We start from the raw sequence: 55,475 nt of genomic DNA, 5'->3' as shown, positions 1-55,475 counted from the left end.
CAGTTCGGACGCGCGCTTATAACCGCAGCGTCATAAAAGTGCAACGGGGCGGCAGATGAATCTTCTAGGCAATGGTGGAAGGCCGGCCGGCCATGGCCGGAAGCATCAATTTCACTTGAAGCCCGCCCCATCGAGAGGCGGAAAGATCGAGCCTGCCGCCGTAAGCCTCAAGGATATCGCCCGATATCGCGAGCCCGAGTCCAGTTCCTGCCGTACCATCGTCGATCCTCACCCCGCGCTTCAACATCAGATCGTAGCTGTCGGGATCCGCACCCGGGCCATCGTCGGAAACGCTGAGCACGACATCGTCCTGTGAGCGACCGGCAGAGAGCTCGATCCGAGTTCTGGCAAAGCGCACGGCATTGTCGAGCACATTGCCCAATGCCTCGGCGATGTCGGCGGGATCTGCCTGGACCGTCAGGGCCGGATCGATATCAAGATGCCAGTCGATCCCCTTCTCTTCGGTGAAAGGCGTCAAAACATTGACGAGCTTTCCCGAGATGCCGAGCAGCGATGTCGTGGCCATTTGCTCCACACCCATGCGGGCCGCCTGCAATTGACGGTCGGCGCGCTGCCGAACGAGTTCGATCTGCTGCAATGCCGTTTCGCGTTGGCCCTCGGGCAAGGCTTCAACCAGGTGCGACAACACCGTCAACGGCGTTTTCAAACCGTGGGCGAGGTCGCTCGCGCGAGCGCGCGCGCGCTCGATCGCCGTCTCCCGCTCGCTCAGCAGTAGGTTGATTTCGCGAACCAGCGGCTTGACTTCGCTGGGTCCCTCCGTGCCGATATGAGAGCTGCGCCCGGCCCTGATATCGGCGACGCGGTCGCGAAGCCGCACTAGCGGGCGCAAGCCGACCCACCCCTGCAGAAAAGCAGCCAGAAGCAGCATACCGCCGGTGGAAAGCAGCATCAGCCGCAACGGCCGATGATAGGTCTCAAGGGCTGCTTCCATCTCCGGCTTGGAGAAAGCGGCATAGACGGTAAAGTTCTTGCTTGCGGCGCCTTCGCCGAGCCTCATCGTCTTCATCGACACTAGCAGCGGCGAGCCATCGGGCCCGTCGGTTTCGCGGAACCCGCAGTACATGTCCTTGGATAGTGCATCCGCGGTGATCTCTTCGTCCCAGAGGGAGCGGGAGCGCAAAGGCTCCTCATTGCCATCAAGCGAGATTTGCCAGTAGCGGCCACCGGCCGGTATCTGGAATCGCGAGTCGGCAGGCTCGTTCTTCAATTCGAGAGCGCCATTCTCCACGGCGAGCTGCGCCGCCAGAGAGTCCATCACCGATGTCATTTCGTTGGAATACTGGTCGGCCAGATAGTCCGTGAACAGGTGGCTCAGCACCGCCCAGACGAGCGTCAACGCCAGTGCGATCGCGACGAGCGCTCCAGCAGCCAGGCGAAAATGCAGCGAGTGGATCACCGCGGCCGCTCCGGAAGCACATAGCCAAAGCCGCGCCGGGTCTCGATGGCGTCACTATCCGTCTTTTTTCGCAGCCGCGCCACCATGGCTTCCACGGCATTCTTGGCGGAATCGTCGTCGCGTCCCTGCACCTGGCTTGCCAGTTCGGTTGGGCTCAGCACTTCCCCGGGCTTGCCGATGAAAAGCGCGATCATGCGGTATTCCAGCGGGCTGAGGTCGAGTTCGCGTCCATCGAAGGTCACGCGTCTCGCGCTTTCATCCAACGTGAAGCGGTTGGCGGACTTCACGCGCGCGGCGACAGCGCCGGTGCGGCGCAGAAGCGCTCTCAGGCGAGCCAGCAGCTCCTCGGTGCGAAACGGCTTCGGCAGATAATCATCAGCTCCCGCGTCAAAACCGTCGACGCGCTCCATCCACGAGCCGCGGGCCGTGAGAACGAGAACCGGCGTGTTGATGCCTGCGCCGCGCCACCGCTTCAGGATGGAGAGACCGTCCATGCCGGGCAATCCAAGGTCGAGGATGATGGCGGAGTAATCGCCCGTTTCCCCTTCCTCCCATACATCGGGGCCGCTTGCAAACACCTCGACAAGGTAGCCTTCCCGCGCAAGCTTTTCGACCACGTGGCCGGAAATATTGGGATCGTCCTCCGCCAGCAATATTCGCATGCCCCTATCCCCCCAGCAGCACTCCGTTTCGAGCATTTACGCGCAACGTCCTGATCGCCCCTGCCCCGTCGCGCACTTTCACCTGATAGACGTCGCTGAACATGGATCGCCTGAGGTTGACGTCGATCACCCGCCCGTAGCGTTTTGCGTCAATGCGCTCCAGCACCGTCTTCAGTGGAAGAATCCGGCCTTCGCGGACGGCATCACGCGCCCGATCATAGTCCGAGGCGCGGCCACTTCGTCCGCTACCGCTGTCATCGCTGCCGCTGTGATCGTCACCATCATCATCGTTCCCGTGATCGTCGTGACCGTCGCCGCGACCGGAACCGGAACCGGAACCCGAGCCGGAACTGCCGCTGCCGGAGTTGGACCCGGAAGAACCAGAAGAGCCGGACGAGCCACTGCCACTTGAACCGCTCCCGCCGCCGCCATCATCGCTGCCGCCATCCTTGGCTTGCGCATGGGAAACGAGGATCGGACCGGCGGCGGCAAGCCCCACCGCCAGCATCAACATCGTCATCAAATCGCGACGGCTTGTGTTCATTGAACTTCTAAGTACCTCAATGCATCTGCAACCGCGGAGCCTACACTGAACGCATTGTCGCGACGAGACAAGGCTCCAAAAATCCAAGAACTCCGCCGGGGCGCGGCGGAGTTCTTTCTTCCGAAGGGGTGGCCGGAAGACCGCGCCGGGCAGATTATTGCGCCGAAGCGGGAACTATAGTGACGCTGGTGATTGCGCCAGGATTTCGGACAAAATCCCCTCTATGGGGATGCGCGACCACCACGCGCGTTCCATCTTCAAGCTCAATCTCGACCTCAAGCCGACGACCAAGCTGGTCCACGGCGGCAAGCGAGCCGTTCAACAGCCCCGCAAGGCTCGCCTCCGACACCGAGAGCGTTACTTCCGGGCGATTGTCGTTGCGGCCGCCATGGCGTTCACCGGGATTGTCGTCGTCGCGATCGTGCTCAGCGCCGTCATCACGGCCGCGGCCATGATGGTCATCCCCATCGTCATGACCGCCTCGACCGCTGTGATCGTCACCACCGCGTCCGCTACCGCTGTGGTCGTCGCTGCCGCCGCTGTGACCGGAACCACTGTTGCCGCCACCGCCGCTGCTGCCAGAACCGCTGCCGCCGCCGTCATCGCTGCCACCACGGGCAAACGCAGCCGACGAGAAATGGTCAGGGCCGAACGTCTGAATTGTTGGGAGAGATAGGGTCACTGCAAGTGCCGCGGCGGACGCCAGGAGCGTGCGTGAGATGTTCTTTTTCATGATCTTTGCTTTCTGCGCTCTTCTCTGTTGAGTGCAGAATGCCAAAGTCTCGCTGACAGACCGTTGAGCGCTTTTGTCAGCGTCCTGTCAGTTTGGGCAAACATCAGCCCAAAATACAAAAGCCGCCCTTACGGACGGCTTTGATACGAGAGTGGCGACGCGCCTCACTTCGGCGCGAGCACCATCATCATCTGGCGGCCTTCGAGCTTGGGCTCGGCTTCAACCTTGGCATATTCGGTCGTGTCGGCCTTCACCTGCTGCAGCAGCTTCATGCCAAGCTCCTGGTGCGCCATTTCGCGACCGCGGAACTTCAGCGTTACCTTCACCTTGTCGCCATCTTCAAAGAAACGGCCCATCGCCTTCATCTTCACCTCATAGTCATGGGTGTCGATGTTGGGGCGCATCTTGATTTCTTTGACTTCGACAATCTTCTGCTTCTTGCGCGCCTCGGCGGCCTTCTTCTGGTTGGCATATTTCAGCTTGCCCAGATCGAGGATCTTGCACACAGGCGGTTCGGCATTTGGGGAGATTTCCACCAGGTCGAGACCGGCTTCCTCAGCCATTTTCAAGGCCTGGTCGGTGGGCACGACGCCCAAGTTCTGTCCTTCAGCATCAATCAGCTGAACTCGGGGGATGCGAATTTCCCGGTTCGAGCGCGGCCCTTCCTTCACGGGCGCGTCGGCTTTAAAGGGTCTGCGAATGGTCGTATTCTCCTCGCGTTGTTTCGGATCGCTGCAGCCTCGGCACTCCCAATAACGGAAGCACAAACGTGGTTTCACCATTGCTGCAACGGAGTCGGTAACACTCTTTAGCGGAAAAAACACCTGCTGTCAGCCTGTCAAGAATCTGTTTTATAGGCCAAAACAACTGGAGTTCCGCGATGTTTGACGCAAATCTCATCCATGACCATCAATATCTGACCGTCGGAGAAGGCGAGGCCGCGCGCGAGATTGCCTACATCGCGCGAAGCCAATCCGGCCAGGCGGCCGGCCCAACCCTTGTCTGGTTATCCGGATACCGCTCCGACATGAGCGGCAGCAAGGCGATCGAACTGGACAGGTTTGCCACAGAAAACGGCCTTGCCTGCCTGCGCCTCGACTATTCCGGTCATGGCCTATCCGGCGGCAAGTTTACCGACGGGACGATCTCGCGCTGGCTGGAGGAAGCGCTTGCGGTTATCGTCCATACAGCACCCGAAAGCATCCTCGTCGTCGGCTCGTCGATGGGTGGATGGATAGCCTTGCGGCTCGCCCAGGAACTCGCCAAGCTGCAGGACGGGCCAAAGCTGGAGGGCATGGTTCTAATTGCGCCGGCTCCCGACTTCACCTCCGATCTCATCGAACCGAACCTCACGAAGAAAGAAAAAGCCTCCCTTGCCGAGCGCGGCTACTTCGAAGAGCGGTCGGCCTACAGCCCGGAGCCGAACATCTATACACGGGCGCTGATGGAGGATGGGCGCGACAACAGCGTGCTCAGGGGCATCATCGAGACCGGCTGCCCAGTGCATATCCTGCAAGGGATGAAGGATCCCGACGTTCCCTATCAACATGCTATGAAGCTCGTGGAACACCTCCCCGCCGACGACGTCGTTCTAACCTTCGTGCGTGACGGCGATCACCGGCTTTCGCGGCCCCAGGACATCGAGCGTATGCTTGCTGCAGTCAAAGGGCTGATCCGCTAAGCCAAACGATATCACCTGTGCCAAATCCTAACGAATTTTAACCATGTTGGTGGGTAGCAAGCCCCTCCCCAGAAGTAACGATTGACTCTTCGAGCCTCTGTCCGTTAACTTTTTGTTAACAATACATGGGCGATGCAAGGGAAAAGCGGGCGTGCGAATCAAGGGTTTCCTCGTGGCCATGATGGCCGTGTTTGCTATGTCTACAGCCGCGACGCCGGCTTCCACCAACAACCTCTCGATGGTCACCGGCGCGGCCACTTCCCAGCCGATCGGCCATTACGACTTCTGCCAGACGCATCGCAATGAGTGCGGCCCGAACCGCAATGTCTCGCCGGCTGAGATGTCGGATGCGAAATGGGGAATGGTGCGATCGGTCAACGCCACGGTCAACAACAGCATCACTCCGATGACCGACAAGGAAATCTACGGCAAGGATGAGGTCTGGGCCTATCCGACAACCGCCGGCGATTGCGAAGACTTCGCCTTGCTGAAGCGCCGTATCCTGATCCAGCGAGGCATTTCGCCGGCTAACCTTCTTCTCACCGTGGTTCGCAAGCCCGATGGCGAAGGCCACGCCGTGCTGACACTGCGCACCAGCCACGGGGACTTCGTGCTCGACAACCTGGCTTCCAACGTCAAGCCGTGGTTCGACACGCCCTATTCGTTCATCAAGCGACAGTCGAGCGCCAATGCCGGCCGCTGGGTCACCATCGAAAATGGCCGCGACGTTCTCGTCGGTGCTCTGAAGTAGACGATATCGGATGGAACAAAGAAGGCCGGCAAAAAAATGCCGGCCTTCTTTGTTGGGACTGAGTTGATTACTGCTCGGGAACTGCGGCTCAGCCGTTGCCGATCAGGATGCCGGCACCGAGGACAAGACCGCCGCCGACGACCACCTGTAAAGCAGCACGTAAGAACGGCGTTTCCATAAATCTGTTCTGGATGAACGCGATTGCCCAAAGCTCGAAGATCGCAATGATCACCGCCATCGTCGTTGCCGTCCAGAAGTTTGTGATCAGATAAGGCAAGGTGTGGCCAAGACCACCAAGTGCGGTCATGACGCCGCAGGCGAGACCGCGCTTGATCGGCGAACCACGGCCCGAAATCTTGCCGTCATCGTGGGCCGCTTCCGTGAAGCCCATCGAGATGCCGGCGCCGACGGAGGCGGACATGCCAACCAGAAACGTCTGCCAAGTGTCCTGGGTCGCAAAGGCAGCGGCGAAGATCGGCGCCAGCGTTGACACCGAGCCATCCATCAGACCGGCAAGACCAGGCTGTACATAGGTCAAGACCAGTTGCCGGCGCGCAGCAAGGTCTTCCTCCGCCTTCACCTTTTCAGGCGTGTGCTTGTCGCCCAACATATGGGTGATCTCTTCGTGGCCTTGCTCGGCCAGCGCCAAGTCCCCCAACAGTTGCCGGGTATTGGCATCGGTAACGCGGCCCGCCGCTTCGACATAGAAGCGATAGGCCTGCTGTTCCATGGCCACCGCTTCACCCCGGATTCTCTCCAATGAAAGGCTGCGCCGCAACCAATCGGGCTTCCGCTCATAAAACCCGCGAACATGTTCCCGACGAATGAGTGTAATGCGCTCGCCGAACCGCTGGCGATAGATTTCGATCAGGGACTTTCGATGCGTGTCCTCCACCTCAGCCATTTCCTCGAAGACCTTGGCGGATGCGGGGTACTCGCCCCGCAGCATGTCGGCGTAGGCGAGATAAATGCGCGCATCGTCCTCTTCGGAGCCGATAGCGAGCGCCAGTATTTCCTGCTCGGACAAAGAGTCAAAGGAACGCTTGGATGATCCAAAAAGCCTACGCAGCATAACAACCTCATTTTTAGAATTATTCTAAAATATGCGCTGCGCTGGCTCTGGTCAAGTTGCCCGCCACGGGCGACTGAGAATTCGGCGCGCGAGGACCACAAGTAAAATCAAGTGCCATCCAGGCTGATTTCCCGCCCTTAACTGGCATCCCAAATAATGTGCACGCCAGGGTCGGTACCTACGCCGAAAGTCTAGGCATACCACCGAAAAACCACAGAAAAAGCCGGTTGAATTTTCCAACTGAAGGGTTGAGATATTGCGAAACGCGGGCATAGTACTACGCAAATATAATTGCCTTATAAGGGAACAACACGGTGCCAGATCCGGTAGATATTATTGTCGGTAGAAATGTTCGGGCACTCAGGTCCAAAAGACGCATATCGCAGCTGGAACTGGGGGAGGCGCTCGGGCTGACTTTTCAGCAAATTCAGAAATATGAGAAGGGCACCAACCGCGTATCAGCAAGTAAACTGCACCAGATTGCGGTCTTTCTGGGTGTGGATATTTCCGAGTTGTTCGAAGGCGCCAATCCCAATGATGGCGCGGGAAAGCAGGGCCTCAGCCCCGAAGCCTATGAGTTGGCCATGCACTACGACAGGCTTCTCTCCACGGCTGGCAAGGAGGCCGTGAAGACGATTCTCTCGATTATGTCCGGTGAAACCTACGCCGAGGCCTTAGGCTAGAGCCTTCATTTCGCGTCAGTGCAACTCGCGTTCATGAAGCGCAACGAGCAGATCGTCCTGCGTATGATGACCTGCGTGATAGAGATCGATCGCGATGCTCGCTATTGAAAGTCCCTGTTGGCTGCGCATCTTGATATTGCGCTCGGCACACCACGCGTAGAGCGCACCGGCAAGCACGTCGACATCATCGGACTGCAAAGACAGAGTAGTGGCTGCTGCCGTCATGGAAGTTGCCCTTGTTCTTGGTTGATCCCCGGCAGAATACTGGCCGCTTTGCTTGTCTTTGCAAAGCGGCATTCACTGCCTGCGTTAACGCAAGACAGATGTGCATTTCCGCTTGTTTCAGAATGGAACAATTGGGCAGGCGCCGGCGCTATTCCGAAGCGACCCTAAAGTCGAGGGAGGCCGAACATGCCTCGATCGCATCCAGCATTTTCTCGAAGCGTGGATGATCGCGCACGGAATCGAGGTCCGAATCATGCTTGAACCATAGGATGTGATAACAGGATGACTGCGGCAACAGCTCCTCCAACAGGTCGAGCGCGGCGTCGCATTCGTTCAACAGCGCATAAACGCAAGCGATGTTGTATTGTGCAACGATGTCATCCGGATCGATCGTCTGCGCGCGCTTCACCCACTCTTTTGCTCGTTCCGCATCGCCCATGTGCGCCAATGCAAGCGCACCGCGATGGGCCGGCCCGGAGTTTTCCGGATGCCGCTCCAAGGCCTCTTCGGCACGCTCGATGCATACGCGCGCCCAATGTGCCCGTTCCTCCATCAGGCCGAGCGATCGACATGCACTCATCAGATGGATGGGCGAGAGATAGTCGTCGGGGCGTATCTCGGCCGCCCTTGTGAAGAAGGTGATCGCGCCCTCGAACTTGCCCTGCATGAAAAGGAAACGACCATAGTGGAAATTCGCCTCATAGAGATCGGGCTCCAGCGCAAGCGCCTTTTCGAATTCGACAAGCGCCTCCTCGTCTCGCCCGTCCTGGTGCAGCGCCAGCCCCCGCGAGGCATGCGCCTCCGCAAGATTTGGATCGAGCGCAAGCGCCTTGGCACTCAGACTGAGAATTCCCTGTAGCGTATACTCGCCCGCATGCCAGTCGCGAAGTGCCGACTCGCAATCGGCCATGCCGGCATAGGCACGCGCATATTCCGGATCCAGCGCGACAGCCGTTGCAAACATGCGCCGGGCCAAGACCAGATAAGGCCTCGTCCAGGTATGGGAAAGCTGCCGGCCGCGCAGATAGTAGGTGTAAGCCTCGACGTTGCTTGTCGGTTCCGCCTCGATTGCCCGCCGCTCCTCGGGCAGCAGCTTGATCTTGAGCTGATCAACGATCGCGTGGGTGATCTCGTCCTGGATCGCAAAAATATCGGTGAGGTCGCGGTCAAAGCGGTCCGCCCAAAGGTGCCCGCCATTCCTCGCATCAATCAGCTGCCCCGTAATGCGCACGCGCTGCGCCACCTTGCGGACGCTCCCCTCGAGAACGAAGTCGACACCGAGCTCGGCTGCGACCTGTTTCACCTGCACGGATTTGCCCTTGTAGGTGAAGGCGGTGTTGCGCGCGACAACGTAAAGGTTCGATATCTTCGAGAGATCGGTGATGATGTCTTCAGTGATACCGTCCGAAAAATACTCCTGCTCGGCGTCGCCGCTCATATTGGTGAACGGCAGCACGGCGACGAGCTGCTTGTGCTTTTCCCTGGCCGCGGTCAAAGCGGCCTTGTTGACCTTCAATGGCAGCGCCCGCCGTGGCGAGATCGCGTAGACCCTCACCGGCTCCTTGATGTTCTTGAGCCTGTGCTCGCCCCTGTCTTCAAAGGAAAGGTCGAGCCGGGTTCCGACATGGTCCCTGACGGAGGCGGAGACGGCAATGCCGCCAGGCTCGGCCAGTGTCTCAAGCCGCGCGGCAACATTCACACCATCTCCGAAGATGTCTCCATCCTCGACGATCACATCGCCCAGATGAATGCCAATCCGAAATTCAATTCGCTTGTCCTCCAGCACGGACAGATTTCGCTGAGCAGTCTCCCGCTGAATCTCATCAGCGCAGGCGACGGCGTTCACGATACTGGAGAATTCGACCAGCATGCCATCGCCGGTCAGCTTGACGATGCGGCCGCGATGCTGAGCAATCTTCGGATTGAGAAGCTCGGTGCGGCAATTTTTCACCGCACTCAGCGTCCCGGATTCGTCTGAGCCCATCAATCGGCTGTAGCCGACGATGTCTGCTGCAAGGATGGCTGCGAGACGGCGTTCCAAGTGTCCCCCGGCGCTGTAATGTTACTAGGCCTGCTAATTTAACCTTTTATTATCTTAATGTCCTGCCAATCATTTGGTTGATACAAGATTATAAAGCGATTTTTGAATATGAGAGTCGAGCCATTGCAGCAACCCTGCATAGGCAGAGTGGAACAACAAACAACAAAGGCCCGGTTGCAACAACAACCGGGCCTTTGTCGCATTTCATGCCTGATTGATCAGTTCTCGAAGAATTCCTTCATTCGCGCGAAGAACCCGGTCGATTCCGGATTGTTCTCCTTCGAGGAAAGCTGCTCGAACTCCTGAAGAAGTTCGCGCTGGCGCTTCGTCAGCTTCTGAGGAGTCTCGATCTGGATCTGAATGTAAAGATCGCCGGTCTGGGGCGAACGCAGCACTGGCATACCCTTGCCCTTCAGGCGGAATTGCTTGCCGGCCTGCGTGCCCTCCGGCACGGTCACGCGTGACTTCGTGCCGTCGAGCGTCGCAACGTCGAAGGTGCCGCCGAGAGCCGCCGTCGTCATCGAGATCGGGATGGTGCAGTAGAGGTCGGCGCCATCACGTTGATAGAATTCATGCGGCTTGACCGACAGGAAGATATAGAGATCGCCCGATGGACCGCCGCGCATACCGGCTTCGCCTTCGCCCTGCAGGCGAATGCGGGTGCCGTCTTCGATGCCGGCCGGAATGTTCACGGAGAGCGACCGCTCTTCGGTGACGCGACCCTGGCCATGGCACTTCGCGCAGGGATCGGGAATGATCGTGCCGCGACCATGACAGGTCGGGCAGGTACGCTCGATCGAGAAGAAGCCCTGGGCAGCGCGCACGCGGCCCGAACCCTGGCAGGTGCCGCAGGTCTTCGGCTGCGTACCGGGCTTGGCGCCCGAACCTGAGCAGACGTCGCAGGTAATCGAGGTCGGAACGCGAATTTGCGCCGTCTTGCCGGAGAAGGATTCCTCCAGCGAAATTTCCATGTTGTAACGAAGGTCGGCGCCACGCTCGCGGCCGCCGGACGAGCGCTGCCGCTGACGACCGCCGCCCATCATCTCGCCGAAGATATCCTCGAAAATGTCGGAGAATCCACCGCCGCCAAAACCGCCGCCGCCACCGCCCATGCCACCGTGTTCGAAGGCGGCGTGACCGTAACGGTCGTAAGCCGCGCGCTTCTGCGGATCCTTCAGCGTTTCGTAGGCTTCGTTGATTTCTTTGAATTTGCGCTCGGCGTCATGGTCGCCCGGATTCTTGTCCGGATGGAACTTCATGGCGAGTTTGCGGAAGGCGCTTTTCAGCTCTTTCTCGTCCGCCGTCTTGGCGACACCCAGCGTTTCGTAAAAATCGGCTTTTGCCATTAAGGATTAGACCCCGGAAATGGATTTCCGGCTGCCACGGAGGCAGCCGGAATGTCAGTTTCAAGCTTGACCGTTTCGTCCCGCTTAAGCGGACTTCTTGCGGTCGTCGTCCTTGACTTCTTCGTAGTCGGCATCGACGACATTGTCATCGCCGCCGGCTGCGGAGGCATCAGCCGTGCCGGCCTCTGCCTGCTGGGCTTCATAGATCGCCTGGCCCAGCTTCATGGAAACTTCCATGAGGGTTTGGGTCTTTGCCTTGATGTCTTCGGCATCCGGCTCACTTGCTTCGACCGCAGACTTCAGAGCAGCGATCGCATCGGAGATCGCGGTGCGGTCGGCCTCGGAGACCTTATCGCCGTAATCCTTCAGCGACTTTTCCGTGGAATGGATCAGGCTTTCGGCCTGGTTCTTGGCTTCCACGCCTTCGCGACGCTTCTTGTCGGCTTCGGCATTGGCTTCCGCGTCCTTGACCATCTTTTCGATGTCGGCGTCGGAGAGACCACCGGAGGCCTGGATGCGGATCTGCTGTTCCTTGCCGGTGCCCTTGTCCTTGGCCGAAACCTGAACGATGCCGTTGGCGTCGATATCGAAGGTGACTTCGATCTGCGGAACGCCACGCGGTGCCGGCGGCAGGCCAACGAGGTCGAACTGGCCGAGCAGCTTGTTGTCGGCAGCCATTTCGCGCTCACCCTGCGAAACGCGGATGGTGACCGCCTGCTGGTTGTCGTCAGCGGTCGAGAAGGTCTGCGACTTCTTCGTCGGGATCGTCGTGTTACGCTCGATCAGACGGGTAAAGACGCCGCCAAGGGTCTCGATGCCGAGGGACAGCGGGGTTACGTCAAGAAGCAGAACGTCCTTGACGTCGCCCTGCAGAACGCCGGCCTGGATAGCTGCGCCGAGTGCCACGACTTCATCAGGATTGACGCCCTTGTGCGGCTCCTTGCCGAACAACTGCTTGACGACTTCCTGGACCTTCGGCATGCGGCTCATGCCGCCGACGAGAACGACTTCGTCAATCTCGGCAGGCGTCACACCGGCGTCCTTAAGGGCTGCCTTGCACGGAGCGATCGTGCGCTGGACGAGATCGTCGACCAGGCTTTCGAGCTTGGCGCGCGTCAGCTTCAGCGTCAGGTGCTTCGGGCCGGTTGCATCGGCGGTGATGAACGGCAGGTTGATTTCCGTCTGCTGCGCGGACGAAAGTTCGATCTTCGCCTTTTCAGCAGCTTCCTTGAGGCGCTGCAGAGCAAGCTTGTCGCCCTTGAGGTCGATGCCGTTGTCTTTCTTGAACTCGGCAACGAGGTATTCGACGAGACGCATGTCGAAGTCTTCACCGCCGAGGAAGGTATCGCCGTTGGTGGACTTCACTTCGAAGACGCCGTCGCCGATTTCGAGGATCGAGATATCGAACGTACCGCCACCCAAGTCGTAAACGGCGATGGTCTTGCCGTCCTTCTTGTCAAGACCGTAGGCAAGTGCGGCTGCCGTCGGCTCGTTGATGATGCGGAGAACTTCGAGGCCAGCGATCTTGCCGGCATCCTTGGTTGCCTGGCGCTGTGCGTCGTTGAAGTATGCGGGAACGGTGATGACGGCCTTTTCGACCTTTTCGCCGAGATAGGACTCAGCGGTTTCCTTCATCTTCTGAAGGATCATCGCGGAGATCTGTGCCGGAGAATAGGACTTGCCCTGGGCTTCGACCCAGGCGTCGCCGTTGTCACCCTTGACGATGTGGAAGGGGACGAGGCTCTTGTCCTTCTCAACGGTCGGATCCTCGTAGCGGCGGCCAATCAGGCGCTTCACTGCGAAGAGGGTGTTCGTGGGGTTGGTGACTGCCTGGCGCTTGGCCGGCTGACCAACGAGGCGCTCGCCATCGTCAGAAAATGCCACCATGGAAGGGGTCGTACGCGCGCCTTCCGCATTCTCAATGACCTTTGCGTCTTTGCCGTCCATGACTGCGACGCAGGAATTTGTCGTTCCGAGGTCGATACCAATTACTTTTGCCATGTCATTCTCTCCTTGAAGCAAGCTGTCGGAACCCCGAGAAGGCATTTCCCTGACAGCCCCTTACGGGATGGGTCTTTAAGATTAACGCAATCGTGATTGCGGTGATGCGGCGTATATAAGGAGCGGTTTTCGGGACTGCAAGGCGAGAAATAGCCAGAAAACCAGCAAAACAGGCGCCTAGCAATTAATTTCGACAGGCGCAGGAAAATGGCATTTTTCCGGCCAAACGCTTTAGCTACTGCCCCATGATCAAGTCGAGCAAGGTCGTCCGTCTCGGCCTGCCCGTCGGCGACGGTTCAGGCTCGCCGATATCACCCGGCGGCAGCGCGTCGCCGTAGCCAACATCGCCGTCTTGAGCGATGTCGGCGGGAGGCACCGGACCGCCATTAACCGGAGCCATCGGCTGACGTCTTGGTCGCTCGGTCGCCTGTGGATAGCGCTCACGAACATCGGCCCCGCCCCCGAAGACACCGGAGAGGATGCTGCCGATTGTGGTCGGCTCCTCAAGCGGCGGCGCCATGCCAGGCTCGACAGAGGCCATCGGCTGATCGCCGAAACCGGGATTGACTGCGGGATCTGTCATAAACTGCCCATTGCCGAAGAGCGGTGCCGGCGACAGTCCCTTGTGTGCGGCGACCATGAACTCCTGCCATGCCCTGGCCGGCAGGCCGCCGCCCGTCACTTTCTTCATCGGCTTGCCGTCGTCGTTGCCGAACCAGACGCCGGTTGTAAGGTTACTGGTGAAGCCAACAAAGAGCGCGTCGCGCGAATTCTGGGTGGTGCCGGTTTTGCCAGCCGCCTGCCAACCGGAAAGCTTGGCGCTCTTGCCGGTGCCCTGGTTGATGACACCCATCATCATCGTGTTCATGTTGGCAGCAATCGCCTCCGACAGGACGCGGGGCGGATTGTCATAGGTGTTCTCGTAGAGCACCCTGCTGCCGTCGGCCGTCGTCACACGCCGAATCACGTGCGGCGTCGCCTTGTAGCCGCCATTCATGAAGGCGGCATAGGCGCCGGTGAGTTCTGTCAGCGACACTTCCGACGTGCCAAGAGCAATCGAGGCATTCGGCTGCAGTTCCGATTCGATGCCGAGGCGGTGCGCGAGCTTGATGACCTGGTCCGGTCCGTCATACATCACGAGCTGGGCGGCGACGGTGTTCAGCGACTTTGCAAGTGCCGTCGCGAGCGTCACTTCGCCATTGTACTTCTTCTCGTAGTTCTCCGGCGTCCAATCGCCGATCCGGATCGGTGCGTCATTGAATATCGAGAACGGCGTCAGACCCTTTTCCAGCGCCGCAGCGTAGACAAACGGCTTGAAGGAGGAGCCGGGCTGGCGCTTGGCGGTCACGGCGCGGTTGAACTGGCTGTCGGCATAGTCCCTGCCGCCAACGAGCGCACGGATTGCGCCCGTCCCGTCGAGCGAGACCAGTGCGGCCTGCGAGGCGTCGAGCTTGGCACCATCCTTGCTCAATACGTCGTTCAGCGACTGCTCGGCCCGCTTTTCCAGCGTCTTGTCGATCGTCGTGTCGACGACGATGTCTTCCTTGACGTCGCCGATCAGGCCGGGCAGCTGGTCCATCACCATATCCGCGACATAGTGCCCAGCGCCCGACCAGTAGCGCTTCGCCTTGGCCGGCGTCTGCGACATGGCGGTCTTTACTTCATCGTCTGTGATGTAGCCCTGATCGCGCATCGTCTGCAGAACCACCTGCGCGCGGGCATTGGCTGCCTCAGGATCGCGGGCCGGCGACAGACGCGACGGTGCCTTGACGAGACCGGCGAGAAGGGCTGCTTCACCAAGGTTCACGTCACGTGCGGACTTGTTGAAATAACGGCGCGAGGCAGCTTCGACGCCATAGGCGTTCGAGCCGAAAAACACGCGATTGAGATACATCGCAAGGATCTGGTCCTTGGTGTATTTTTGCTCCAGCCAAAGCGCAAGCAGGACTTCCTGCACCTTGCGCTCCAGCGTGCGGTCCGGCGACAGGAATAGGTTCTTTGCAAGCTGCTGCGTCAATGTCGAACCGCCCTGGACCATGTGTCCGGTCGTCAGGTTGGTGACGAAGGCACGTGTAAGGCCAAGGGGATCCACGCCGAAATGCGAGTAGAAGCGACGGTCTTCGATGGCGACGATCGCTTCCGGGATGTAGGGCGACATGTCTTCGAGCGCGAGCGCTTCGCCGCCCGTCGTGCCACGATTGGCGAGGACGCTGCCGTCAACAGCTGTGATCTTGACGTTCGGGGGGCGCTCGGGAATGGCCCAGGTGCTGGCGCTCGGCATGCGCGACCCGTAGTAGACGACGAGGCCGGCGACGCCGATGCCGGCCCAAATACCAAAAACAATGCACCAGTAGACGATACGGCGGATGAAGCCGAAGAAACTTCCGCCTTCACGCTCCCGGCGGTCGCGTTTGCGTCGCTCGGGCTGCCGTGCCCGAGACGATTTTGGAGCCACGCGCTTGCTTGAGCGTCCACGGACCACACGGTCGTCGGCATCGAGCGCGAAATCGTCATCATCGTCACGGTCATCGCGGCCGCTGAAAGTGGGTTCGATCCTGTCGCGTGATTTGCCTCTGCCCGCCATCTAGTACCCGGTACACCCCATCTTCGCTCTGAGCAACGACGCCGCAGAAGCCGTGCCTTGCCAAACGGTTCTCCGCCCGGTTGAACTTTAAATGCGGCGATTTAAGGGGTGGTTAAGAAGTGGTTAGAAGGGCCACCGCTGCCCCAATAATGTCAAATTTGGTTCAGCCCCTGTTCACCCAACCGGCTCTCTAATCCACGTGCAAGGGACTTGCATAACAGAGGTGCAGAGATGCGTATGAGAATGATTGCAGCCGCGATCGCCATTTGTGGGTTTGGCGTTTCCGCGGCTGAAGCGATGCCGATTGTGCCGGTGAACGGCGCTGCGGGCAAGAATACGGTACTTGTCGATTACGCTTGCGGCCGCGGCTATCATCTCACTCGGTGGGGAAATTGCCGACCGAATTGGAACCGCCCGCCACCGCCGCGCTACGGATGGCGCTCTGATCGTCGCTATGGATGGGGCGGCCCGCCGCCACGCTATGGCTGGCGTTATGAGCGGTCCTACGGATGGGATCGTCCGCCGCCATGGGCTCGCGATCGCTACGGCTGGCGCTGATCACGCAGTTCAAACCAGAGCCCGGCGCGCCAATCGGCCGGGCTTTGTTTCATTTACGAAGCCACGCTTTTTTGGCATGGCTGCCATTCGTTGCTACCGTCACAAATCTGACATATAGCATGCCGAATTGCGCCTAGGATTAGTGCAGCACGCGCAATATGTAGGCATTTCATGAGCATCGACATTAGCAACATCGAAGAATTCAAGCTGCGCGAAGTCTGGAGCGTGCATGAGTTTGCGCGCCGCTACCGGCTGACAAAGATGGAAGAAAGCCGCCTGAAGATGCTGCACGGCCCGTTCGCAGAGATGCGCGAGCTGCTCGTCTGTCGGCAGAACTCCGTTTCCCTCTGGTAGCAGGGAACCATCAGCGGCCTAATGAATTAAGTCCGTAGCGAAACACGCCCTATACGTTTCGCTGAAGGTCGGCCGTCTCCCCTCAAACGTGCCGATCGCGATCAGGCCCGGTGTCTCTCCCAGAGCGCCGGGCCTTCCCATGTCGCCGGTGGAAGCCTCCCCCCTCGGCAAGCGAGCAAAAGGGCGGCCGCTGCAGCGGCCTCGTCGAACTCCTGAAAGCCTCGAAACGCAGAAATGCGTTAGCCCTACTTGAAACGCGAGGCCGGCATTCCGACATACGACCAACATATTGCAGCCGGTGGAAAGCTGTGCGCGCAAGCAAGGTTGCCGCTTCCATCGTTTTGATCGCGGCTCTCAAATTAACCATTGGTTGACCTTTCGCGATCACTCTGGCTGCAACATTCGCTTCCTCCTTGACCACGGATGTACTGGCATCGAAATGAAGCGGATGACGAAAGGCCGGCTTGTTCCGGCCTTTTTGTTTTTCAGGCTCTCAAGAGAGCAGGCTTTCCTTACTTGGCCAGCGCTTCCAGGATGCGAATCCAGGAGCGGATGCCCTTGTGATAGGAAGCAAGCTCGTACTTCTCGTTGGGCGAGTGAATGCGGTCGTCGCTGAGGCCGAAGCCGACCAGCAACGATTCCATGCCGAGCATCTTCTGGAAGTCGCCGACGATCGGGATCGATCCGCCCATGCCAATGACGACGGCAGGTTTCGGCCACTCGTCGGAAAGCGCATTCTTGGCCTTCGTCAGCACCGGCGAATCGTAAGAGAGATGGATGGCCGGCGAGCCGCCATGCGGGTGGAATTCGACAGAGCAATCCGCCGGGATTTTCGAACGGACATAACTGCGGAAGCTTTCCCGGACGGCATCGGGGTCCTGCGTCCCGACGAGGCGGAAGGAAACCTTGGCGGAGGCCTTGGCCGCGATCACTGTCTTGAAGCCTTCGCCGGTATAGCCACCCCAGATACCATTGATCTCAGCGGTCGGACGTGCCCACGTCAGTTCGAGGACCGAGCGGCCCTTTTCACCAGAGGGGATCGACAGACCAACCTCGCCCAGGAAGGTCTCCGCGGTCTTGCCGAGAGTTTCCCAGGACGCTTTGACATCGGCCGGGGTTTCCTCGACGCCATCATAGAAGCCTTCAAGGGTGATGCGGCCGGTTTCATCATGCAGGCCGGCAAGCGCAGCCGTCAGGATGTGGATCGGATTTGCGGCTGCACCGCCGAACAAGCCGGAGTGCAGATCGCGGTCGGCGGCCGTTATGACGACCTCCTCCCCGACAAGCCCCCGAAGTGCTGCGGCAATCGCCGGCGTATCGCGATCCCACATGCCGGTGTCACAGACGAGCGCGTAGTCGGCCTTCAATTCCGCGGCGTTAGCCTCAAGGAAAGGCTTCAGCGACGGTGAACCGGATTCTTCCTCGCCTTCGAAAAGAATGGTGATGCGGCAGGGCAAAGCGCCGTTCACTTCCTTGTAGGCACGGCAGGCTTCGACGAAGGTCATCAACTGGCCCTTGTCGTCGGCCGTGCCGCGACCCGTCAGGATCTTCCGACCATTGCCAACATCCTTGATCGACGGCTCGAACGGATCGTTTTCCCAAAGCTCGATGGGATCGACCGGCTGCACGTCGTAGTGGCCGTAGAAAAGGACATGCGGCGCATCGGCGCTCGCAGCGGCATGATGGGCGACAACCATGGGATGGCCGGGTGTGGAACGCACGGAAGCATCGAAACCCAGTGTCTTGAGATAGGAAACCAGCCAGTCGGCTGCCTTGCGGCACTCGGCCTTGAAGGCCGGGTCGGTAGAAATGGATTTGATCCTCAAGAGCTCAAACAGCTTGTCGAGGCTTGACGGCAAATTCTGGTCCGCGCGCGAAAGCACTGGCGTTACGTAGGTCATTTTCGACTCCTTTCGAAATTCGGCGGGACGATAGACCAAAGGTAAATCGCTTTCGAGTTGAAAAAAGATCGGAGGGGAAACGGATCGCCGGGAGACTCACCTGAAGACGAGGGCATGAAATCGCGGATACAATTTACAGTTATTTAGGGAAGGCTAAATAGCATGCCGACAATGTATTCGAGGTGAGATATGTTCTCTGTAGTCACCTGCATTCGCGACAACCATGACTGGCGCCTAATTGTTGCTGCCGTCATCGTTTGCCTGATCGGCAACCTTGCCTCGATGCTGCTCTTGTTCCGCGCCCAGGAATGCGATCCCGGACAGCAACGAAACTGGATCATGGCATCGGCATTTGCCTGTGGCGTCGGCATCTGGGCGACGCACTTCATCTCAATGCTCGCCTATGATGGCGGCTTCACGATCACTTATGGTCTCGGCTTGACAACACTCTCCGTTGTGTTGGCGATATGCGTCTCCTGGCTGGCCATCCTGGTGTCCGCGGAAGGCACGAGCGCGTATTCCTTCGTGCCCGGTGGCATCTTGATGGCGCTCGGGATCGGTTCGATGCACCTGACGGGCATGCGGGCGATCGAAGCCCAGGTTGATATCGTCTACGATCTCTCAGCAACGCTGATCGCGCTGCTGATTGGCGCGACACTCGCGAGCATGGCCTTTCTCTCCTTCAAGAGGCTCAAGGGGGCAAAACGGCTGCTGGTGCCGGCGATCGCCATGGTGCTCGCCATCGCAGCGATGCATTTCATTTCGATGAGCAGCATAACGCTCATTCCCGAACCCGGACGAAGCGCAACCGCAACCGTTCTGGAGCCGAAAGCCCTGGCTGCGATCATCATGGCGGTGTCGACGGCCCTGATCCTCGTCGCTCTCGGCGCCGTATTTCTCGAAAGCCATCTGACCGATCTACGCGGCCTCGCAAACGCCTCGATGGAGGGGCTGCTCGTTCTGCGCGAAGGAAAGATCATCGACGCCAACGAACGCTTCCAGCAAATGTCGGGCTGGCACTTGGCCGAGCTGCTCGGGGCTGATCCGACCTCCGTTCTGATGAGCATGGATGGCAGCACGCCCGCCTCCCGCGAGGAGACGCTGTTGACCAGCAAAGACGACAACGAGATCCCGGTTGAGATCCTGTCCCGTCGCATGGTCTATCGCGGGCGCTACTGCGACGTCTTGGTGATTCGCGATCTCACCGAACGTAAGCGCGCCGAGAAAATGATCGAGCATCTGGCGCAGCACGACGTTTTGACCGGCTTGCCGAACCGCTCGCTGTTCGAGACGCGCATTCGCCACGCTCTTCAATTGGCCCAGCGCAAAGGCACGCAGATTGCCGTCTTCTGTCTGGACCTCGATCGTTTCAAGGCCGTCAACGACATTTTCGGACATGCGGAGGGCGACCGCATCCTCTGCAAGGTTTCGACAATCCTGCAGCGCGTGGCCGATGAGGGCGACACGGTCGCTCGACTTGGGGGCGATGAGTTCGCGATCATCCAGACGGGCAAGCAGCAGCCGGACGCAGCGCGCAAGCTTGCGGGGCTTATTCTTGACGGGCTCGCCGCTGAAATGGATATCGCCCGCGATCCGACCGCCGTCGGCATCAGCGTCGGCATCGCCGTCTATCCTACGGACGGACGCACGGCGGAAGAGCTGAGCGACAACGCCGACACGGCGCTTTACCGTGCCAAGCATGCCGGGCGCGGCAAGGCCTGCTTCTTCGACGCGGAAATGGACGAAACCGTGCGCGCCCGTCGCCAGATCGAGGCGGAGCTGCGCCATGCGATCACGCGCAGCCAGCTCTCCGTTAGCTACCAGCCGATCCTCGACAGCAGGACGGATACCGTCACCGGCTATGAAGCCCTGATGCGGTGGAATCGGCCCGGGCACGGCATGAGTGAACCGGAGGTCTTCATGGGCATCGCCGAGGAAAGCGGTGTGATCGTGCAGCTTGGAGAGTGGGTGATGCGCCAGGCCTGCACCGAAGCGGTGCGGTGGCCGCAGCCGCTGTCCATCGCCGTCAACGTCTCGCCGGTGCAGTTCATGCTCCCGAACCTTTGCGAGCGGGTTGCGGCGATCCTCGAAGAGACCGAGCTGGCCCCGGAGAGGCTGGAACTGGAGATTACCGAAGCTGCCTTCGTGCGCGACCGAAGCAATGTCATCGCAACGTTGATGCGTCTGCATGGACTTGGCGTGCGCATCGTCATGGACGACTTCGGAACGGGCTTCTCGTCGCTTTCGAACCTGCGCGCCTTGCCCTTCGACAAGATCAAGGTGGACCGCAGCTTCACCGGCATTCTCGAGCATGACGCAGCCGCCCGTTCCATCGTGCGCGCCATCATCGGCCTTGGCCACAGCCTGGGAATTCAGGTCGTGACCGAAGGCGTCGAAACGGAACTCCAGCGCCAGATCGTCATCGAAGAAGGCTGTGAGCAGATGCAGGGCCTGCTTCTCGGCAAGCCTGATATCGAACCGAGCGTCAAGCTGGCAGCACGTGAGAGCCTCCTTGCAACCCACGCCGACGAGTTGGATCGGCCGTATGCTCCCGCCACCATAACGGCGGCGGAATAGGCTTAAAGCTTTTTGGCGTTGTCGAGAAGACGACGGATATATTCGAGGGTCAGTTCGCGTTCGAAGCTCTTGAAGCCCCGAAAGAGCGCGAGATCCGCTTCGCGCGCCGCCTCGATCGCGTCGTCTTCCATGCCTTTGGCCTTGTCGGTCAGGAAGATCAGCTGGGCGCGCTTGTCGGACGGATGCGGACGACGATCGATCAGCCCGTCGCGCGCCATGCGTGCAAGCGTGTTTGCCATGGTCGCCTGTTCGATGTCGACGCGAGCCAGCAACTGCTTCTGGGTCAACCCGTCCTCGGCCCAGAGTTCGAGAAGAACCGGGAACTGCCCTGGCGAAAAGCCGAGCCTCGCCGCGCGCTGCTGCAGCGAACGAGCGAAGCCCTTGGCCAGCTGGCTGGCAAGATAGGCTCCCGAGTCCATACGATTAATTCCCATCTTCTCAGTTAGTCGCAAAATACTCGACAAAACGATTCAACAAAACGCCTGCGATGCACGACAAATACTTTCATCGCAGGCTGTCCTTTGAAAGATAGAGCAGAAAAACAAAGCCGCCATAGCCTGGAGGTGTGGCTATGGCGGCTCTAAAATGGGGACAAAGGCCCGGAGAGGGGATAAGGCCTTTGTCCAAGTCCGATGCGGCGGGGGACAAGCCAGCTATCAGACCCTCGACGCGATCAACACGATCAAACGTCGGTAGTAATCATTTGTGATCGGGAATGTGGCTTTTCAAGGGAAAGCCGAGGATTGACTATTACAAATTAGTAACAGTTTGGTGAGGCAGAATCTTTTCTCACTCCTAACTTTATATGGACCTTCCAAGGTGGCCGCGCTATCCATGACGCCATGAAAAAAGGCGATCATCTTTTCCTAGTCGACGGCTCCGGTTTCATCTTTCGAGCCTTTCACGCACTCCCTCCGCTAACGCGCAAATCCGATGGCCTGCCGGTGGGCGCGGTGTCCGGATTCTGCAACATGCTGTGGAAGCTCCTGACCGATGCACGCGACACGTCGGTCGGGGTGACCCCGACGCATCTTGCCGTCGTCTTCGACTATTCGGCAAAGACGTTCCGCAAGGATCTCTACGACGCCTACAAGGCGAACCGCTCGGCGCCGCCCGAGGAACTGATCCCGCAATTCGGGCTCATCCGCCATGCAACGCGGGCTTTCAATCTGCCGTGCATTGAGACGGAGGGTTTCGAGGCCGACGACATCATCGCAACTTATGCGCGTCAGGCCGAGGCGCTCGGCGCCGATGTTACGATCGTGTCCTCGGACAAGGATCTGATGCAGCTGGTGACGCCTGCTGTCCACATGTACGACAGCATGAAGGACAAGCAGATCGGCATTCCCGATGTCATCGAGAAATGGGGCGTGCCGCCCGAGAAGATGATCGATCTTCAGGCGATGACCGGCGACTCGGTCGACAACGTGCCTGGCATCCCCGGAATCGGCCCGAAGACAGCGGCGCAGCTGCTTGCCGAATACGGCGATCTCGACGCGCTCCTGGAACGCGCGACCGAGATCAAGCAGGAGAAGCGCCGGCAGACAATCATCGAGAATGCCGACAAGGCGCGCCTGTCGCGCGAACTGGTGCGGCTGCGCACCGACGTTCCGCTGGAACTCAGCGTCGAAGACCTGACCCTCGAGCCGCAGAATGGACCGAAGCTGATCGGCTTCCTGAAGGCAATGCAGTTCACGTCGCTGACGCGGCGCGTGGCCGATGCTTGCGATTGCGATGCCAGCGCGATCGATGCCGTCGATGTTCCGGTCGAGTGGGGCGCGGCGGCACGCGGCCCCGATCTCGACGTCGCCCAGCACGAGCCAGTTGCCGGTGGCATTCCCGATGTCGCCGGCGAGTCGGTGCCCGTTCCGGCGAAGGCGAACGGCGGGAATGGTCGTGAAGGCACGTTCCTGCCTGGCGATCTTGCCAAGGCGCGCGCCGAGGCGTTTGCCTCCCTGCCCTTCGACCACTCGCGCTATGTCACGATCCGCGATGTCGCGACGCTCGACAAATGGATTGCCGATGCGCGCGAGACGGGACTGATTGGCTTCGACACCGAGACGACGTCGCTCGATGCGATGCAGGCGGAGCTTGTTGGATTCTCTATGGCGATCGCCGACAACGACAAGAACGCCACCGGCACCAGCATCCGCGCCGCCTATGTTCCGATCGGCCACAAAACAGGTGTCGGCGATCTGCTCGGCGGCGGGCTCGCCGACAATCAGATTCCGATGCGCGATGCCCTGCCCCGGCTGAAGGCACTGCTGGAAGACGAGTCGATCCTGAAGGTCGCCCAGAACCTCAAATACGACTACCTGCTGATGAAGCGTTACGGCGTCGAAACGACGAACTTCGACGATACGATGCTGATCTCCTACGTTCTGGATGCCGGAACCGGCGCCCACGGCATGGATCCGCTCTCGGAGAAATTCCTCGGTCATACGCCAATTGCCTATAAGGACGTGGCCGGCAGCGGTAAGTCGAACATTACATTCGATCTCGTCGATATTGATCGCGCCACACATTATGCGGCCGAAGATGCCGACATCACATTGCGACTCTGGCTGGTCCTGAAGCCACGCCTTGCGGCTGAGAAGCTCACGACGGTTTACGAACGCCTCGAGCGACCCTTGCTTCCGGTTCTGGCGCATATGGAAGCACGCGGCATCACCGTTGACCGGCAGATCCTCTCGCGCCTGTCCGGCGATCTCGCACAGGGCGCCGCGGCGCTGGAGGATGAAATTTACAAGCTCGCCGGTGGGCGCTTTACCATCGGCTCGCCAAAGCAGCTGGGCGACATCCTGTTCGGCAAGATGGGACTTGCCGGCGGCACGAAGACGAAGACCGGGCAATGGTCGACATCGGCAAGCGTGCTCGAAGACCTCGCGGCCGCTGGCTTCGAACTGCCGCGCAAGATCGTCGACTGGCGCCAGCTGACCAAGCTGAAATCGACCTACACGGACGCGCTGCCGGGATACATCCATCCTCAGACGAAGCGGGTCCATACCTCGTATTCGCTGGCCTCGACGACGACCGGCCGCCTCTCGTCCTCGGAACCGAACCTGCAGAACATTCCGGTGCGCACGGCGGAAGGCCGCAAGATCCGCACGGCATTCATTTCGACGCCCGGCCACAAGCTGATCTCGGCCGACTACAGCCAGATCGAGCTGCGCGTGCTGGCGCATGTCGCCGAGATCCCGCAGTTGACGCAGGCGTTTGCCGATGGCGTCGACATTCATGCGATGACTGCGTCGGAGATGTTCAGCGTGCCCGTCGAGGGCATGCCGTCCGAGGTGCGGCGTCGCGCGAAGGCGATCAACTTCGGGATCATCTACGGCATTTCCGCCTTCGGTCTCGCCAATCAGCTTTCGATCGAGCGCTCGGAAGCGGGCGACTACATCAAGAAGTATTTCGAGCGTTTCCCCGGCATCCGCGACTACATGGACAGCCGCAAGCAGATGGCGCGCGACAAGGGCTACGTTGAGACGATCTTCGGGCGGCGAATCAACTACCCGGAGATTCGCTCCTCCAACCCGTCGGTTCGTGCGTTCAACGAGCGTGCGGCGATCAACGCCCCGATCCAGGGATCGGCGGCGGACATCATTCGCCGGGCAATGATCAAGATGGAACCGGCCCTTGCCGAGGCGGGGCTTGGAGATCGCGTGCGCATGCTCCTGCAGGTGCATGACGAACTGATCTTCGAGGTCGAGGACGCTGATGTCGAAAAGGCCACACCGATCATCGTTTCAGTCATGGAAAATGCCACCATGCCGGCGCTTGAAATGCGCGTGCCGCTGAAGGTCGATGCACGTTCAGCGACCAACTGGGACGAAGCGCACTAAGCGCTTCGTCGAAAATCCATTAAAATTTTCATCACCTTTCAAATTGTTGATATCAAATATTTTTCTTTAAATTTTTCGTCGAGTGACGGTGTGGATGGAAGGAACTTATTAACCTTCATTTCCTAATTCGAGAGCGGGTATTAGTTGCTAATCATGAGTGAGTAGCGGTCGTATGCGCTTTCCTAGAACCAATCTGACAGGGGCCGAGGAGATTTCCGCGGAAGTCGAAGGTGAACAGCTGCAGGAACACGCCGGCGAGAAGCCTACGGCACCGATCTGGCAGAGCAATTTTTCACTGGCTCCGAATGTGCGGTTTACCCGCACGCCCGAGAATCTGATCAATCCGAAACGCGTGCCGGCGCCACCTCTTGCGCTGCAGGAACGCGTTGCGGCAGAAATCGGCGTGAGCGTGGAGCCGCCGGCGTCTGTCGTCGCCAACGGTCCGCTCGAGGGCTATGAAGCCGAGATCCCGCCTGTGATCGAAGTGCAGCCGACCGCGGCCGTATCGCCGGTGAGTTCGGTCGAGCCTGAAACCCACACCATTGTCCGCGCATCCACTGAACTGGCGTCCATCTCGGACTTCGCGTTCTGGGAAGTCATGGCCTTCGAGGAAGCGGCCGCCGAACCGATCCTGCTGCCCCCGGTTGTTTCCCTGCCAAAGGCCGAGGTCAGCCCAGAATCGATCATCAGCCGGTTCCGTGTCATGGAGTGGCGGCCAGCTCGGCAACAGCCGGCAATTGCCGTTGCTCCCATGCCTGAGCCTGTCGCTCCGCCTCCCGTCGCACCAGCTCCTGGTTTGACGCTCACCCGCGCAACTCAAAGCCCGGCAGAGGCCGAGCAGAGTCGTATGGAAGAAGCGGTCGTCCAGCCGAAAACGCCGCCGATCGCCCCGTTGCCGGTCCGCACGCAGGCACCGCAACCGCTCGCGCCGGCACCGCGCTTTGCCGCGCCGAAGATCGTGCCCTCGAGGGTCGATGCCTCGGGCTACGAATTCCCGTCGCATTCGCTGCTGCAGGAGCCGCCGGAACGTGTTGGCGAGATCATGTCGCAGGAGACGCTGGAGCAGAATGCCGGCCTCCTCGAAAGCGTGCTCGAGGATTTTGGCATCAAGGGCGAGATCATCCATGTCCGCCCCGGCCCCGTCGTCACACTTTACGAGTTCGAACCGGCACCGGGCGTCAAGTCCTCGCGCGTCATCGGCCTGGCCGACGATATCGCCCGCTCGATGTCAGCGCTGTCGGCGCGTGTTGCCGTGGTTCCCGGCCGCAACGTCATCGGCATCGAACTGCCGAACGCGCTGCGCGAAACCGTCTACTTCCGCGAGATGATCGAAAGCCAAGACTTCGAGAAGAGCGGCTACAAGCTGGCGCTCGGCCTCGGCAAGACGATCGGCGGCGAGCCGGTCATCGCGGAGCTCGCGAAGATGCCACATTTGCTCGTCGCCGGCACCACCGGTTCGGGCAAGTCGGTTGCCATCAACACGATGATCCTGTCGCTGCTCTACCGGATGTCGCCGGAACAGTGCCGCCTGATCATGGTTGATCCCAAGATGCTGGAACTTTCCGTCTATGACGGCATTCCGCATCTTTTGACGCCCGTTGTCACCGACCCCAAGAAGGCCGTGATGGCTCTAAAGTGGGCGGTGCGCGAGATGGAGGATCGCTATCGCAAGATGTCGCGCCTCGGCGTGCGCAATATCGACGGCTACAACAACCGCGTGGCGCAGGCGCGCGACAAGGGCGAGATCATCCATGTCATGGTCCAGACCGGCTTCGACAGAAGCACCGGCGCGCCGATCGAAGAACAACAGGAAATGGACCTGACGCCGATGCCATACATCGTCGTCATCGTCGACGAGATGGCCGACCTTATGATGGTCGCCGGCAAGGACATCGAAGGGGCGATCCAGCGCCTCGCGCAAATGGCGCGTGCGGCTGGCATCCACCTGATCATGGCGACGCAGCGCCCTTCGGTCGACGTCATCACCGGGACCATCAAGGCAAACTTCCCGACCCGTATCTCCTTCCAAGTGACGTCGAAGATCGACAGCCGCACCATCCTTGGAGAGCAAGGCGCCGAACAACTGCTCGGCCAGGGCGACATGCTGCACATGCAGGGCGGCGGGCGGATCTCGCGCGTACACGGGCCGTTCGTTTCGGATGCCGAAGTGGAGAAGGTCGTCGCGCACCTGAAGACGCAGGGGCGGCCGGAATATCTCGACACCGTGACGGCCGACGAAGAGGAAGATGCCGAGGAAGAGGATAGCGCCGTCTTCGACAAGGGCGACATGGCCGCCGAGGACGGGAACGACCTCTACGACAAGGCCGTCAAGGTGGTGCTGCGCGACAAGAAGTGTTCGACCTCCTACATCCAGCGCCGTCTCGGCATCGGCTACAACCGTGCGGCTTCGCTCGTCGAGCGCATGGAGAAGGAAGGTCTCGTCGGCCCGGCAAACCATGTCGGCAAGCGCGAGATCGTGGCTGGACGCGGCGAGAGCGAATGATCGCTATATCTGCGGCGACCCGTAGACGGCTGCCGTAGACAACGCCCCTCCACGCGGAGGGGGCTTCGCGACGGAATAGCCTAGCTGGGAAATGGGCGGGCGGTGGTCTTGGTATTTGTGTATTGTCAGGCGCCACAGCCTGCCCGATCGCATCAAAGGGTTTCGAGATCTTCCAGGCCAACAGGAGCGTCTCTTGACCCTTCCGTTCCGGAGGAGCGGAGACCCTGACGGTCTCTGATCCACCTTTTGCAACCATTGCCGAACGCCGGACTTTCGACCAGTTTTGTCAGATCCGCTTCGCGACCAGGCTCCCTGTCCAATGACGCCATCCGTATACGGCGGGCCGTTGATGCGGGATCGGCGTAGAAGAACGGCTCGTTCAATTCGTTGAAAGTCCTCAGGAATTATTTCTCCGCGCACGAAAACGATCGGCGCGGAGACCGTTCAGCCTCAATGGCCGCGAGCCGTAGCGTCTCGGCGACGAAATCGCTCTTGCCGCCGGTGTAGATATCCCAATCGCCGTTGGCCTCGGCGGCAAGGTGACGCTTCAGCGCCTGATACTCGTTTGCTCTTTGCGGGTGAGCGCGCAGATAGTCGCGGAACAGGATGCGGTCGCGGTGGGCCGGATTTTCAGGTGTGCAGAGATAGAGGCGCAAGCCATAGCCGTCATGATCGCGCGTGAAGGGCCAGCGGCCTTCGCCGTAGGGATCGCCATGATCCTGAAAACCGGCGGAGGGAAGCAAGGCGCCGACGGCAGCCAACGCAGCTTCGTCCACGAGCACGGCATCAAGATCGATCTTGGGCTTAGCCGCTAGTCCGGCGACCGCCGTGCTGCCGATATGCTCGATTGCAAGAATGCGATCCGCCGCCAGCGCCAGCAGCTCACACCTTGCGGCGTCGAAGAGAGCGGGCCATGCCGGATCGTAGTCGAGAACCCTGATCGGCCGCATGCCCCCTCCGTGTCAGCCGATCCTAGGCCACTTCCGTGAGGAAGCCGTTCAGCGCATCCACGATCCTGCGCTCGCCTTCTTCCAGCGAGCCGCTGTTGTCGAGGTCGGTCACGTCGTAGTCGCCGCGCACGGTGAGTGAACCGCGAGCAAGACGCGCCATGATGTCTTCGTGCGTCTCGCGGCCGCGCGCTTCCAGACGGCTGGCCAGCACCTCGGCAGTCGCCGTTACATTGATGACCTTGAGCCGCGGGAAGACCGCCTTGAAATGGTGAAGCGCCGAACGGGAGCCATTGGCGATGACCAGATTCCCTTGTGCGAGCGAGACCGACACCTCGGCTGGAATGCCATATTTCAGGCCGTGTGCTTCCCACCAGACGGCAAAGCTTCCGGCCTGTTCCATCGACGCAAAGCCCTGGTCCGACACGGCGAGATGCTGCTCGCCGCCAGCATGGGTGTGGCGGGTGATGACGCGGCGGACGAAATGCACCTCAGGACGGCCCTGGAAGTGCTTGGCGGCCAGCGCCATCAGCGTGTCCTTGCCGGCGCCGCTCGGGCCGACGACCACGACCATGATGCCGCGTTCGGTGCCCGGAACGATGTGCGGTTCGTGCGACGGGTTCATGCGACACGGCGCCCTTCGCGCCAAACAGAGCGGCTAACCGGCACGCCGTGGTCGCGGAACACGCGGACGAGATCGGCGCGCAGGCCGGGAGCGATGCGACCGCGGTCATCGAGGCTGACGGTGCGGGCAGGCGTCGCGGTGACCATGGCGATCGCTTTCGGCAGCGAGATACTCTCGACTTCGTCGGCAATCAGGAAGGGAGCGTAGAGGAGGCTGAGCGGGACGTAATCGGAGGACAGTACATCGAGAACGCCGCGTTCGGCGAGATCGCGGGCAGCAATGTTGCCGGAATGCGACTTGCCGCGCACGATGTTCGGGGCGCCCATCAGCACGCTCATGCCATGCTCGTGCGACGCCTTGGCTGCGTCGAAGCTGGTCGGGAATTCGGCCAGGCGAACGCCATTTTCGATGGCTTCGTCGACATGGGCGAGCGTTGCGTCGTCATGACTGGCGACGGTAATGCCGCGCTCAGCGCAGACCTTGGAAATGGCCACGCGGTGCGGCGTCGAGTTGCGCTCGGATTCCGACACGCGGCGATCGATGAACTCGGCAAACTCGGCATCGGTCAGGCCGCGCTTCTTCTGGTAATAGAAGATGTACTGATCCATCGTCTGGAACTGGCGCTGGCCGGGAGCGTGATCCATCAGCGAGACGAGACGGACATAGGGATCGTTCTCGAAATCGGCGAAATGCTGCAGAACGTTGTCAGCAGAGACCTCGCAGCGCAGGTGTAGCAGGTGTTCGGCACGCAGGCGGCCTTCCTGCTCGGCCTTCTGGATGGCGTCGGCCATCTCGCGCATCTCGCCATGCTCGAAGCCGCCGTCTTCGTCGGCGCCCATACGGAGGCAATCGAAGACCGTGGTGATGCCTGATGTGACGATCTGTGCGTCATGCGCCTGGATCGCCGCCGTCTTGTGCCAGCGCAGGCCCGGGCGCGGCGAATAGTGGCCTTCGAGATGGTCGGTGTGGAGTTCGACGAGACCCGGGATCAAATAGTCGCCTTCGAAATCCTCGCCGACATGGGAGCTGCCTGTCGAGATATCGGCGATCTTGCCGTCGCGGACGAGGACCGATCCTTCGATGATTTCATCCTCGAGGACAATGCGGGCGTTGGAGAAGACGGTTTCTGTGGTCATCGACTATGGTCTCTCAGTTTTTCGCGCCGGCAAGCGGCCACCAGGAATGGGCTGTAAACGGCGCACCACGCGCCTCCTCAACGAAAACGGCAAGGCCGCCAATTGGGAGCGGCCGGCCGGTAAAAGCGGCGAAACGCTCCGCCAGAATGGCCTTCATTATGCCAGCACGCTCCTGCGGCACCTGGCCGGTCAGCGTCATGTGGAACTCGAAGTCATCCATCACATAGGGATAACCCCAGCGCAACAGATTGGCCCTCTGGCTCTCGCTCAGTTTCTCCGGATTACGGCGTGCGATATCGGCATCCGACAACGCGGCGCGAAACGGTTCGAAGGATTTTACCACCGTGGCTGCGAAATCCTGAAGCGGCGGATGCAGAAAGGCGGGTACCAGCGCAAAGAATTTGCCCAGTTGTCCAAGCACCAGCTCGGGAATCTCGAAGGCGGGCGTACGGGCGGCGAAATCCTCGACAACCTGGAGGAGGTCCTTCTCAGTGACGGAGGCGGCCAGATGGAACGGTGCCTTGATCGTCGCGTGGAAGGCATAGCGGCGAGGCTCGGCGGTCAGCTCAAACTGCTCGGCGGCCGGCAGGTTCGGATGATCGGGAGCCAGATAGGTTTCGCCGGTGAAGGCATCGCGGCCGAGCCAGAGCGCGGCCGTGCCGTTCAAAGGGTCATCCTTCGGCGGCGTAAAATAGAGTGCGTAGCGCAAGGCTCGTATCCTGGGAATCGTTCGGAATGCGGATTGCAGTCTTCAGTGATTTGATCGCCGCCGCAAGCTGGCTTCCGGCTAAAAGATTTCCGTGACAGAATGATGATGATCCCGAACGATCCTGCGCTTTTTTGCGCAATTATGTAGGACTTGCCACCAGACTCTCATTCCATGACCAGATAGTCTGAAAGCGTAGCTTTTAGAGGGTGTTACGGATGCAGGTGGTAGAGGAGCTGAAGACGAAGCGGGAAGAGCTGGAGGCCAAGATCGATACCCTTCGCGGCGAGATCGCGGTCCTTGAGCAGCGAGCCGCGTTCGACACCGTGCTGAAGGTTTACGACGAGCGCTATCGTCCCGACGGCGCTGCTCGCATCCGTTCGAGAAAGCCTGCGAAGGTGCCTGCAAGCGCAGTGACACCATTGCTCAAGGATCTCGACAAGCGCGGAGCCCTTCTGCGCATCCTGAGGGATGCAGAGGCTCCGGTTTCGATGGCAGACTGCGCAAAGCAGGTGGCGCTGCAGATCGGCCTGACCGAAGATGATCCGCGGCTCGGCCAGATTGGCAACGTCCTGTCGCGAGACCTCGACAAGCTCGTCAAGGACGGCCGGGCGCGGTATGCGGGCGTCGCCGACGGCCAGCGTCGCCTTTGGGAGTGCGCCGCCTGATCATGCCCTGTCCGGACTGACACCGTGCTCCCAGACGAGATCGGGCGGTTTGTTGCCCTCCCAGTAGCCACACAGATTGCGCGATGTCTTCCTCGACAATGCGAAATGCCCCATGCTCCACATCTGCGTGCCGTTATCGACCCGGCGATTGTCCTCGCGCCAGGCGATTTCCGCCGCATACCAGTCGAAATACTTCACCGAGAAGCGGTGGTGGATGCCGACATAGGCCCGCTGGATGCGGGAGAAGAAGCTTTCGACGTGATTGGTGTTCACGCCGTCCTTGGTCTCGTATTCCCTGCTGTGGTTTACGCGCTTGAGTTCCTGCAGCCCCTGGAGGTCGTCATAGCTGAAGTGCTCGTCGGCATGGATCGTCGACCCCTTGCGGACGTGCTTCCTCGCGAACTCCCACGCCTCGTTGCTGTCCTCGGTTCGAATGACGCGAGTGAGGGTGCGTTCTCACCCGAAGAGCGTCTTCTCGCTTTCCGTCGATGTGGATCTCGCCTTCGAGAACGATGTCTTCGCGCCTGGTGGCGATCGCCTCGCGCATCTTCATCAGGAACACCCAGGCGGTCTTGTACTGGCAACCGAGTTCGCGGGAGAGCTGGAGGGCGCTCTTGCCCTTCACGCTGTTCACGGACAGCCACAGTCCCGTCAGAATGTCGCGAAAGGACATCTTCCGGAAGGCGAAGACTGTCTTCGAGGTGACCGAAAATTCGCGGCGGCACTTCTGGCATTTGAAGCACTGGCGACGGATCGGATAGCAGCGCTCGTGTCCGCAGTTGATGCAGATCGGACGGCCACCAGTCTCCGGCCAGCGGATCAGGCAGAACGTCTTGAAGGCGTCTTCCTCGGTGACGTTGCGGAGGGTCTTAAGCGTGAAGGTCCGGCAGTGTGGCGAAAGGAGGAAGTGCTGGTTGCCCCAATATTTCTACCCTCCGGAGGACCTCCAGGTCATCGGAGCTGAAGGAAATTCCGGATACGGCAGGCACGTTGATATTGTTGGGATCTTCCATGTTCAGAGCCTTCATCAAGGACAATACGAGAACGTTCGCCGATCAGGCGCTGGGTTGTCGCAGCTCTATTCGTATCAATCTGAACAGGGCGCGTTCGTACCATATCGCGTTGTCAGAGTCGATCGGCTTCGGCGAGGGGGCGCGCGAGAACGACCCTGCTGTAATGGCCGTAATGCTTCAACCGTCGGCATGGATTGAAAATGTTCAAGGAATATTTATGTTTGGCGACAAATATCAACCAGAGGTTGCGGTTGTCGATGCCGTTCCGGGTTCGAGATTTTTCAAAATCTCGCTTGCTATCTGTATCACGGAGTAATATATAAATTGCCAGTGAGAGTTTTGAAGGATTTGGAGTTCGAGGACTGGGCCGGAGAGTACAACGTGACGGATGCCATGTTGTGTGATGCCGCGAAGGAGATCGAAGCTGGATTGGTCGATGCCAGATTGGGCGGCTTTCTTCTCAAGAAGCGAGTGGCAGCACCAGGGCGTGGCAAGCGTGGAAGCTATCGGACTATCGTTGGCCATCGTCAGGGCGACAGGCTTATTTTCGTCCACGGCTTCGCCAAGAACGAGACTGACAATATCACGAAGAAGGAAAAGGAAGCCCTTCGAAAGCTATGTGATGTCTACATGCTCGCTGACGACAAAAAGCTCGCTGAGATGATTGAAATGAAACAGATACTGGAGATTCAGTGCCATGAGCAGAATTCTTAAGAACGTTCATAAGTCTGCTGCGCGACTGCACGAAGCCGGCTTTGTGGATGATGTGACGATGCGGGAGTTCGACGCTCTCTGCCTTCCTCCTCTTCGTGACTATACGCCCGAGGAGATCAAGAAAATCCGGAACTCAAACAAGGTCAGCCAGGCCGTGTTTGCTCAGTTCATCAACGTTAAGAAGATCACGGTTGCCGCATGGGAGCAGGGAACGAAGAAACCCAGCAGCACGGCCATCAAGATCCTTGATATTGTTGAACGAAAAGGGCTGGAAGTGCTGCGATAGCAGCTTGCTTCCAGTAAGGAAGGATTTGCCCGCCCTGTGCGGGCATTTTCATTTCAAGCGACCTGATCTCAATGCCGCATTTGGCTTGGTGGTTGTTCCTACATAATTGCGCTTTTTTCAGTGTGCCTTGGTGCCCATCAACCGATGGCGCAGCGCGTTCGAGGCCATGTCGAACAGGAAAACGACGATGAGGATCAACAGCACCATATAGGCGACATTTTCCCAGTTGGCGTTGGTACGCATCGCCTCCCAAAGCTTGAGGCCGATACCGCCGGCGCCGACCGCGCCGATGATGGTGGCGCCACGGACGTTCGATTCCCACTGGTAGAGCGTCTGGCTGACGAAAACCGGAACGATCTGTGGGATGATGCCGTAGCGATGCGTGAGCACGGTGGAAGCACCGGTCGATTTGATGCCTTCGCGCGGCTTGTTGTCGACGTTCTCCAGGCCTTCGGAATACAGCTTGCCGAGCGTGCCGGTTTCCGTGAGGAAAATCGCGCCGGAGCCGGCCAGGGGACCCGGGCCGAAGGCGCGGGTCAGGAAGAGCGCCCAGATCAGCATGTCGACCGACCGCAGGAAGTCAAAGAAGCGCTTCAGGACCTGGTTCAGTACCTTGTTCGGGGTGATATTGCGCGCAGCCAGAAACGCTAGCGGGAAAGCGAGCAACGCGCCGAGCAGCGTTCCCAGGAAGGCCATCACGATGGTCTGGAACAGCTTGGTCCAGACGTCGCCGTGCTGCCAGGCGCTGTTATGCCAGATATTGTCGAAGGCAAGCGACAGGTTGGACTGGCCGGGCTTCAGTTCCGGTCCCGAAACGATCAGGCTCAGCACCTCGCCCACCGGCTTGTCAAAGAAGGGGGACTGGGTGTCGAAGACGAAATTCGCCCAGCCGAGGAATCGCTTGCGGACCTTCACGCGATCGACCGAGATACTGACGTCACCGGCAAAGCCGAGATCGGCCAGGACGTTGTCGTCATAGACCGTCATCCAGCTCGGCACAGGGCCGATGACCTTCGGCGCGCCGCTGGAGACTTCCACCGGGACGCTGATGCCGCGGGCGGTGACGACCGTCTCCGTCTTGGAGACCGTGACCGTGCGGCCCCTGTCACTGACCGACACGGTGACGCTGCCATCCGGATTGTTGATGACCCAGTCTGGATGCGGGTTGTCGCCAAGCGGCGAGAAGCGCGGATATTTGATCGTGATGCCGTCATCGCCGACGCGCAATTCGGGCTGTACATCATAGCTTACCCACTGGCTGAGATAGAGGCCGACGCGCTCCCAATGGGCATCGGCCAGCAGCTTCGGCAAGTCGAAGAACCAGGTTGCGTAAAGCGCATAGACAAGCGTCGCGATCACGATCATCAGGCCGCCGAAGCGCTGCTGGAAGGAACGTTTGAAATATTCCGGGTAGCGCTGCTCGATCTCGTGCATCCGGTTGGCGTCGATCACCGTCATGGCGGACCTCAATGCTGCAGAAGGAAGGCGTGCTCGCCGACGAGGCGGCGGCGCAGCCATGCGGAGAACTGGTCGACCGCAACGATGGTGATGAAAAGCAGGAGAACGAGCGCCATCGTCTTGGCGCCGAAACCGCGCGAGATGGAGAGCTTCAGCTCCTCGCCGATGCCGCCGCCGCCGACCGCACCGATGATGGTGGAGGCACGAACGTTGATCTCAAGGCGCAGCAGTGCGTAGGAGACGAAGTTCGGCATGACCTGCGGCATGGCGGCGAAACGCACGCGCTCCGACCAGCTGGCGCCCACGGCCTTCATGCCCTCGTCTGGCTTCATGTCGATGTTTTCGACGACTTCGTAGAAGAGTTTGCCGAGCGCACCGATGGTGTGCAGGCTGACGGCGATGATGGCGGCAACTGGACCGATCGACAGGATGGCTGAAAACAGGCCGGCGATGACGATCTCGGGGAAGGCGCGGAGGAGTTCGGTCAGACGCTTGGCGACGATGCGCGGCGGATTGGACGGCGCCAGATTGCGGGCCACGAGAAAGCTCAGCGGCACGGCGAAGATGAAGCCGATGATCGTCGAAACGAGCGCGACGTTGATCGTGATGATCATCAGCTCGAAATATTCGGGGATATAGAAGCCGGCCCAGACATAGACGCGACCCTCGGCGAAATTATACTCCTCACCGGTCTTCTGGGTCGGGTTTGCGATGTCGAACAGGGCGCGCCAGACGTCATTCCAATCCTTTGGAATGAGCCAGCTCAAAAAATCGAAGAGATGCGGCAGGCGCTCGAAGAAATGGCCGGCATTACTTTCATCGGCAAAACGCACCGAGGCAACGAAGGCGGCAAACAGGATCACCAGGCCGAGGCCGGTATAGAAGCGGCGGCGGGCCACCATCTTGCTCCAGGCGTCACCGATTTCACGGGCGCTTTGCGGCGTGGCCGGCGCGTGGGCGGTGGGATCGGCAAGAGTCATGAAGGTGTCCGCTTTCTTCGCAGGAAAAAGGGCGGCCTGCAACGGCCGCCCTCCAGCTATCAGGATCGATCAACCGCCGATGGCAGCCTTACGAGCGTCGATAATGGCGTTGTAGAAGTCAGGCTCAACCTTGGTGTAGCCCTGGTAGTCGCCGCCTTCGATGGCTGCAAAGCACTTGGCATCCTTTGCCGGGAGCTTCATGAAGAAGTCGGTGAGCTTTGCCTGCCAGTCAGCACCGAGTTCGTTGCGAACAACGAGCGGACCGTTCGGGATCAGCGGCGAACGCCAGACTTCGACGAGCTTGTTCGGGTCTACCGTGCCCTTGTCGACAGCCTTGCGGAAGGTGCCGGAGGTGTAGCCGTCCTTGAAATCGCCGATGCCGGAAGAGTCGTCAACAGCGATGTCGACCTTGCCGTCGTAGGCAGCGAGAAGGTTGTTCTCGTGACCGCCGTTGAACTGCGTGGACGCGAAGTACTGGTCATTCGGCATGCCAGTGTCCTTCGGGATCTGTGTCAGCGGAATGAGGTAGCCCGAGGTGGAGTCCGGATCGGCGTAGCCGAGCTTCTTGCCCTTGGCGTCCTTGATGTCCTTGATGCCCGCGGACTTCAGAGCCAGGCCGATCGAGTGGTAGCCGGTCGAGCCGTCCTTCTGGACCGTCGTGAGGATCGGGGTAACAGCCTTGTCGTTCTTGATGGCAATTGCAGCGTAACCCGAAGCGCCGAGTTCTGCAAAGTCGAGCGTGCCGCCGAGCAGACCCTGGATAACGCCGTCATAATCAGCAGCCGGGAAGAGCGAAACCTTCTCGAAGCCGAACTCGGTCTTCAGGTGATCGGCCAGGCAAGCGTAGTTGCGCAGGCGGTCGGTTTCGTTCTCGCCACCGAGAATGCCCACGCGGAATTCCTTGAGGTCTGCAGCATGCGAGATGCCGGCAAGCGCAAACAGCGCCGTCGCGGCAAAGAGTGCTTTCTTCAACATGGTACTCTCCTGATTGACCGGCGTCCCCGGCGATCTCTGGTTAAGAAGAAATGTGCCCATAACGCGGGCTTACGATCGAGGCCGCCCCTCTCAGAGACCGGCCAGCGCCAGCGATTGCAAACCGGCGGATTGTTGGGCGGCTGCAGCCGCGGGAATGTTGATCGACGTCGAGGTCATCGTCTCGTCGATGCCGGCACCATCCTTGTCGGTGCCGTAGATCTGCTTGACGGCATCGGCCGTCAGCTCGGACGGCTTGCCGTCGAATACGACGCGGCCAGCGGCCATGCCGACGATACGTTCGCAGTAGTTGCGGGCGGTATCCAGCGTATGAAGGTTGGTGACGACGGTGATGCCTTCGCGCTCGTTGATGTCGCGTAGCGCGTCCATGACGATCTTGGCATTCAGCGGATCGAGCGAGGCGATCGGCTCGTCGGCAAGCACCATCTTCGGGTTCTGCATCAGGGCACGGGCAATCGCGACGCGCTGCTGCTGGCCGCCGGAAAGGGTGCCAGCCATTTGCAGTGCCGTCTGCTCGATACCGAGGCGCTCAAGAGCTGCGATCGCATGAATGCGCTCTTCGCGGGTGAAGATGCCAAGCAGGCTCATTGCGGTCGAGCGATGGTTCAGACGGCCGAGCATGACGTTGGTCAACACGTCGAGACGCGAAACGAGATTGAACTGCTGGAAGATCATGGCGCAATCACGCTGCCAGTTGCGCAGGGCCTGACCACGGAGGCTCGAGACCTCAACGCCGGCAAAATGGATCGAGCCTGACGTCGGTTCCTGCAGGCGGTTGATCATGCGCAGAAGCGTGGACTTGCCGGCGCCGGAACGGCCGATGATGCCGACCATCTGGCCCTGAGGAATGTCGAGCGTCACGGAATCGACGGCGGTCTTGTTTCCGAAACGGCGGGTGACATTCTTCAGCTCGAACATCATGCTCTTCCTCATAGTCCAAACGCGATATGAGGGAGTGCATTAGTCCCGGTTGATGAAGCTCCAATGTCAGTTTTGTGTAAGGACTGTCATAATCGAGGCTTTGGCGGCCCTCCGAAATCCGGCCAGGTCGTGTGCCGCGTAAACAACATGCAGAGAGGTCCTGCCAATCGCAGCCGGCTGGCGATTGCACACGAAGTCGGTCGTTGACAGTTGACCCGATCACCGGTCGATGGCAGGCAACTCAAGGGACATCGAGGATGCTGGAGTAAAGCGATGGATCAGACTCTCTTCAAAAGCCTGTGCAACGCCGGGAAGTTTAAGGAGGCACTCGGCCTCGCCATCCGAGGACACGAGGACGAAAAGTTCACGCCCAGCCGCTTCTCCATGGATAAAAAGACCGGATTGCCGATCTTCTACCGCGGCAACAAGCGTGTAGAGCCGGACGAGACCGGCGAATGGCAATTGGCGAAGAACCCAAATCCATAGGGTAAGGCGTGGCCTGCCGTAGGAGACCGGCCTTCGCTGACCAAAACGTCGAGGAATGGTCCCTGAGCAAACTCAGGGGCTTTTGTCACTATTCGTAGCGCGCGAGAAAATCTTCCGCGCTCAGGTTCCGGAAGTCCTGCAGGGCGATCCGCAGGCGGTCATGCTCCCAATCCCACCAGGCTAGCTTGTCCATGCGTTCGCCGACCTCTTTGGGAAAGCGTTCGCGGATCAGCTTGGTGGGGACGCCGCCGACGATTGTGTAGGGGGCGACATCCTTGGAGACGACCGCGCCGGCGCCGATGACGGCGCCGTTACCGACCTTGACGCCGGGTAGAATGGTGGCGCCGTGACCGATCCAGACGTCATGGCCGATAACGACGCGGTTGGAGCGGCGCCATTCGAAGAAATCGGTCTCCATATCGGCATCCGACCAATAGTCGGCGGCGCGATAGGTGAAGTGATGCAGCGTCGCGCGCCAGGTCGGGTGGTTGGTGGCATTGATGCGCACCGAAGCGGCGATGTTGACGAACTTGCCGATCGTCGCGCACCAGATCGCGCCATCCTGCATGACATAGGAGTAGTCGCCGAACTCGACCTCTTCGATGCGGCAGCGCTCCGAGACTTCCGTGAAGCGGCCAAAGGTGGCATTCTTCACGGAAGCGGTTTCATGAAAATAGGGCTCTAGGCCAATCTTGCGGCTCATGCGGCGATTGTCTTTCGCGGCGAGAATTTCTGGACGTCGAGAATGCGGTCGGCGACGGCCTCGCGCACTTCCTCATCGTGGAAGATGCCGAGGAGCGCGACACCCGCCTTCTTCTTTTCCTCGATCATGCCGACAACCACGGCGCGGTTTTTGGCATCGAGGGAGGCCGTCGGCTCGTCGAGCAGCAGCACCGTATGCTCGGTGATGAAGCCACGGGCGATGTTGACGCGCTGCTGCTCGCCGCCGGAGAAGGTGGCGGGCGGCAGCTGCCAGAGCGCTTCGGGCAAGTTCAGCTTCGAGAGAAGGGTTGCGGCCTTCTTCCGCGCCGTTTCCGCCTTCTCGCCGCGGGCGACCAGCGGCTCGGCGACCACGTCGATTGCCGCGACACGCGGGACGGTGCGCAGGAACTGGCTGACATAGCCGAGCGTGTGGCGGCGCACATCGATGATCGTGCGCGGGTCGGCCGTTGCCAGATCGACGATCTTGTCGTGATGCTTGATGAGGATCTGGCCGCTGTCGACGACATAGTTGCCGTAGATCATCTTGAGCAGCGAGCTCTTGCCGATGCCCGACGGGCCGCCAAGGACGACGCATTCGCCTGACGCAACGGAGAAGGACACGTCCGAAACGACCGGCAGCTTGATGCCGTCGCGCAGGTGCATGGTAAAGCTCTTGGCGACTTCAGAAACAACGAGTGGCGTTGCCATGATTTCTTTCCTTAGTTTCGCATGCCAAGGACCCCTGTAGCCGGAGTCCGAACGGCTCTCGCGATCAGACCTGCAGGATGGAGGAAACAAGGAGCTGTGTGTACGGCTCGCGCGGATCGTCCAGGACGCGATCGGTCAGCCCGTGCTCGATGACATGGCCATCCTTCATCACCACCATGCGGTGCGACAGCAGGCGTGCGACGGCGAGATCGTGGGTGACGATGATCGCCGCAAGGCCGAGATCGTTGACGAGTCCGCGGACGAGATCGAGTAGGCGGGCCTGCACCGACACGTCGAGGCCGCCCGTCGGCTCATCCATGAAGACCAGACGCGGGCCGGTGACCAGATTGCGGGCGATCTGCAGACGCTGGCGCATGCCGCCCGAAAAAGCACGCGGCTGATCGTCGATACGGCCTTCGTCGATCTCGACGCGCTGCAGCCAGTCGACGGCCGTGGAGCGAATGTTGCCGTAGTGGCGGTCGCCGATCGCCATCAGGCGCTCACCGACATTGGCACCGGCAGAGACCGTCATGCGCAGGCCGTCAGCCGGATTCTGATGCACGAAACCCCAGTCGGTGCGCATCAGGAAGCGGCGCTCGGCCTCGCTCATGCGGTAGAGATCGCGATAGGCGCCGTCACGCATATGGTACTCGACGCTGCCGGTCGTCGGCATCAGACGGGTCGAGATGCAGTTGAGCAACGTGGTCTTGCCCGAGCCAGATTCACCGACAATGGCGAGCACTTCGCCGGGCCAGAGCTCGAAGGAGACGTTCCGGCAGCCGATGCGGTTGCCGTAGAACTTCGAGACGTCATTGACTTTGAGAAGCGGGGTGTCGCTCATTGGGCAGCCTCCTGATTGGGTGCCAACATCTCGCCGACATGCCCGTGGGCGCGCCGGTCGTCGCAATGGTCGGTGTCGGAGCAGACGAACATGCGCCCGCCCTTGTCGTCGAGGATCACTTCGTCGAGATAAACCTCTTCAGCGCCGCAGAGTGCACAAGGCTTGCCGAAGCGCTGGATCTCGAAGGGGTAGTCCTCGAAATCGAGGCTGACGACTTCGGTGTAGGGCGGGACGGCGTAGATGCGCTTCTCGCGCCCTGCCCCGAAAAGCTGCAGCGCGTCCGACATGTGCATTTTCGGATTGTCGAACTTCGGCGTCGGGGACGGATCCATGACGTAGCGGCCGGCGACCTTGACCGGATAGGCGTAGGTTTTGGAAATGCGACCGTTGTGCGCGATGTCCTCGTAAAGCTTCACATGCATGAGGCCGTATTCCTCAAGCGCGTGCATCTTGCGTGTTTCGGTCTCGCGCGGCTCGAGGAAGCGCAGCGGCTCGGGGATCGGCACCTGGTAGACCAGCACCTGATTGGGGCCGAGCTTTTCTTCCGGGATGCGATGGCGCGTCTGAATGATCGTCGCATCCTTCGTGTGGGTCGTCACCGCGACGTTTGCGACCTTCTGGAAGAAGGCGCGGATCGAGACGGCATTGGTGGTGTCGTCGGCGCCCTGGTCGATGACCTTCAGTACGTCGTCCGGCCCTATGATCGAGGCCGTCACCTGCACGCCGCCGGTTCCCCAACCGTAGGGCATCGGCATTTCGCGCGAGGCAAAGGGCACCTGATAGCCGGGTATGGCGATCGCCTTCAGGATCGCGCGGCGGATCATGCGCTTCGTCTGTTCATCCAGATAGGCGAAGTTGTAGGTAGCTAGATCGGTCATTCGGCCTCCTTGATGGTGCCGTCGCCGCCGATGCGGCCGGCTTCGAATTCGCTGCGCATGCGGCGGACCAGATCGAGTTCCGCCTGGAAGTCGACATAGTGCGGCAGCTTCAGATGCTCGACGAAGCCAGTCGACTGAACGTTGTCTGAATGCGAGATAACGAATTCCTCGTCCTGCGCCGGAGCGGTGATGTCCTCGCCGAGCTCTTCGGCGCGTAGTGCGCGATCAACAAGCGACATGGACATTGCCTTACGCTCGCTCTGGCCGAACACCAGGCCATAGCCGCGGGTGAACTGCGGCGGTGCCTTGGACGAACCCTTGAACTGGTTGACCATCTGGCACTCCGTAACCTGGATCGTGCCGAACGAGACCGCGAAGCCGAGTTCAGGAACATCGAACTCCACTTCGACTTCACCGATGCGGATTTCGCCGGTGAAGGGATGGTTGCGGCCGTAGCCGCGCTGGGTCGAATAGCCGAGCGCCAGGAGGAAGCCTTCATCGCCGCGAGCCAGCGCCTGCAGGCGCAGATCGCGGGTCATTGGGAATTCCATCGGCTCGCGCGTCAGGTCGCCGATCTCGTGATCCTCGGGCATCTCGCCGTCGCCCTCGATCAGGCCTTCCTCACCGAGGATTTCCGAAACGCGCACGACACGGCCGGTTTCGGCATCGCGGAGTGTCGGCTCCCCGACGTCTTCGTCGGTCAACAGCGATGGGTCGAGAAGGCGATGCGTATAGTCGAAGGTCGGGCCGAGCAGCTGGCCGCCCGGAAGATCCTTGTAGGTGGCGGAGACACGGCGCTCGATCTTCATGCGGGCGGTGTCGATCGGCTTGCTATAGCCGAAGCGCGGCAGCGTCGTGCGGTAGGCGCGGAGAAGGAAGATCGCTTCGATCATATCACCCCGCGACTGGCGAACGGCGAGAGCCGCGAGCGTGCGATCGTAGAGCGAGGCTTCGGCCATAACGCGGTCGACGGCCAGCGCCAGCTGCGCGACGATCTGATCGATACCGATAGCCGGCAACGAACGGTCGCCGCGACGGCGATCCGCCAGCAGGCGATGGGCATTGGCAATGGCGGCCTCGCCCCCTTTGACAGCAACATACATGAGTCACATCTCCGTTGCGGTGATCTTGGTGGTGCGCGGCAGGCAGAGGAACCGGCTGCCGGAGGTCAGCACGATATCGATGCCGCGCGGGAACAGTGCGCGGTTCTCCGTCCAGAGCCGCAGGAAGGTATCGGGCAGACCGATGGGCGCGATATCGGTCACCGTCTTGATGCCCGGTCCCATCAACGCCAGCCTTCTGCCGCTTTCGAGATCCGCCAGTTCGATGACAAGGGTCGTGGAGCGGTCGGGATATTCCTGCGTGCCGGCGGCAAAGAGCCCGAAGGAGGACAGCGTCACACCGGCTTCGACGAAGGCAAAGCGCGCTTCGGCCTTCTCTGATGTGACCGGCGCGCCGGTGTGGAAGCCGAGCCATTGCGGCACGGCGGACCTTGCGAGCCCGGCAGACAGCCAGACCGGGGTGTCGTGATCGCAGAGGGTCAGCGCGATTGCGCCAGCCGCAACGCCGAGCGGCGCCGGAGGCGCGGCGCGGGGAGCGACCGTCTGGATCAGGCCCGGACGCGCCATCGCATCCATCATCAGCTTGAAGACGCTCTGTGCGTGGAAGACCGGCTCAGCAAAGCCGCCGGCCAACGCATCATTCTTTGGGGCTTCCGTCTTGAGGCTCATCAGTCGTCTCCGCGAACCATGGTGAAGAAATCGACACGGGTCGCGGCCGTCTCGTCGGCCCTGCGGCCCTCGGCCGCGGCCACGCGCGCTGCGATCGGCGCGAGAAGTGTCTGCTCGACGAAGTGCTGGGTGGCCGGCTGCTGCCAGAGCGCGTCGAAAACGGCGGAAAGCCGTGCCTTCTCGCGATCTGTGCCGAGTGCCTGTGCGTGGCCAACAGTGTCGGATGCAAGGCGCACGGTGGCACGCGTCACCGTCACCTCACCGAGATTGAAAGGTGCACCACCGCCGCCCATGCGGCCGCGGACCATGACGAGGCCCGTTTCCGGTCCGCGCACCGGCTGGACCGCAGGCTTTTCCGCCAGCTTGTCCCACGCCTCGAGCAGTTCCTGCCGTTCCGCACGCGCAAGCAGGTCGACGACGCGCTTGCGCCTACCTGCCGCCGGCTCATTCTTTTCCGCTAAGGTCATCGCCACATCCTTTAAATGTCTATTGATATAGACAACTATACAAGATATAGTTACGCTTAGATCGCCGACGTGACAAGCGTGTGACATCAAGGGGCAAGATGGCTGGGCAGGTACAAAGACAGACGGGCGTGGCGCTCTGGCGCCAGATCGCCGATCGCATTCGCCAGGCGATCAGCGCCGGCGCCTATGACGAGACCGGCATGGTGCCGCCGGAGACGGTGCTGGCCCTGCAGTTCGGCGTCAACAGACATACGGTGCGAAGCGCGATTGCCGCCCTTGCCCAGGAAGGCATTGTGCGCGCCGTGCAGGGACGCGGCACGCTGATCGAGCGCAAGGAACGGCTGAACTTTCCGATCACCAAGCGTACCCGGTTCACGGCCGGGATCGGCGGGCAGGCGCGCGAAATGCGCGGGCTGCTGCTTGGGCATAGCGAAGAGAGAGCGGACGAAGAGGTGGCCCGCTGGTTGAAACTGCGGCCGGGCGCGCCGGTGATCCGCATGGAGACGGTGCGCAAGGCAGACCATCGGCCGGTCTCCTGCGCAACGACCTGGTTTCCCGCAGACCGCTTTGCCGGCATGCCGGCGGCCTACGAGAAGACGGAATCGATCACCCGGGCCTTTGCCGAACTCGGCCTGTCCGACTACGTGCGCGCGACGACGGAGGTCACCGCCGCCCATGCCGACGCCGCCGATCTTGCCGCACTCGAGCTGACGCCGGGGGCGATCGTCTTGATCACCAAGGCGATGAACACGGATCTAGAGGGTGTGCCAGTGCAATATGCGATCAGTCGGTTTTCGGCGGATCGAGTGCAATTCACGATCGAGAACTGAGAAAGGCCAGGCGCGCCGGAGCACCCGGCCTTCCAAAACCAGCATTGGATTTATGCGCCTTGTCTGACAGTCATGCGAAATTGCTCTGCGGCGTCAGGCGCAACAGGCGTTCGTTCCCGCTGTAGATTGTGCCTGTTGTTCCGCAAGCCAGCGATCACGCGGCTTGCAGCTTGCGGGCCGCGGCGATAGCTCGACGTGCACAGTGCCGGCGCGCAGCGTTGGCATCGCGGCGCGGTAGAGCCGCATCGGTTGATGGCCGTCGCTGACTTCGAAGGTCAGTTTGGCTGAATCATCAAGCTTCACGTGCTCCGTGACCTTGCGGATGATCGCGTAGAATTTGCCGGCAGGCATATGGGTGCGGTCGCCCTCCTCGATATCCCAGAGCTGAATGAAAATCTCCGTCCATGCTTCCGGGTTGGCGCCGCAGTCCAGCGCCGAAAACTGACCGGCCTTGACCTCGGTAACGTGGTACCCAGGCTTCACCGGTCGCCCGTCGTAATAGAATATCAGCGGAGAATCCTTGGCACCGGCAAGTGTGCCGAGCAACAGGCCGAGGCTGATATCGTCTTCCTGAACTTTGCTATTGTCGATCGCGTTCATCTGCGTTATTCCTCATTTCAATCATTCAAGGATTGTTGAAATATGGATCAACGTCAAGCCCTCGTCGCGTTTGGCGCGCTGTCTCAGGAAACCCGTCTGCGCATCATCCGCATGCTTGTGGTCGCCGGCCCAAACGGCATGGCGGCAGGCGCGATCGCGGAAGAGGCAGATGTATCGCCGTCCAACGTCTCCTTCCATCTGAAGGAACTGGAACGCTCTGGCCTGATCGCGCAGCAACGCGAATCGCGATCGATCATCTACACCGCGAACTATGAGGCGCTCGGCGGCCTGGTTCGCTTCCTGATGGAAGACTGCTGCTCCGGACACCCGGAGATTTGCGCGCCCGCCGCAGAGGTCGCGGCCTGTTGCGCCCCTAAAATGGAGGAAAAATTACAATGACCGTTGACCGCGTCTACAACGTGCTCTTTCTCTGCACGGGCAATTCCGCTCGCTCGATCTTGGCAGAATCCATCCTCAACGCGGAAGGCAAAGGCCGGTTTAAGGCTTATTCGGCCGGCAGCCAGCCGAAGGGAAAGGTCAACCCGTACGCATTGAAGGAGCTGCAAGCGCAGGGCTATCCGTCGACCGGCTTCCGCTCGAAGGGCTGGGACGAGTTCGCCGAGCCGGGCGCGCCGGAGATGGACTTCATCTTCACGGTCTGCGACAGCGCCGCCGGCGAGGCCTGCCCGGTCTGGATCGGCCATCCGATGACCGCCCATTGGGGCGTCGAGGATCCCGCTGCCGTCGAAGGCAGCGAAGTCGACAAGGGCCGCGCCTTCGCGCAAGCCGCCCGCTTCCTGAAGAATCGCATCACGGCCTTTCTGAGCCTGCCGCTATCCTCGATCGACAAGCTTGCGCTGGAAACGCACCTGCATCAGATCGGTGCCATGGAAGGCGCGACCTTACAACCATCCAAGGCAAGCCGATGACTGGGTTCGATCTGCCGCGACGGCTTGTTGCCGAGGGGCTTGGGACAGCCATGCTTGTCGCAACGGTGGTCGGATCCGGCGTCATGGCGGCATCGCTGACCCGGGATGTCGGGCTTGCATTGTTAGGCAACACGCTGGCGACGGGCGCGATCCTTGTGGTGCTGATCACCATCCTCGGCCCGATCTCCGGAGCCCAATTCAATCCTGCGGTCTCGCTGATTTTTGCGATCTCACGCAAGTTGCCGAAGCGTGACTTTGGGGGATACATCCTGGCTCAGATCGCCGGCGGCGTGGCCGGCACAATCGCCGCTCACCTTATGTTCGGCCTGCCGTTGGTCGAAATGTCGAGCAAGGCTCGTACCGGCGGCGCGCAGTGGTTCTCCGAAGGCGTCGCGACATTCGGGCTGGTGGCGGTGATCCTCGCCGGCATCAAGTTCGAACAGAGGGCGGTGCCTTGGCTGGTCGGGCTCTACATCACGGCTGCCTACTGGTTCACCGCCTCGACCTCGTTCGCCAATCCCGCCGTCGCTTTGGCACGGTCGTTGACCGACACCTTCTCCGGGATCCGCCCGGTCGATTTACCGGGCTTCTGGGTTGCTGAGATCGCCGGCGCGGTCGTAGCTCTTCTCCTGTTTACCTGGCTCCTGCAGCCAGGTGCTTCGTCAACCGTATCGTCAAAGGCAACGCTATGAACGTCACCATCTATCACAACCCGCAATGTGGCACGTCGCGCAACACGCTGGCGATGATCCGCAGCGCTGGTATCGAACCCGATATCATCGAATACCTGAAGGACCCGCCGTCGCGTGCGCTGCTCGTGAAAATGATCGCCGACGCGGGATTGACCGTGCGCCAGGCGATCCGGGACAAGGGCGCGCCCTATGCGAAGCTCGGTCTCGACAACCCTACCCTGACCGACGATCAACTGCTCGACGCGATGCTGAAAGACCCGATCCTGATCAACCGGCCGTTTGTCGTCACGCCGCTCGGCAGCAGGCTTGCGCGCCCGTCCGAAGTCGTTCTGGATATTCTGCCCGACACCCACAAAGGCGCCTTCACCAAAGAGGATGGTGAACAGGTGCTCGACGCCGAGGGCAAGCGCATTGTCTGATCTGCCTGCCGCATCCCCCGACATCTCTGCGCCAAGTGGATCTGGCGGCGCTGCGACTGCCCTTCTCGACCCACAAGCCGCGCATCCTGATCCTCTATGGCTCGCTGAGGACTGTATCCTACAGTCTCCTGCTTGCGCAGGAGACAGCACAGTTGCTCGAGGACTTTGGCTGCGATGTTAGGATCTTCAATCCGGAAGGCCTGCCGCTTCCCGACGGCACTCCGGTGACGCATCCCAAGGTGCAGGAGCTGCGCGCGCTGTCTGAATGGGCTGAAGGCCAGGTGTGGGTCAGCCCCGAACGCCATGGCGCGATGACCGGAATCATGAAGGCGCTGATCGACTGGATCCCGCTGTCGGTCGGATCGGTCCGGCCGACGCAGGGCAAGACGCTCGCCGTCATGCAGGTCTCCGGCGGCTCGCAATCCTTCAACGCGGTCGGGCAGATGCGCATCCTCGGCCGCTGGATGCGGATGATCACCATCCCCAACCAGTCCTCGGTGCCCAAAGCCTTCCAGGAGTTCGACGCCGACGGCCGCATGAAACCGTCATCCTATTACGACCGCGTGGTCGATGTGTGCGAGGAGCTCGTGAAGTTCACCTGGCTGACGCGCGATGCTTCTGCCTACCTCACCGATCGCTACAGCGAGCGGAAGGAGGAGGCCGAAACACTCAAACAGCGCGTGAGCCTCAAATCCCAATGACGACGACCGGCACCGAACGCTCCCCTGTCGCGGCAATCCTCGCCCTCGGTCTGACGCAGATCATCGGCTACGGAACGCTCTATTACAGCTTCAGCATCCTTGCGCCTGACATGGCGCGGGATCTCGATTGGTCGTCGGAATGGATTTTTGGTGCGCTGTCCGTAGCTCTCCTGATCGGCGGCCTGGCGGCGCCGACGATGGGCAGTTGGATTGACCGCTTTAGCGCCGGCCGAGTCATGACCGCGGGCTCGGCGATCGCCGCCGCAGCGCTTGCCGCCTGCGCGTTCGCTCCCGGCAAGGCTGCCTTCGTCGCCGCACTGATCGCGATCGAGACGGCGTCCAATCTGGTGCAATATGGGGCCGCCTTTGCTTTGTTCGTCCAGATCAGGCCGAAGGTTGCCCAGCGCAGCATCACCTATCTGACGCTGATCGCCGGCTTTGCTTCAACGATTTTCTGGCCGATCACCACGGCGCTCAACGCGCACATGCCCTGGCAGGACGTCTATCTGATCTTCGCGGCTATCAATCTTCTGGTTTGCCTACCCATTCATGCATGGTTGTCGCGCAGCGTCAGCGAAACGCGCAAACGGGAAAAGAACGAAGCGGCAAAGCACGTCGAACCGAGCCTTCCGCCATCCGTGCTAACGCCGGCCTTCATCCTGATGGTCATGGGGTTTGCGCTGCAGAGCTTCGTCAACGCGGCACTCCTCGTGCACATGGTTCCGGTATTATCCAGACTTGGGCTTGGAGCGATGGCGGTGATAGTCGGGACACTGTTTGGGCCGTCGCAGGTGCTGAGCCGCTTCATCAACATGGTCTTCGGGAGCGGACTATCGCAGCTGACGCTCGCGTTCATCTCCGCCGTGTTGCTGCCGGCGGCCCTGATCATTCTGATCGTCACCGCCCCGTCGGTACCAGGCGCATTGGTCTTTGCCGTCGTCTTCGGCCTTGGCTCGGGGCTGAGCAGCATCGTGCAGGGAACCTTGCCGCTCGCACTGTTTGGCAGCGAAGGCTACGGGCGACGACAGGGGCAGGTGTTGTCCATCCGCCTGATGATCTCGTCGACTGCCCCATTTATCCTCGCGTTCATGATGGAGAACATCGGCGCATCGTGGTCGCTCGCGATTACCGCCGTCGTCGGTGCTATCGCCGTCCTGGCATTTGCCGCGATCGGCCGATTGGGGCAACTGCCTTACCGATCGCATCTTACGACGCTACCTGGCGACGAGCTTCCGGCGGAAGTCGTGACGCTCCGGCAGCGGATCGCCAATCGCCTGCCGGATATCGAGGCCACCCGCGCAAAAACCTCTCGCGTAACGGACGCGGCAGAGCGCTAGAAGAAACGCGCCCTCCCCGCTGACTGTTCGTCAGCCGCCGGGCTCGAAATCGGTGGAGACACTGAGGTCCCGCCAAGCCGCTTGCTCCTTGGCTCGTACGGCGTCGTTCTGCTCGACGCCACGCACAGCATCGCTGCCAAGCAGCAAGCGCAGCGGCGGTTCGGCAAGGCTGGCGAGATGGACGACGGCGGCGGCTGCCTTTGCCGGATCGCCCGGCTGGTTGCCGGTATAGTCGCGCTGATAGCGCGCCATCTTGCCGACAGTGTCGTCGTATTCCGGCCGGCCTTCCCGAAGTGTGGTCGACGAGCCGGCGAAATCGGTCCTGAAGCCGCCGGGCTCGATGATCGTCACCTTGACGCCAAGCGGGTCGACCTCCCGGGCGAGCACTTCCGAGAAACCCTCGACGCCCCATTTGGCCGCGGCATAGGGCGCGCGACCGGCCGGGCCGATGCGGCCGCCCACGGAGGAAAACTGGATGATGTGACCGGAGCCCTGCTCGCGCATCAGCGGCAGCACCGCCTTGGTGACGATGATCGTTCCGAAGAGGTTGGTTTCGATCTGGGCGCGGAAGTCGGCTAGGCTTGTATCTTCAATCGAGCCGACATCGCCGTAACCCGCATTGTTGACGAGTACGTCCAGCCGGCCAAACCGATCGACCGCCGCCTTCACGGCCGCTGCGGCAGCCCGCTCATCGGTTACATCGAGGGCGGTTGTCAGGATGCTGGCGCCGAAGCGTTGCTTGAGATCGTCAAGCTGCGACGGATCGCGCGCCGTTGCGACCAATCTGTGCCCTGCCGCCAGCACCGCTTCAGCGAGCGCCCTGCCGAGCCCACGGGAACTGCCGGTAATCAACCAAATCTGCGACATCCGAAATCTCCTTGATCCGTCGGAAGGCCATATAGGCAAATCGGTTTCATCTTGAAAGAAGGCACCCACAGGAGCTATACATACCTAGTGGTAACTAAGATAAACGATGGTACATTCGATTTCTGCGAAACGCTGACGGACGCGCAGGACATGCTTGCTCGCGAGATGCTGGAACGCGCCAGCGCCAAATGGCCGCTGCGGGTCATGCACATATTGGCGGAGGCCAACGGGCCCTTACGCTTCTCGCGCGTTCTGGAACGGGTGGAGGGGATCAGCCAGAAGGTGCTGACGCAGACACTGCGGACGCTCGAGAGCGACGGGCTGGTGACGCGCACACTCTACCCGCAGGTGCCGCCACGCGTGGAATACGAACTGACGCCGCTTGGCGGCGAGCTTCTGGTGGAGGTCGTGACGCTCTGGCAGTGGATCGCCAATCGCCTGCCGGATTTCGAGGCCGCCCGCGCGAAGGCGTCACGGGCAACGGACACGGCAGAGCGCTAGAAGAACGCGCCGCGCCTCTCAAATGAAGCGCGGCGCTTTGATATCAATGCGCGCCGGACATGTCGCCGAGCACTTCCTTGGAAGCGACGGTGGAATCGGCGTTGAGCTTGTAGACCATGGGAACGCCGGTCGCGAGGTTGAGCGCCAGGATCTGTTCCTTGGTCAGGCGATCGAGCACCATCACCAGCGAGCGCAGCGAATTGCCGTGGGCGGCAACGAGCACCTTCTCGCCGCGCAGCACGCAGGGCAGGATTTCCGTCAGGTAATAAGGCCAGACGCGGGCGCCGGTGTCGCGCAGGCTTTCGCCGCCCGGAGGCGGAACGTCGTAAGAGCGGCGCCAGATGTGGACCTGCTCTTCGCCCCACTTGGCACGGGCGTCATCCTTGTTGAGGCCCGAGAGATCGCCGTAATCGCGTTCGTTGAGTGCCTGATCCTTGAACGTCTTGAGGTCCGGCTGGCCGACATTGTCGAGGATGATCTTCAGCGTGTCCTGAGCGCGCTTCAGGTCGGACGTGAAGGCGACATCGAACTTGATGCCGTAATCGACCAGCGCCTTGCCGCCGGTGTTGGCTTCCTGAATGCCGAGCTCGGTCAGATCAGGGTCCTTCCAGCCGGTGAAAAGGTTCTTGAGGTTCCAGTCGCTCTGGCCGTGGCGAACGAGGACGAGAGTGCCGCTCATGAAAAATGCCTCCGAAAAAGATTACTTTGAAGAAAGCCCGAGCACGTCGAGCATGGAATAGAGACCGGGCTTCTTGTCGCGCGCCCAGAGCGCTGCCTTGACGGCGCCGCGGCCGAAGATCGAGCGATCGGTGGCGCTGTGCGACATGGTCACGGTTTCGCCCTCGCCGGCAAAGATCACCGAATGCTCGCCGACAACCGAGCCGCCGCGCAGGGTTGCAAAGCCGATCGTGCCTTGCTCGCGTGGTCCGGTGTGGCCGTCGCGCACGCGCACCGACTTCGACGCGAGATCGATGCCCCTGCCCTTGGCCGCCGCTTCGCCAAGAAGCAGCGCCGTGCCCGAGGGCGCGTCGACCTTGCGCTTGTGATGCATTTCGAGGACTTCGATATCCCAGTCGGCCGGATCGAGCGCACGAGCGGCCTGCTCGACAAGGACGCTGAGCAGGTTGACGCCGAGGCCCATGTTGCCCGACTTCACCACCCGGGCGTGACGGGCGGCGGCCGCAATCTTCGCGTCGTCCTCCACCGAGCAGCCGGTTGTCCCGATCACATGGACAATGCGTGCCTGAGCGGCCAGAGCGGCGAACTCGACGGTGCCGGCAGGGGATGTGAAATCGAGAACGCCTTCGGCGTGGAGAAAGGCCGCCAGCGGATCATCACTGATGATGACGCCATTCGTCCCAAGGCCGGCAATTTCGCCGGCGTCCTTGCCGACGAAGGGAGAGCCGGCGCGTTCGACCGCGGCATGCAGTGTCACGCCGTCGAGCGCGTGAATGAGACGGATGAGCGTCTGCCCCATGCGCCCTGCCGCGCCAACCACTACCAGTTTCATCGCAGCATCGCTCATGTCAGTCGATCATCCTATTTGTCAGCGGGCATCGGAGGCTGCTGGCCTCTGCAGATTGTTGAGGCGAGCGTAGAGACCGTCGCTGCGCCGCGCAAGGCTCTCGTGATTGCCTTCCTCCATGATCCGGCCCTGCTGCATGACGACGATTTTGTCGGCGCGGACGACGGTCGAAAGGCGGTGGGCAATGACGACCACCGTGCGGCCGACCATGGCCTCATCGAGCGCCTTCTGAACGGCCGCTTCCGACTCCGTGTCGAGCGCCGAGGTCGCTTCGTCGAGGAGCAGGATCGGGGCGTTGCGCACCAGAGCACGGGCGATCGAAAGGCGTTGACGCTGACCGCCCGAGAGCGTCACGCCATTCTCGCCAACCGGCGTGTCGTAGCCTTGGGACTGCGCCAGGATGAAGTCGTGCGCATAGGCAAGGCGGGCGGCGCGTTCCACTTCCTCGTCGGTAGCCTCTTGGCGGCCATAGCGGATGTTGTCGCGGATCGTACCTTCGAAGAGATACGGCTGCTGGGAAACATAGGCCAGCTGCTCGCGTAGCGATTGTTTCGTCACATGCGCAATATCCTGGCCGTCGATGAGGATCTGCCCGGCCTTCGGATCGTAGAAGCGCGGAATGAGCGTGATGATCGTCGATTTGCCGGCGCCGGATGGCCCGACAAGCGCCGTTGTCTTTCCGCCGTCGGCGACAAGGCTGACATCCCGAAGGACTTCATCCTCACCATAAGCGAAAGAGACGTTGCGGAACTCTATGTTGGCTTCCGTAACGACGAGCGCCTTTGCACCGGGCACATCGCGCTGATGCGGCACCGTATCGAGGAATTCATAGATCATGCGGGCGTTGACGACGGCACGCTCCATCTGCACCTGAAGACGTGCGAGGCGGCGCGCGGGATCATAGGCCAGCAGCAACGCCGTTACGAAGGAGAAGAAAGCGCCTGGCGGAATATTGTTATAGATCGTGCCGTAGGCGGCATAGGCAAGGACGCTGGCCACCGCCAGGCCGGCGAAGCTTTCCGTCAGCGGCGCTGTCCGCTCAGACAGGCGGGCGATACGGTTTGCGCGCCGTTCGGCGCTTTCCACCAGCCTGTCAACCTTCTGCCCCAGCTGGCGCTCCATGGTGAAGGCCTTGACGATAGCGATGCCCTGGATGGTTTCCTGCATCGCACCGGCGACATGGCTGTTGACGTGGATTGCATCCTTGGTTGCCACACGAAGCCGCTTCGACACGTATCGCAACGCGTAAAGAAGCGGTGGTGCCAGAATGAAAACCGCAAGGCTGAGCAGCGGATCCTGGATGATCATCACGGCAAGCAGAGAGATAAACGTCAGGAGATCGCGCACTGTCGACGTGATCGTCAGGTTCATCACATCGCGGATGCCGCTGATGTTTTGATTGAGCTGTGCAACGACGTGGGCCGAGCGCGTCTGGTTGAAGTAGCCGAGCGACAGCTTCATCAGATGCGCATAGGCACGCTGCTGGTACCGCGCCACAATGTTGTTGCCGATTTTGGAAAGGACCACCGCCTGGCCGTAGCTCGCAAAACCGCGCAATACGAAGGCAATGAAGATGGTAAAGCAGATCACCCAGACAATGTCCGCGCGCCGGTGTTCGAATGCCTCGTTGATGACCGACTTCATGATCCAGGCGGTATATGCCGTCGACAAGGCAACGATGACGAGGCAGCTGATGGCAAAAACATAGCCCCAAAGATGATCACGGCCGTTTTCTGCGATGATGCGCTTCAAGATGCCGGTGATGCTATCGCTGTTTACAGGCGTCTGCTTGGTGTCCGGTGCTTGCAAAAATCAGTCTTCCTGTGTGTCAGGACACGCATGTCCTCATGACTGCGTGCGCTCGCGCGGCTCTATAAAGAGTTGGCAGCCTTTTGACCAGAGCCGTTACGCCCGCCAGCGGCGGCCGTCGGTCGAGACGCCGAAGCTCTCTGGCTTGCGGGCATAGGAAGAAAGCCCTGCAAGAGCCGCAAGCGGGTGCGTGACGACATAGGTCGGGATCGTCGCAAGCAGCGCCGAGTGCGGCGCCTTGTCCTCGAACGCAGCCCGGAATTCTGGGTTCTTCAGCGCGGGTAGTATCTTCTGCGAGATACCGCCGGACAGAAAGACACCGCCGCGCGCCATGAAAATCATCGCCATGTCGCCGGCGACGCGGCCGAGATAGGTCGAGAACAGGCTGATCGTCTCGACGGCAACCGTGTCGGAATCAGCGAGCGCGTTCGAGGTGATGTCTGCCGGGTCGGAGTGGACGGGGGCAATGCCATCCGCAGTGCAGATTGCCCGGTAGAGATTGACGATGCCGCGGCCACAAAGAATCTGCTCTGCCGAAATCCGGCCTTCGATCGTCTCCACATGCGCGAAGATCTGCAGATCGCGTGCAGTACGCGGCCCGAGATCGACGTGACCACCCTCGCCCGGCACGGGAATCCAGGAGCCTCGCGCGTAAACGAGCCCGCCGACGCCGAGACCGGTGCCTGGGCCGAGAACGACGCGGGATGCGATCATGTCACCCGCTGCATCGCCAAGGCGCTCGCGGTTGTCATCAGAAAGATTGGCAATTGCCAGTGCTTGCGCTTCGAAGTCGTTGACGACGAGAACGTCTTCGATGCCGAGGCCATCGATCATGGTTCGCGGGCGGACGACCCAGTCGCAATTGGTCAGCGGTATTTCGTCCCGGCTGATCGGGCCGGCCACCGCCAGGATTGCCGAGCGCGGCCGCAAGCTGCTCTTTTCGAGAATGCAGCTACGGATCGCGTCATCGATCGTCTCGAAGTCGGCGGTGCGGACATTGGGAAAATGGATCTGCTCTGCCGCAGCGTCCGGGATGATCGCAAAACGCGCATTTGTGCCGCCGATGTCGCCGATCAGGATCGGAAAGGGCATGGCGGTTTCGCTGGTATCGAGCTGTGGCATGGCAGGTTCCGTGCGTGCGCGCTATTCAAGCGCCGGTTTACGCGTGAAGGGTGGCAATAAGCTTGTCGGCGGTCGCTTCGTTGAGCGCCATCGGGATATCGTAGACGATTGCAAGCCGCATCAAAGCCTTGACATCGACGTCATGCGGCATTGGCGTCAAAGGATCGACAAAAAAGATCAACGCATCGACTTCGCCGGTGGCAATAAGAGCGCCGATCTGCTGGTCCCCGCCGAGCGGGCCGCTTTTCAAGCGGGTCACGTCGAGATCAGGAGCAGCCTCCAACACCCGGCCGCCGGTCGTGCCCGTGGCGACGATTCTCCATCTGTGGACGCCCCGGTGAATGCAAGAAGAGTTTCGGGCGGCAGTACGCGTAGTCGGGTGCTGACATCTGTCCGGCCTTTCGCGCGA

General features: G+C 60.7%; 57 protein-coding genes and 1 pseudogene. 22 read left to right on the top strand and 36 right to left on the bottom strand.

Going from position 1 to position 55,475, the window contains the following annotated elements:
• Positions 1-64 precede the first annotated feature (64 nt).
• The 3 genes from FHT71_RS24315 to FHT71_RS24305 are packed head-to-tail and all read right to left on the bottom strand — an operon-like array spanning position 65 to position 2,623.
• Positions 65-1,417 carry a HAMP domain-containing sensor histidine kinase gene (locus FHT71_RS24315; protein ID WP_132594096.1) on the bottom strand — a complete coding sequence of 451 codons (1,353 nt, stop codon included), beginning with the start codon at positions 1,415-1,417 and terminating at the stop codon, positions 65-67.
• Complete coding sequence (locus tag FHT71_RS24310; RefSeq protein ID WP_132594094.1) at positions 1,414-2,079, bottom strand: response regulator transcription factor; 666 nt, start codon at positions 2,077-2,079, stop codon at positions 1,414-1,416. Before FHT71_RS24310 ends, FHT71_RS24315 begins: the two co-directional genes overlap by 4 nt.
• 4 nt (positions 2,080-2,083) lie before the next feature.
• Positions 2,084-2,623 (bottom strand): hypothetical protein, encoded by a 540-nt coding sequence (locus FHT71_RS24305; RefSeq protein WP_165933191.1) that lies wholly within the window; start codon positions 2,621-2,623, stop codon positions 2,084-2,086.
• Between the two features lie 223 nt (positions 2,624-2,846).
• On the opposite strand from FHT71_RS24305, the gene FHT71_RS24300 reads away from it, so the two are divergent.
• The gene (locus FHT71_RS24300; RefSeq protein ID WP_165933192.1) at positions 2,847-3,299 is read left to right on the top strand and encodes a hypothetical protein; all 453 of its coding nucleotides are present in this window, start codon (positions 2,847-2,849) and stop codon (positions 3,297-3,299) included.
• A 221-nt stretch (positions 3,300-3,520) separates the two neighbouring features.
• Here FHT71_RS24300 and infC read toward each other — a convergent pair whose 3' ends face one another.
• Positions 3,521-4,057 carry a translation initiation factor IF-3 gene (infC, locus tag FHT71_RS24295; protein ID WP_025658610.1) on the bottom strand — a complete coding sequence of 179 codons (537 nt, stop codon included), beginning with the start codon at positions 4,055-4,057 and terminating at the stop codon, positions 3,521-3,523.
• A gap of 179 nt (positions 4,058-4,236) precedes the next feature.
• Here infC and FHT71_RS24290 point away from each other — a divergent pair, with 179 nt between their 5' ends.
• Both FHT71_RS24290 and FHT71_RS24285 read left to right on the top strand, forming a co-directional pair.
• Positions 4,237-5,037 (top strand): alpha/beta hydrolase, encoded by an 801-nt coding sequence (locus FHT71_RS24290; RefSeq protein WP_132594088.1) that lies wholly within the window; start codon positions 4,237-4,239, stop codon positions 5,035-5,037.
• A 151-nt stretch (positions 5,038-5,188) separates the two neighbouring features.
• Positions 5,189-5,788 carry a transglutaminase-like cysteine peptidase gene (locus FHT71_RS24285; RefSeq protein WP_007798618.1) on the top strand — a complete coding sequence of 200 codons (600 nt, stop codon included), beginning with the start codon at positions 5,189-5,191 and terminating at the stop codon, positions 5,786-5,788.
• Between the two features lie 88 nt (positions 5,789-5,876).
• Here FHT71_RS24285 and mbfA read toward each other — a convergent pair whose 3' ends face one another.
• On the bottom strand, positions 5,877-6,860 hold the full coding sequence (gene mbfA, locus FHT71_RS24280; protein ID WP_183722379.1) for an iron exporter MbfA: 984 nt from the start codon (positions 6,858-6,860) through the stop codon (positions 5,877-5,879).
• A gap of 314 nt (positions 6,861-7,174) precedes the next feature.
• On the opposite strand from mbfA, the gene FHT71_RS24275 reads away from it, so the two are divergent.
• Positions 7,175-7,543: a helix-turn-helix transcriptional regulator gene (locus FHT71_RS24275; RefSeq protein ID WP_007798609.1), complete on the top strand. Its 369-nt coding sequence runs from the start codon at positions 7,175-7,177 to the stop codon at positions 7,541-7,543.
• A gap of 15 nt (positions 7,544-7,558) precedes the next feature.
• On the opposite strand, the gene FHT71_RS24270 is transcribed toward FHT71_RS24275, so the two are convergent.
• From FHT71_RS24270 to FHT71_RS24250, 5 genes are all read right to left on the bottom strand, one after another.
• On the bottom strand, positions 7,559-7,768 hold the full coding sequence (locus FHT71_RS24270; protein WP_132594084.1) for a hypothetical protein: 210 nt from the start codon (positions 7,766-7,768) through the stop codon (positions 7,559-7,561).
• A 148-nt stretch (positions 7,769-7,916) separates the two neighbouring features.
• Positions 7,917-9,809 (bottom strand): tetratricopeptide repeat protein, encoded by a 1,893-nt coding sequence (locus FHT71_RS24265; RefSeq protein WP_132594082.1) that lies wholly within the window; start codon positions 9,807-9,809, stop codon positions 7,917-7,919.
• 218 nt (positions 9,810-10,027) lie between these two features.
• Positions 10,028-11,155: a molecular chaperone DnaJ gene (gene dnaJ / locus FHT71_RS24260; RefSeq protein ID WP_007798598.1), complete on the bottom strand. Its 1,128-nt coding sequence runs from the start codon at positions 11,153-11,155 to the stop codon at positions 10,028-10,030.
• Positions 11,156-11,239: 84 nt separating this feature from the next.
• On the bottom strand, positions 11,240-13,156 hold the full coding sequence (gene dnaK, locus FHT71_RS24255; RefSeq protein ID WP_132594080.1) for a molecular chaperone DnaK: 1,917 nt from the start codon (positions 13,154-13,156) through the stop codon (positions 11,240-11,242).
• Between the two features lie 235 nt (positions 13,157-13,391).
• A complete protein-coding gene (locus tag FHT71_RS24250) occupies positions 13,392-15,740 on the bottom strand; it encodes a transglycosylase domain-containing protein (RefSeq protein ID WP_132594078.1) in 2,349 nt (782 codons plus the stop codon).
• A gap of 297 nt (positions 15,741-16,037) precedes the next feature.
• On the opposite strand from FHT71_RS24250, the gene FHT71_RS24245 reads away from it, so the two are divergent.
• Both FHT71_RS24245 and FHT71_RS24240 read left to right on the top strand, forming a co-directional pair.
• Positions 16,038-16,298, top strand: coding sequence for a hypothetical protein (locus tag FHT71_RS24245; RefSeq protein WP_244423788.1), 261 nt, complete (start codon positions 16,038-16,040; stop codon positions 16,296-16,298).
• A gap of 171 nt (positions 16,299-16,469) precedes the next feature.
• Complete coding sequence (locus tag FHT71_RS24240) at positions 16,470-16,652, top strand: hypothetical protein (protein WP_007798587.1); 183 nt, start codon at positions 16,470-16,472, stop codon at positions 16,650-16,652.
• A gap of 512 nt (positions 16,653-17,164) precedes the next feature.
• Here FHT71_RS24240 and FHT71_RS24235 read toward each other — a convergent pair.
• Entirely contained in the window at positions 17,165-18,553 is a 1,389-nt protein-coding gene (locus FHT71_RS24235; protein ID WP_132594076.1) for a M20/M25/M40 family metallo-hydrolase, read from the bottom strand.
• A gap of 189 nt (positions 18,554-18,742) precedes the next feature.
• Between FHT71_RS24235 and FHT71_RS24230 the strand changes: the two genes are divergently transcribed.
• Entirely contained in the window at positions 18,743-21,130 is a 2,388-nt protein-coding gene (locus tag FHT71_RS24230) for an EAL domain-containing protein (RefSeq protein ID WP_183722376.1), read from the top strand.
• Positions 21,131-21,132: 2 nt separating this feature from the next.
• Here the strand turns inward: FHT71_RS24230 and FHT71_RS24225 are convergent, their stop codons facing one another.
• Positions 21,133-21,549 (bottom strand): MarR family transcriptional regulator, encoded by a 417-nt coding sequence (locus FHT71_RS24225; protein ID WP_007798574.1) that lies wholly within the window; start codon positions 21,547-21,549, stop codon positions 21,133-21,135.
• Between the two features lie 423 nt (positions 21,550-21,972).
• Here FHT71_RS24225 and polA point away from each other — a divergent pair, with 423 nt between their 5' ends.
• Together polA and FHT71_RS24215 are read left to right on the top strand one after the other, a co-directional pair.
• Positions 21,973-24,972, top strand: coding sequence for a DNA polymerase I (polA, locus tag FHT71_RS24220; protein ID WP_132594072.1), 3,000 nt, complete (start codon positions 21,973-21,975; stop codon positions 24,970-24,972).
• Between the two features lie 172 nt (positions 24,973-25,144).
• On the top strand, positions 25,145-27,475 hold the full coding sequence (locus tag FHT71_RS24215) for a DNA translocase FtsK (protein ID WP_132594070.1): 2,331 nt from the start codon (positions 25,145-25,147) through the stop codon (positions 27,473-27,475).
• A gap of 404 nt (positions 27,476-27,879) precedes the next feature.
• On the opposite strand, the gene FHT71_RS24210 is transcribed toward FHT71_RS24215, so the two are convergent.
• The 4 genes from FHT71_RS24210 to FHT71_RS24195 are packed head-to-tail and all read right to left on the bottom strand — an operon-like array spanning position 27,880 to position 30,892.
• Positions 27,880-28,425: a GrpB family protein gene (locus tag FHT71_RS24210; protein ID WP_132589487.1), complete on the bottom strand. Its 546-nt coding sequence runs from the start codon at positions 28,423-28,425 to the stop codon at positions 27,880-27,882.
• Between the two features lie 22 nt (positions 28,426-28,447).
• A complete protein-coding gene (phnN, locus tag FHT71_RS24205; RefSeq protein ID WP_132589485.1) occupies positions 28,448-29,047 on the bottom strand; it encodes a phosphonate metabolism protein/1,5-bisphosphokinase (PRPP-forming) PhnN in 600 nt (199 codons plus the stop codon).
• Positions 29,044-30,183, bottom strand: a complete 1,140-nt coding sequence (locus tag FHT71_RS24200; RefSeq protein ID WP_132589483.1) for an alpha-D-ribose 1-methylphosphonate 5-triphosphate diphosphatase — start codon at positions 30,181-30,183, stop codon at positions 29,044-29,046. The genes phnN and FHT71_RS24200 overlap by 4 nt, the downstream gene beginning before the upstream one ends.
• Positions 30,184-30,196: 13 nt before the next feature.
• Complete coding sequence (locus tag FHT71_RS24195; protein ID WP_132589481.1) at positions 30,197-30,892, bottom strand: DUF1045 domain-containing protein; 696 nt, start codon at positions 30,890-30,892, stop codon at positions 30,197-30,199.
• 215 nt (positions 30,893-31,107) lie between these two features.
• On the opposite strand from FHT71_RS24195, the gene FHT71_RS24190 reads away from it, so the two are divergent.
• On the top strand, positions 31,108-31,557 hold the full coding sequence (locus FHT71_RS24190) for a hypothetical protein (RefSeq protein WP_132589479.1): 450 nt from the start codon (positions 31,108-31,110) through the stop codon (positions 31,555-31,557).
• Here FHT71_RS24190 and FHT71_RS24185 read toward each other — a convergent pair whose 3' ends face one another.
• Together FHT71_RS24185 and FHT71_RS24180 are read right to left on the bottom strand one after the other, a co-directional pair.
• Positions 31,558-31,992, bottom strand: a complete 435-nt coding sequence (locus tag FHT71_RS24185; RefSeq protein WP_183722402.1) for a transposase — start codon at positions 31,990-31,992, stop codon at positions 31,558-31,560.
• Entirely contained in the window at positions 31,898-32,230 is a 333-nt protein-coding gene (locus tag FHT71_RS24180) for a hypothetical protein (RefSeq protein WP_246718087.1), read from the bottom strand. Before FHT71_RS24180 ends, FHT71_RS24185 begins: the two co-directional genes overlap by 95 nt.
• A gap of 338 nt (positions 32,231-32,568) precedes the next feature.
• Between FHT71_RS24180 and FHT71_RS24175 the strand changes: the two genes are divergently transcribed.
• The 3 genes from FHT71_RS24175 to FHT71_RS24165 are packed head-to-tail and all read left to right on the top strand — an operon-like array spanning position 32,569 to position 33,570.
• The gene (locus tag FHT71_RS24175; RefSeq protein ID WP_183722373.1) at positions 32,569-32,886 is read left to right on the top strand and encodes a hypothetical protein; all 318 of its coding nucleotides are present in this window, start codon (positions 32,569-32,571) and stop codon (positions 32,884-32,886) included.
• 14 nt (positions 32,887-32,900) lie between these two features.
• Positions 32,901-33,284, top strand: coding sequence for a type II toxin-antitoxin system RelE/ParE family toxin (locus tag FHT71_RS24170; RefSeq protein WP_281040952.1), 384 nt, complete (start codon positions 32,901-32,903; stop codon positions 33,282-33,284).
• Positions 33,268-33,570: a DNA-binding transcriptional regulator gene (locus FHT71_RS24165; RefSeq protein WP_112507876.1), complete on the top strand. Its 303-nt coding sequence runs from the start codon at positions 33,268-33,270 to the stop codon at positions 33,568-33,570. The genes FHT71_RS24170 and FHT71_RS24165 overlap by 17 nt, the downstream gene beginning before the upstream one ends.
• Positions 33,571-33,687: 117 nt before the next feature.
• Here the strand turns inward: FHT71_RS24165 and phnE (FHT71_RS24160) are convergent, their stop codons facing one another.
• From phnE (FHT71_RS24160) to phnC, 4 genes are all read right to left on the bottom strand, one after another.
• On the bottom strand, positions 33,688-35,028 hold the full coding sequence (gene phnE / locus FHT71_RS24160; RefSeq protein WP_132589471.1) for a phosphonate ABC transporter, permease protein PhnE: 1,341 nt from the start codon (positions 35,026-35,028) through the stop codon (positions 33,688-33,690).
• 8 nt (positions 35,029-35,036) lie between these two features.
• The gene (gene phnE, locus FHT71_RS24155; RefSeq protein ID WP_132589469.1) at positions 35,037-36,008 is read right to left on the bottom strand and encodes a phosphonate ABC transporter, permease protein PhnE; all 972 of its coding nucleotides are present in this window, start codon (positions 36,006-36,008) and stop codon (positions 35,037-35,039) included.
• Between the two features lie 69 nt (positions 36,009-36,077).
• Positions 36,078-36,983, bottom strand: coding sequence for a phosphonate ABC transporter substrate-binding protein (gene phnD / locus FHT71_RS24150; RefSeq protein WP_183722370.1), 906 nt, complete (start codon positions 36,981-36,983; stop codon positions 36,078-36,080).
• 90 nt (positions 36,984-37,073) lie between these two features.
• Positions 37,074-37,919, bottom strand: coding sequence for a phosphonate ABC transporter ATP-binding protein (gene phnC / locus FHT71_RS24145; protein ID WP_183722367.1), 846 nt, complete (start codon positions 37,917-37,919; stop codon positions 37,074-37,076).
• A gap of 276 nt (positions 37,920-38,195) precedes the next feature.
• On the opposite strand from phnC, the gene FHT71_RS24140 reads away from it, so the two are divergent.
• Positions 38,196-38,408, top strand: a complete 213-nt coding sequence (locus FHT71_RS24140) for a hypothetical protein (protein WP_132589465.1) — start codon at positions 38,196-38,198, stop codon at positions 38,406-38,408.
• Positions 38,409-38,496: 88 nt separating this feature from the next.
• Here FHT71_RS24140 and FHT71_RS24135 read toward each other — a convergent pair whose 3' ends face one another.
• The 7 genes from FHT71_RS24135 to phnG form a co-directional block, all read right to left on the bottom strand.
• Complete coding sequence (locus FHT71_RS24135) at positions 38,497-39,111, bottom strand: DapH/DapD/GlmU-related protein (protein WP_007798538.1); 615 nt, start codon at positions 39,109-39,111, stop codon at positions 38,497-38,499.
• Complete coding sequence (gene phnL / locus FHT71_RS24130) at positions 39,108-39,818, bottom strand: phosphonate C-P lyase system protein PhnL (RefSeq protein WP_132589463.1); 711 nt, start codon at positions 39,816-39,818, stop codon at positions 39,108-39,110. The genes FHT71_RS24135 and phnL overlap by 4 nt, the downstream gene beginning before the upstream one ends.
• Positions 39,819-39,882: 64 nt before the next feature.
• Entirely contained in the window at positions 39,883-40,659 is a 777-nt protein-coding gene (gene phnK, locus FHT71_RS24125) for a phosphonate C-P lyase system protein PhnK (RefSeq protein ID WP_132589461.1), read from the bottom strand.
• Positions 40,656-41,537 (bottom strand): alpha-D-ribose 1-methylphosphonate 5-phosphate C-P-lyase PhnJ, encoded by an 882-nt coding sequence (locus FHT71_RS24120; RefSeq protein ID WP_132589460.1) that lies wholly within the window; start codon positions 41,535-41,537, stop codon positions 40,656-40,658. The genes phnK and FHT71_RS24120 overlap by 4 nt, the downstream gene beginning before the upstream one ends.
• The gene (locus FHT71_RS24115) at positions 41,534-42,640 is read right to left on the bottom strand and encodes a carbon-phosphorus lyase complex subunit PhnI (RefSeq protein ID WP_132589458.1); all 1,107 of its coding nucleotides are present in this window, start codon (positions 42,638-42,640) and stop codon (positions 41,534-41,536) included. The genes FHT71_RS24120 and FHT71_RS24115 overlap by 4 nt, the downstream gene beginning before the upstream one ends.
• A 3-nt stretch (positions 42,641-42,643) precedes the next feature.
• Complete coding sequence (phnH, locus tag FHT71_RS24110; protein WP_007798525.1) at positions 42,644-43,267, bottom strand: phosphonate C-P lyase system protein PhnH; 624 nt, start codon at positions 43,265-43,267, stop codon at positions 42,644-42,646.
• On the bottom strand, positions 43,267-43,734 hold the full coding sequence (gene phnG, locus FHT71_RS24105; protein ID WP_183722363.1) for a phosphonate C-P lyase system protein PhnG: 468 nt from the start codon (positions 43,732-43,734) through the stop codon (positions 43,267-43,269). The genes phnH and phnG overlap by 1 nt, the downstream gene beginning before the upstream one ends.
• Positions 43,735-43,832: 98 nt before the next feature.
• Here phnG and phnF point away from each other — a divergent pair, with 98 nt between their 5' ends.
• On the top strand, positions 43,833-44,564 hold the full coding sequence (gene phnF, locus FHT71_RS24100; protein ID WP_183722360.1) for a phosphonate metabolism transcriptional regulator PhnF: 732 nt from the start codon (positions 43,833-43,835) through the stop codon (positions 44,562-44,564).
• A 93-nt stretch (positions 44,565-44,657) separates the two neighbouring features.
• Here the strand turns inward: phnF and FHT71_RS24095 are convergent, their stop codons facing one another.
• Positions 44,658-45,164 (bottom strand): DUF6428 family protein, encoded by a 507-nt coding sequence (locus FHT71_RS24095; protein WP_132589452.1) that lies wholly within the window; start codon positions 45,162-45,164, stop codon positions 44,658-44,660.
• 42 nt (positions 45,165-45,206) lie between these two features.
• On the opposite strand from FHT71_RS24095, the gene FHT71_RS24090 reads away from it, so the two are divergent.
• From FHT71_RS24090 to arsK, 6 genes and pseudogenes are all read left to right on the top strand, one after another.
• On the top strand, positions 45,207-45,563 hold the full coding sequence (locus FHT71_RS24090) for a metalloregulator ArsR/SmtB family transcription factor (RefSeq protein ID WP_132589450.1): 357 nt from the start codon (positions 45,207-45,209) through the stop codon (positions 45,561-45,563).
• Positions 45,560-46,093 carry an arsenate reductase ArsC gene (locus FHT71_RS24085; protein WP_183722357.1) on the top strand — a complete coding sequence of 178 codons (534 nt, stop codon included), beginning with the start codon at positions 45,560-45,562 and terminating at the stop codon, positions 46,091-46,093. Before FHT71_RS24090 ends, FHT71_RS24085 begins: the two co-directional genes overlap by 4 nt.
• Positions 46,090-46,785: an MIP/aquaporin family protein gene (locus FHT71_RS24080; protein WP_007798503.1), complete on the top strand. Its 696-nt coding sequence runs from the start codon at positions 46,090-46,092 to the stop codon at positions 46,783-46,785. The genes FHT71_RS24085 and FHT71_RS24080 overlap by 4 nt, the downstream gene beginning before the upstream one ends.
• Positions 46,782-47,204, top strand: a complete 423-nt coding sequence (gene arsC / locus FHT71_RS24075; RefSeq protein WP_183722354.1) for an arsenate reductase (glutaredoxin) — start codon at positions 46,782-46,784, stop codon at positions 47,202-47,204. The genes FHT71_RS24080 and arsC overlap by 4 nt, the downstream gene beginning before the upstream one ends.
• Positions 47,161-47,905 (top strand): annotated as a pseudogene (gene arsH, locus FHT71_RS24070) (arsenical resistance protein ArsH). The gene arsC and the pseudogene arsH overlap by 44 nt, the downstream one beginning before the upstream one ends.
• The gene (gene arsK, locus FHT71_RS24065) at positions 47,902-49,242 is read left to right on the top strand and encodes an arsenite efflux MFS transporter ArsK (RefSeq protein WP_183722351.1); all 1,341 of its coding nucleotides are present in this window, start codon (positions 47,902-47,904) and stop codon (positions 49,240-49,242) included. Before arsH ends, arsK begins: the two are co-directional and overlap by 4 nt.
• A gap of 30 nt (positions 49,243-49,272) precedes the next feature.
• Here the strand turns inward: arsK and FHT71_RS24060 are convergent, their stop codons facing one another.
• A complete protein-coding gene (locus FHT71_RS24060; RefSeq protein WP_183722347.1) occupies positions 49,273-50,109 on the bottom strand; it encodes an oxidoreductase in 837 nt (278 codons plus the stop codon).
• Positions 50,110-50,196: 87 nt separating this feature from the next.
• On the opposite strand from FHT71_RS24060, the gene FHT71_RS24055 reads away from it, so the two are divergent.
• Complete coding sequence (locus FHT71_RS24055) at positions 50,197-50,610, top strand: helix-turn-helix domain-containing protein (RefSeq protein ID WP_132589440.1); 414 nt, start codon at positions 50,197-50,199, stop codon at positions 50,608-50,610.
• A 43-nt stretch (positions 50,611-50,653) separates the two neighbouring features.
• On the opposite strand, the gene FHT71_RS24050 is transcribed toward FHT71_RS24055, so the two are convergent.
• From FHT71_RS24050 to FHT71_RS24030, 5 genes are all read right to left on the bottom strand, one after another.
• Positions 50,654-51,289 (bottom strand): 2,3-bisphosphoglycerate-dependent phosphoglycerate mutase, encoded by a 636-nt coding sequence (locus tag FHT71_RS24050; protein WP_132589438.1) that lies wholly within the window; start codon positions 51,287-51,289, stop codon positions 50,654-50,656.
• 21 nt (positions 51,290-51,310) lie between these two features.
• A complete protein-coding gene (dapB, locus tag FHT71_RS24045; protein ID WP_132589436.1) occupies positions 51,311-52,135 on the bottom strand; it encodes a 4-hydroxy-tetrahydrodipicolinate reductase in 825 nt (274 codons plus the stop codon).
• 21 nt (positions 52,136-52,156) lie between these two features.
• Positions 52,157-53,944 (bottom strand): ABC transporter ATP-binding protein, encoded by a 1,788-nt coding sequence (locus FHT71_RS24040; RefSeq protein ID WP_132589434.1) that lies wholly within the window; start codon positions 53,942-53,944, stop codon positions 52,157-52,159.
• 96 nt (positions 53,945-54,040) lie between these two features.
• On the bottom strand, positions 54,041-55,066 hold the full coding sequence (locus FHT71_RS24035) for a glucokinase (protein WP_183722344.1): 1,026 nt from the start codon (positions 55,064-55,066) through the stop codon (positions 54,041-54,043).
• A gap of 37 nt (positions 55,067-55,103) precedes the next feature.
• On the bottom strand, positions 55,104-55,475 hold a 372-nt coding region (locus FHT71_RS24030), incomplete at its 5' end, for a methylglyoxal synthase (RefSeq protein ID WP_246718086.1).

Origin of the sequence: Rhizobium sp. BK060 (assembly GCF_014193145.1) — a bacterium.
GTDB lineage: Bacteria > Pseudomonadota > Alphaproteobacteria > Rhizobiales > Rhizobiaceae > Rhizobium.
Note: the sequence above shows the minus strand (reverse complement) of the source record. Positions and strands in the feature narration are given on the sequence as shown.

What these genes read in the sequence shown, in the direction of transcription:
- FHT71_RS24310 (WP_132594094.1), bottom strand. Translation starts at nt 2,079, where the DNA reads ATGCGAATATTGCTGGCGGAGGACGATCCCAATATTTCCGGCCACGTG.
- FHT71_RS24305 (WP_165933191.1), bottom strand. Translation starts at nt 2,623, where the DNA reads ATGAACACAAGCCGTCGCGATTTGATGACGATGTTGATGCTGGCGGTG.
- FHT71_RS24300 (WP_165933192.1), top strand. Translation starts at nt 2,847, where the DNA reads ATGGGGATGCGCGACCACCACGCGCGTTCCATCTTCAAGCTCAATCTC.
- FHT71_RS24290 (WP_132594088.1), top strand. Translation starts at nt 4,237, where the DNA reads ATGTTTGACGCAAATCTCATCCATGACCATCAATATCTGACCGTCGGA.
- mbfA (WP_183722379.1), bottom strand. Translation starts at nt 6,860, where the DNA reads ATGCTGCGTAGGCTTTTTGGATCATCCAAGCGTTCCTTTGACTCTTTG.
- FHT71_RS24270 (WP_132594084.1), bottom strand. Translation starts at nt 7,768, where the DNA reads ATGACGGCAGCAGCCACTACTCTGTCTTTGCAGTCCGATGATGTCGAC.
- dnaJ (WP_007798598.1), bottom strand. Translation starts at nt 11,155, where the DNA reads ATGGCAAAAGCCGATTTTTACGAAACGCTGGGTGTCGCCAAGACGGCG.
- dnaK (WP_132594080.1), bottom strand. Translation starts at nt 13,156, where the DNA reads ATGGCAAAAGTAATTGGTATCGACCTCGGAACGACAAATTCCTGCGTC.
- FHT71_RS24250 (WP_132594078.1), bottom strand. Translation starts at nt 15,740, where the DNA reads ATGGCGGGCAGAGGCAAATCACGCGACAGGATCGAACCCACTTTCAGC.
- FHT71_RS24245 (WP_244423788.1), top strand. Translation starts at nt 16,038, where the DNA reads ATGCCGATTGTGCCGGTGAACGGCGCTGCGGGCAAGAATACGGTACTT.
- FHT71_RS24240 (WP_007798587.1), top strand. Translation starts at nt 16,470, where the DNA reads ATGAGCATCGACATTAGCAACATCGAAGAATTCAAGCTGCGCGAAGTC.
- FHT71_RS24235 (WP_132594076.1), bottom strand. Translation starts at nt 18,553, where the DNA reads ATGACCTACGTAACGCCAGTGCTTTCGCGCGCGGACCAGAATTTGCCG.
- FHT71_RS24230 (WP_183722376.1), top strand. Translation starts at nt 18,743, where the DNA reads ATGTTCTCTGTAGTCACCTGCATTCGCGACAACCATGACTGGCGCCTA.
- FHT71_RS24225 (WP_007798574.1), bottom strand. Translation starts at nt 21,549, where the DNA reads ATGGACTCGGGAGCCTATCTTGCCAGCCAGCTGGCCAAGGGCTTCGCT.
- polA (WP_132594072.1), top strand. Translation starts at nt 21,973, where the DNA reads ATGAAAAAAGGCGATCATCTTTTCCTAGTCGACGGCTCCGGTTTCATC.
- FHT71_RS24215 (WP_132594070.1), top strand. Translation starts at nt 25,145, where the DNA reads ATGCGCTTTCCTAGAACCAATCTGACAGGGGCCGAGGAGATTTCCGCG.
- FHT71_RS24210 (WP_132589487.1), bottom strand. Translation starts at nt 28,425, where the DNA reads ATGCGGCCGATCAGGGTTCTCGACTACGATCCGGCATGGCCCGCTCTC.
- phnN (WP_132589485.1), bottom strand. Translation starts at nt 29,047, where the DNA reads ATGAACCCGTCGCACGAACCGCACATCGTTCCGGGCACCGAACGCGGC.
- FHT71_RS24200 (WP_132589483.1), bottom strand. Translation starts at nt 30,183, where the DNA reads ATGACCACAGAAACCGTCTTCTCCAACGCCCGCATTGTCCTCGAGGAT.
- FHT71_RS24190 (WP_132589479.1), top strand. Translation starts at nt 31,108, where the DNA reads ATGCAGGTGGTAGAGGAGCTGAAGACGAAGCGGGAAGAGCTGGAGGCC.
- FHT71_RS24180 (WP_246718087.1), bottom strand. Translation starts at nt 32,230, where the DNA reads ATGTCCTTTCGCGACATTCTGACGGGACTGTGGCTGTCCGTGAACAGC.
- FHT71_RS24175 (WP_183722373.1), top strand. Translation starts at nt 32,569, where the DNA reads ATGTTCAGAGCCTTCATCAAGGACAATACGAGAACGTTCGCCGATCAG.
- FHT71_RS24165 (WP_112507876.1), top strand. Translation starts at nt 33,268, where the DNA reads ATGAGCAGAATTCTTAAGAACGTTCATAAGTCTGCTGCGCGACTGCAC.
- phnE (WP_132589471.1), bottom strand. Translation starts at nt 35,028, where the DNA reads ATGACGGTGATCGACGCCAACCGGATGCACGAGATCGAGCAGCGCTAC.
- phnE (WP_132589469.1), bottom strand. Translation starts at nt 36,008, where the DNA reads ATGACTCTTGCCGATCCCACCGCCCACGCGCCGGCCACGCCGCAAAGC.
- phnD (WP_183722370.1), bottom strand. Translation starts at nt 36,983, where the DNA reads ATGTTGAAGAAAGCACTCTTTGCCGCGACGGCGCTGTTTGCGCTTGCC.
- phnC (WP_183722367.1), bottom strand. Translation starts at nt 37,919, where the DNA reads ATGTTCGAGCTGAAGAATGTCACCCGCCGTTTCGGAAACAAGACCGCC.
- FHT71_RS24140 (WP_132589465.1), top strand. Translation starts at nt 38,196, where the DNA reads ATGGATCAGACTCTCTTCAAAAGCCTGTGCAACGCCGGGAAGTTTAAG.
- FHT71_RS24135 (WP_007798538.1), bottom strand. Translation starts at nt 39,111, where the DNA reads ATGAGCCGCAAGATTGGCCTAGAGCCCTATTTTCATGAAACCGCTTCC.
- phnL (WP_132589463.1), bottom strand. Translation starts at nt 39,818, where the DNA reads ATGGCAACGCCACTCGTTGTTTCTGAAGTCGCCAAGAGCTTTACCATG.
- phnK (WP_132589461.1), bottom strand. Translation starts at nt 40,659, where the DNA reads ATGAGCGACACCCCGCTTCTCAAAGTCAATGACGTCTCGAAGTTCTAC.
- FHT71_RS24120 (WP_132589460.1), bottom strand. Translation starts at nt 41,537, where the DNA reads ATGACCGATCTAGCTACCTACAACTTCGCCTATCTGGATGAACAGACG.
- FHT71_RS24115 (WP_132589458.1), bottom strand. Translation starts at nt 42,640, where the DNA reads ATGTATGTTGCTGTCAAAGGGGGCGAGGCCGCCATTGCCAATGCCCAT.
- phnH (WP_007798525.1), bottom strand. Translation starts at nt 43,267, where the DNA reads ATGAGCCTCAAGACGGAAGCCCCAAAGAATGATGCGTTGGCCGGCGGC.
- phnG (WP_183722363.1), bottom strand. Translation starts at nt 43,734, where the DNA reads ATGACCTTAGCGGAAAAGAATGAGCCGGCGGCAGGTAGGCGCAAGCGC.
- phnF (WP_183722360.1), top strand. Translation starts at nt 43,833, where the DNA reads ATGGCTGGGCAGGTACAAAGACAGACGGGCGTGGCGCTCTGGCGCCAG.
- FHT71_RS24095 (WP_132589452.1), bottom strand. Translation starts at nt 45,164, where the DNA reads ATGAACGCGATCGACAATAGCAAAGTTCAGGAAGACGATATCAGCCTC.
- FHT71_RS24090 (WP_132589450.1), top strand. Translation starts at nt 45,207, where the DNA reads ATGGATCAACGTCAAGCCCTCGTCGCGTTTGGCGCGCTGTCTCAGGAA.
- FHT71_RS24085 (WP_183722357.1), top strand. Translation starts at nt 45,560, where the DNA reads ATGACCGTTGACCGCGTCTACAACGTGCTCTTTCTCTGCACGGGCAAT.
- FHT71_RS24080 (WP_007798503.1), top strand. Translation starts at nt 46,090, where the DNA reads ATGACTGGGTTCGATCTGCCGCGACGGCTTGTTGCCGAGGGGCTTGGG.
- arsC (WP_183722354.1), top strand. Translation starts at nt 46,782, where the DNA reads ATGAACGTCACCATCTATCACAACCCGCAATGTGGCACGTCGCGCAAC.
- arsK (WP_183722351.1), top strand. Translation starts at nt 47,902, where the DNA reads ATGACGACGACCGGCACCGAACGCTCCCCTGTCGCGGCAATCCTCGCC.
- FHT71_RS24060 (WP_183722347.1), bottom strand. Translation starts at nt 50,109, where the DNA reads ATGTCGCAGATTTGGTTGATTACCGGCAGTTCCCGTGGGCTCGGCAGG.
- FHT71_RS24050 (WP_132589438.1), bottom strand. Translation starts at nt 51,289, where the DNA reads ATGAGCGGCACTCTCGTCCTCGTTCGCCACGGCCAGAGCGACTGGAAC.
- dapB (WP_132589436.1), bottom strand. Translation starts at nt 52,135, where the DNA reads ATGAGCGATGCTGCGATGAAACTGGTAGTGGTTGGCGCGGCAGGGCGC.
- FHT71_RS24035 (WP_183722344.1), bottom strand. Translation starts at nt 55,066, where the DNA reads ATGCCACAGCTCGATACCAGCGAAACCGCCATGCCCTTTCCGATCCTG.